Origin of the sequence: Brevundimonas sp. M20 (genome assembly GCF_006547065.1) — a bacterium.
Classification (GTDB): domain Bacteria; phylum Pseudomonadota; class Alphaproteobacteria; order Caulobacterales; family Caulobacteraceae; genus Brevundimonas.
Map to the genome: position 1 here is coordinate 1,620,486 of NZ_CP041243.1, position 54,532 is coordinate 1,675,017.

Annotated in this window: 54 protein-coding genes and 3 tRNA genes (2 of these 57 only partly in view); 20 read left to right on the forward strand and 37 right to left on the reverse strand. The window is 67.2% G+C overall.

Going from position 1 to position 54,532, the window contains the following annotated elements; translation table 11 throughout:
• Positions 1-527, forward strand: the final stretch of a protein-coding gene (locus FKQ52_RS07730) for a PDZ domain-containing protein (RefSeq protein ID WP_141626645.1). The gene continues 628 nt to the left of window position 1, outside the view; only the last 527 of its 1,155 coding nucleotides appear in the window; the start codon falls outside the window, past its left edge; its stop codon occupies positions 525-527.
• Here FKQ52_RS07730 and FKQ52_RS07735 read toward each other — a convergent pair whose 3' ends face one another.
• The 14 genes from FKQ52_RS07735 to hrpB form a co-directional block, all read right to left on the reverse strand.
• On the reverse strand, positions 528-983 hold the full coding sequence (locus FKQ52_RS07735; RefSeq protein WP_168196812.1) for a DUF3224 domain-containing protein: 456 nt from the start codon (positions 981-983) through the stop codon (positions 528-530).
• Entirely contained in the window at positions 983-4,453 is a 3,471-nt protein-coding gene (gene dnaE, locus FKQ52_RS07740; RefSeq protein WP_240811778.1) for a DNA polymerase III subunit alpha, read from the reverse strand. Before dnaE ends, FKQ52_RS07735 begins: the two co-directional genes overlap by 1 nt.
• Positions 4,454-4,810: 357 nt before the next feature.
• Positions 4,811-5,632, reverse strand: coding sequence for a GIY-YIG nuclease family protein (locus FKQ52_RS07745; protein WP_141626647.1), 822 nt, complete (start codon positions 5,630-5,632; stop codon positions 4,811-4,813).
• Positions 5,632-6,345, reverse strand: coding sequence for an ABC transporter ATP-binding protein (locus tag FKQ52_RS07750; RefSeq protein WP_141626648.1), 714 nt, complete (start codon positions 6,343-6,345; stop codon positions 5,632-5,634). The genes FKQ52_RS07745 and FKQ52_RS07750 overlap by 1 nt, the downstream gene beginning before the upstream one ends.
• Positions 6,338-7,657: a lipoprotein-releasing ABC transporter permease subunit gene (locus tag FKQ52_RS07755; protein WP_141626649.1), complete on the reverse strand. Its 1,320-nt coding sequence runs from the start codon at positions 7,655-7,657 to the stop codon at positions 6,338-6,340. Before FKQ52_RS07755 ends, FKQ52_RS07750 begins: the two co-directional genes overlap by 8 nt.
• On the reverse strand, positions 7,654-8,970 hold the full coding sequence (gene proS / locus FKQ52_RS07760) for a proline--tRNA ligase (protein ID WP_141626650.1): 1,317 nt from the start codon (positions 8,968-8,970) through the stop codon (positions 7,654-7,656). The genes FKQ52_RS07755 and proS overlap by 4 nt, the downstream gene beginning before the upstream one ends.
• A 179-nt stretch (positions 8,971-9,149) precedes the next feature.
• Positions 9,150-9,488 (reverse strand): DUF3088 family protein, encoded by a 339-nt coding sequence (locus FKQ52_RS07765; protein WP_141626651.1) that lies wholly within the window; start codon positions 9,486-9,488, stop codon positions 9,150-9,152.
• Between the two features lie 9 nt (positions 9,489-9,497).
• Positions 9,498-9,758 carry a DUF1467 family protein gene (locus FKQ52_RS07770; protein WP_141626652.1) on the reverse strand — a complete coding sequence of 87 codons (261 nt, stop codon included), beginning with the start codon at positions 9,756-9,758 and terminating at the stop codon, positions 9,498-9,500.
• A gap of 256 nt (positions 9,759-10,014) precedes the next feature.
• Complete coding sequence (locus tag FKQ52_RS07775; protein ID WP_141626653.1) at positions 10,015-11,634, reverse strand: M20/M25/M40 family metallo-hydrolase; 1,620 nt, start codon at positions 11,632-11,634, stop codon at positions 10,015-10,017.
• Between the two features lie 81 nt (positions 11,635-11,715).
• Positions 11,716-12,120 carry a hypothetical protein gene (locus tag FKQ52_RS07780; protein ID WP_141626654.1) on the reverse strand — a complete coding sequence of 135 codons (405 nt, stop codon included), beginning with the start codon at positions 12,118-12,120 and terminating at the stop codon, positions 11,716-11,718.
• A gap of 97 nt (positions 12,121-12,217) precedes the next feature.
• Entirely contained in the window at positions 12,218-13,159 is a 942-nt protein-coding gene (tsf, locus tag FKQ52_RS07785) for a translation elongation factor Ts (protein WP_141626655.1), read from the reverse strand.
• A 107-nt stretch (positions 13,160-13,266) separates the two neighbouring features.
• On the reverse strand, positions 13,267-14,139 hold the full coding sequence (gene rpsB / locus FKQ52_RS07790) for a 30S ribosomal protein S2 (RefSeq protein WP_141626656.1): 873 nt from the start codon (positions 14,137-14,139) through the stop codon (positions 13,267-13,269).
• A gap of 183 nt (positions 14,140-14,322) precedes the next feature.
• The gene (locus FKQ52_RS07795) at positions 14,323-15,162 is read right to left on the reverse strand and encodes a hypothetical protein (RefSeq protein ID WP_205750892.1); all 840 of its coding nucleotides are present in this window, start codon (positions 15,160-15,162) and stop codon (positions 14,323-14,325) included.
• A 47-nt stretch (positions 15,163-15,209) separates the two neighbouring features.
• On the reverse strand, positions 15,210-17,627 hold the full coding sequence (hrpB, locus tag FKQ52_RS07800) for an ATP-dependent helicase HrpB (protein WP_141626657.1): 2,418 nt from the start codon (positions 17,625-17,627) through the stop codon (positions 15,210-15,212).
• Between the two features lie 178 nt (positions 17,628-17,805).
• On the opposite strand from hrpB, the gene FKQ52_RS07805 reads away from it, so the two are divergent.
• The gene (locus FKQ52_RS07805; protein WP_141626658.1) at positions 17,806-19,374 is read left to right on the forward strand and encodes an amino acid permease; all 1,569 of its coding nucleotides are present in this window, start codon (positions 17,806-17,808) and stop codon (positions 19,372-19,374) included.
• An 87-nt stretch (positions 19,375-19,461) separates the two neighbouring features.
• On the opposite strand, the gene FKQ52_RS07810 is transcribed toward FKQ52_RS07805, so the two are convergent.
• Positions 19,462-19,546: transfer RNA gene (locus FKQ52_RS07810), tRNA-Leu, on the reverse strand.
• Between the two features lie 58 nt (positions 19,547-19,604).
• Entirely contained in the window at positions 19,605-20,621 is a 1,017-nt protein-coding gene (locus FKQ52_RS07815; protein ID WP_141626659.1) for a hypothetical protein, read from the reverse strand.
• A 95-nt stretch (positions 20,622-20,716) separates the two neighbouring features.
• Between FKQ52_RS07815 and FKQ52_RS07820 the strand changes: the two genes are divergently transcribed.
• Positions 20,717-21,790 carry a PA0069 family radical SAM protein gene (locus tag FKQ52_RS07820; protein ID WP_141626660.1) on the forward strand — a complete coding sequence of 358 codons (1,074 nt, stop codon included), beginning with the start codon at positions 20,717-20,719 and terminating at the stop codon, positions 21,788-21,790.
• Between the two features lie 65 nt (positions 21,791-21,855).
• A complete protein-coding gene (locus FKQ52_RS07825) occupies positions 21,856-22,710 on the forward strand; it encodes a S9 family peptidase (RefSeq protein WP_141626661.1) in 855 nt (284 codons plus the stop codon).
• On the opposite strand, the gene FKQ52_RS07830 is transcribed toward FKQ52_RS07825, so the two are convergent.
• On the reverse strand, positions 22,707-23,954 hold the full coding sequence (locus tag FKQ52_RS07830) for a class I SAM-dependent RNA methyltransferase (protein ID WP_141626662.1): 1,248 nt from the start codon (positions 23,952-23,954) through the stop codon (positions 22,707-22,709). The two genes, FKQ52_RS07825 and FKQ52_RS07830, sit on opposite strands and share 4 nt — an antisense overlap.
• Positions 23,955-24,109: 155 nt before the next feature.
• On the opposite strand from FKQ52_RS07830, the gene FKQ52_RS16425 reads away from it, so the two are divergent.
• Positions 24,110-24,724 (forward strand): glycine zipper 2TM domain-containing protein, encoded by a 615-nt coding sequence (locus tag FKQ52_RS16425; protein ID WP_168196813.1) that lies wholly within the window; start codon positions 24,110-24,112, stop codon positions 24,722-24,724.
• Between the two features lie 256 nt (positions 24,725-24,980).
• Here the strand turns inward: FKQ52_RS16425 and FKQ52_RS07840 are convergent, their stop codons facing one another.
• Both FKQ52_RS07840 and FKQ52_RS07845 read right to left on the reverse strand, forming a co-directional pair.
• On the reverse strand, positions 24,981-25,709 hold the full coding sequence (locus FKQ52_RS07840; RefSeq protein ID WP_141626663.1) for a TlyA family RNA methyltransferase: 729 nt from the start codon (positions 25,707-25,709) through the stop codon (positions 24,981-24,983).
• Positions 25,710-25,836: 127 nt separating this feature from the next.
• Positions 25,837-28,644, reverse strand: coding sequence for a valine--tRNA ligase (locus tag FKQ52_RS07845; RefSeq protein ID WP_141626664.1), 2,808 nt, complete (start codon positions 28,642-28,644; stop codon positions 25,837-25,839).
• On the opposite strand from FKQ52_RS07845, the gene FKQ52_RS16765 reads away from it, so the two are divergent.
• On the forward strand, positions 28,643-28,777 hold the full coding sequence (locus tag FKQ52_RS16765) for a hypothetical protein (protein ID WP_255431453.1): 135 nt from the start codon (positions 28,643-28,645) through the stop codon (positions 28,775-28,777). The genes FKQ52_RS07845 and FKQ52_RS16765 overlap by 2 nt on opposite strands.
• Here the strand turns inward: FKQ52_RS16765 and FKQ52_RS07850 are convergent.
• The 3 genes from FKQ52_RS07850 to FKQ52_RS07860 form a co-directional block, all read right to left on the reverse strand.
• Positions 28,774-29,427 (reverse strand): DUF2497 domain-containing protein, encoded by a 654-nt coding sequence (locus FKQ52_RS07850; RefSeq protein WP_141626665.1) that lies wholly within the window; start codon positions 29,425-29,427, stop codon positions 28,774-28,776. The genes FKQ52_RS16765 and FKQ52_RS07850 overlap by 4 nt on opposite strands.
• A 150-nt stretch (positions 29,428-29,577) precedes the next feature.
• Positions 29,578-31,083: a TolC family outer membrane protein gene (locus FKQ52_RS07855; protein WP_141626666.1), complete on the reverse strand. Its 1,506-nt coding sequence runs from the start codon at positions 31,081-31,083 to the stop codon at positions 29,578-29,580.
• Between the two features lie 124 nt (positions 31,084-31,207).
• Positions 31,208-31,837, reverse strand: coding sequence for a protein-L-isoaspartate O-methyltransferase (locus tag FKQ52_RS07860; protein ID WP_141626667.1), 630 nt, complete (start codon positions 31,835-31,837; stop codon positions 31,208-31,210).
• Between the two features lie 117 nt (positions 31,838-31,954).
• On the opposite strand from FKQ52_RS07860, the gene FKQ52_RS07865 reads away from it, so the two are divergent.
• Positions 31,955-32,028, forward strand: a tRNA-Cys gene (locus FKQ52_RS07865).
• Positions 32,029-32,120: 92 nt separating this feature from the next.
• On the opposite strand, the gene FKQ52_RS16770 is transcribed toward FKQ52_RS07865, so the two are convergent.
• On the reverse strand, positions 32,121-32,243 hold the full coding sequence (locus tag FKQ52_RS16770) for a hypothetical protein (protein ID WP_255431454.1): 123 nt from the start codon (positions 32,241-32,243) through the stop codon (positions 32,121-32,123).
• A 92-nt stretch (positions 32,244-32,335) separates the two neighbouring features.
• Positions 32,336-33,139: an RNA methyltransferase gene (locus FKQ52_RS07870; protein WP_141626668.1), complete on the reverse strand. Its 804-nt coding sequence runs from the start codon at positions 33,137-33,139 to the stop codon at positions 32,336-32,338.
• A 71-nt stretch (positions 33,140-33,210) separates the two neighbouring features.
• Here FKQ52_RS07870 and FKQ52_RS07875 point away from each other — a divergent pair.
• Positions 33,211-33,285 (forward strand) — tRNA-Asn (locus FKQ52_RS07875).
• Between the two features lie 191 nt (positions 33,286-33,476).
• Here the strand turns inward: FKQ52_RS07875 and FKQ52_RS07880 are convergent.
• Complete coding sequence (locus FKQ52_RS07880; RefSeq protein ID WP_141626669.1) at positions 33,477-34,229, reverse strand: hypothetical protein; 753 nt, start codon at positions 34,227-34,229, stop codon at positions 33,477-33,479.
• Positions 34,230-34,311: 82 nt separating this feature from the next.
• On the opposite strand from FKQ52_RS07880, the gene FKQ52_RS07885 reads away from it, so the two are divergent.
• Both FKQ52_RS07885 and FKQ52_RS07890 read left to right on the forward strand, forming a co-directional pair.
• Positions 34,312-34,908 (forward strand): TIGR00730 family Rossman fold protein, encoded by a 597-nt coding sequence (locus tag FKQ52_RS07885; RefSeq protein ID WP_141626670.1) that lies wholly within the window; start codon positions 34,312-34,314, stop codon positions 34,906-34,908.
• 127 nt (positions 34,909-35,035) lie between these two features.
• Complete coding sequence (locus tag FKQ52_RS07890; RefSeq protein WP_141626671.1) at positions 35,036-35,329, forward strand: hypothetical protein; 294 nt, start codon at positions 35,036-35,038, stop codon at positions 35,327-35,329.
• A 69-nt stretch (positions 35,330-35,398) separates the two neighbouring features.
• On the opposite strand, the gene FKQ52_RS07895 is transcribed toward FKQ52_RS07890, so the two are convergent.
• From FKQ52_RS07895 to FKQ52_RS07910, 4 genes are all read right to left on the reverse strand, one after another.
• Positions 35,399-35,725 carry a DUF6572 domain-containing protein gene (locus FKQ52_RS07895; protein ID WP_141626672.1) on the reverse strand — a complete coding sequence of 109 codons (327 nt, stop codon included), beginning with the start codon at positions 35,723-35,725 and terminating at the stop codon, positions 35,399-35,401.
• 30 nt (positions 35,726-35,755) lie between these two features.
• Positions 35,756-37,090: a glutamate--tRNA ligase gene (gene gltX, locus FKQ52_RS07900; protein WP_141626673.1), complete on the reverse strand. Its 1,335-nt coding sequence runs from the start codon at positions 37,088-37,090 to the stop codon at positions 35,756-35,758.
• 100 nt (positions 37,091-37,190) lie between these two features.
• Positions 37,191-37,619, reverse strand: a complete 429-nt coding sequence (gene dksA / locus FKQ52_RS07905) for an RNA polymerase-binding protein DksA (protein WP_141626674.1) — start codon at positions 37,617-37,619, stop codon at positions 37,191-37,193.
• Positions 37,620-37,779: 160 nt separating this feature from the next.
• Complete coding sequence (locus FKQ52_RS07910; RefSeq protein ID WP_141626675.1) at positions 37,780-38,226, reverse strand: flagellar assembly protein FliX; 447 nt, start codon at positions 38,224-38,226, stop codon at positions 37,780-37,782.
• 184 nt (positions 38,227-38,410) lie between these two features.
• Between FKQ52_RS07910 and FKQ52_RS07915 the strand changes: the two genes are divergently transcribed.
• The 4 genes from FKQ52_RS07915 to FKQ52_RS07930 are packed head-to-tail and all read left to right on the forward strand — an operon-like array spanning position 38,411 to position 41,916.
• Complete coding sequence (locus tag FKQ52_RS07915) at positions 38,411-39,517, forward strand: flagellar basal body P-ring protein FlgI (RefSeq protein WP_141626676.1); 1,107 nt, start codon at positions 38,411-38,413, stop codon at positions 39,515-39,517.
• A 2-nt stretch (positions 39,518-39,519) separates the two neighbouring features.
• Positions 39,520-39,837 (forward strand): rod-binding protein, encoded by a 318-nt coding sequence (locus FKQ52_RS07920; protein ID WP_141626677.1) that lies wholly within the window; start codon positions 39,520-39,522, stop codon positions 39,835-39,837.
• Positions 39,834-40,277 carry a flagellar basal-body protein FlbY gene (locus FKQ52_RS07925; RefSeq protein ID WP_141626678.1) on the forward strand — a complete coding sequence of 148 codons (444 nt, stop codon included), beginning with the start codon at positions 39,834-39,836 and terminating at the stop codon, positions 40,275-40,277. The genes FKQ52_RS07920 and FKQ52_RS07925 overlap by 4 nt, the downstream gene beginning before the upstream one ends.
• A gap of 55 nt (positions 40,278-40,332) precedes the next feature.
• Positions 40,333-41,916 carry an EAL domain-containing protein gene (locus FKQ52_RS07930; protein ID WP_141626679.1) on the forward strand — a complete coding sequence of 528 codons (1,584 nt, stop codon included), beginning with the start codon at positions 40,333-40,335 and terminating at the stop codon, positions 41,914-41,916.
• Here the strand turns inward: FKQ52_RS07930 and FKQ52_RS07935 are convergent.
• Entirely contained in the window at positions 41,913-43,481 is a 1,569-nt protein-coding gene (locus FKQ52_RS07935) for an ABC-F family ATP-binding cassette domain-containing protein (RefSeq protein ID WP_240811592.1), read from the reverse strand. The two genes, FKQ52_RS07930 and FKQ52_RS07935, sit on opposite strands and share 4 nt — an antisense overlap.
• A complete protein-coding gene (locus FKQ52_RS16640; protein WP_240811593.1) occupies positions 43,447-43,584 on the reverse strand; it encodes a hypothetical protein in 138 nt (45 codons plus the stop codon). Before FKQ52_RS16640 ends, FKQ52_RS07935 begins: the two co-directional genes overlap by 35 nt.
• 127 nt (positions 43,585-43,711) lie before the next feature.
• Between FKQ52_RS16640 and FKQ52_RS07940 the strand changes: the two genes are divergently transcribed.
• Both FKQ52_RS07940 and FKQ52_RS07945 read left to right on the forward strand, forming a co-directional pair.
• Positions 43,712-44,152 carry a hypothetical protein gene (locus tag FKQ52_RS07940; protein ID WP_141626681.1) on the forward strand — a complete coding sequence of 147 codons (441 nt, stop codon included), beginning with the start codon at positions 43,712-43,714 and terminating at the stop codon, positions 44,150-44,152.
• 52 nt (positions 44,153-44,204) lie between these two features.
• Positions 44,205-44,684, forward strand: a complete 480-nt coding sequence (locus tag FKQ52_RS07945) for a group III truncated hemoglobin (protein ID WP_141626682.1) — start codon at positions 44,205-44,207, stop codon at positions 44,682-44,684.
• Positions 44,685-44,687: 3 nt separating this feature from the next.
• Here FKQ52_RS07945 and FKQ52_RS07950 read toward each other — a convergent pair whose 3' ends face one another.
• Positions 44,688-45,161 (reverse strand): hypothetical protein, encoded by a 474-nt coding sequence (locus tag FKQ52_RS07950; RefSeq protein WP_141626683.1) that lies wholly within the window; start codon positions 45,159-45,161, stop codon positions 44,688-44,690.
• 202 nt (positions 45,162-45,363) lie between these two features.
• Here FKQ52_RS07950 and uvrA point away from each other — a divergent pair, with 202 nt between their 5' ends.
• Complete coding sequence (uvrA, locus tag FKQ52_RS07955) at positions 45,364-48,309, forward strand: excinuclease ABC subunit UvrA (RefSeq protein WP_141626684.1); 2,946 nt, start codon at positions 45,364-45,366, stop codon at positions 48,307-48,309.
• A 21-nt stretch (positions 48,310-48,330) separates the two neighbouring features.
• On the opposite strand, the gene FKQ52_RS07960 is transcribed toward uvrA, so the two are convergent.
• Together FKQ52_RS07960 and FKQ52_RS07965 are read right to left on the reverse strand one after the other, a co-directional pair.
• Positions 48,331-49,146: a hypothetical protein gene (locus FKQ52_RS07960; protein WP_141626685.1), complete on the reverse strand. Its 816-nt coding sequence runs from the start codon at positions 49,144-49,146 to the stop codon at positions 48,331-48,333.
• A gap of 82 nt (positions 49,147-49,228) precedes the next feature.
• The gene (locus FKQ52_RS07965) at positions 49,229-50,152 is read right to left on the reverse strand and encodes a hypothetical protein (RefSeq protein WP_141626686.1); all 924 of its coding nucleotides are present in this window, start codon (positions 50,150-50,152) and stop codon (positions 49,229-49,231) included.
• Positions 50,153-50,274: 122 nt separating this feature from the next.
• Here FKQ52_RS07965 and trmFO point away from each other — a divergent pair, with 122 nt between their 5' ends.
• From trmFO to FKQ52_RS07980, 3 genes are read left to right on the forward strand one after another with little or no spacing between them, the layout of a single operon-like run.
• Complete coding sequence (gene trmFO / locus FKQ52_RS07970; RefSeq protein ID WP_141626687.1) at positions 50,275-51,672, forward strand: methylenetetrahydrofolate--tRNA-(uracil(54)-C(5))-methyltransferase (FADH(2)-oxidizing) TrmFO; 1,398 nt, start codon at positions 50,275-50,277, stop codon at positions 51,670-51,672.
• Positions 51,669-51,875 (forward strand): hypothetical protein, encoded by a 207-nt coding sequence (locus FKQ52_RS07975; protein WP_141626688.1) that lies wholly within the window; start codon positions 51,669-51,671, stop codon positions 51,873-51,875. The genes trmFO and FKQ52_RS07975 overlap by 4 nt, the downstream gene beginning before the upstream one ends.
• A gap of 15 nt (positions 51,876-51,890) precedes the next feature.
• A complete protein-coding gene (locus FKQ52_RS07980; protein WP_141626689.1) occupies positions 51,891-52,775 on the forward strand; it encodes an oxygenase MpaB family protein in 885 nt (294 codons plus the stop codon).
• Between the two features lie 14 nt (positions 52,776-52,789).
• Here the strand turns inward: FKQ52_RS07980 and FKQ52_RS07985 are convergent, their stop codons facing one another.
• From FKQ52_RS07985 to secF, 3 genes are all read right to left on the reverse strand, one after another.
• Positions 52,790-53,098, reverse strand: a complete 309-nt coding sequence (locus FKQ52_RS07985; RefSeq protein WP_141626690.1) for a hypothetical protein — start codon at positions 53,096-53,098, stop codon at positions 52,790-52,792.
• Between the two features lie 16 nt (positions 53,099-53,114).
• Complete coding sequence (locus FKQ52_RS07990; RefSeq protein ID WP_141626691.1) at positions 53,115-53,738, reverse strand: squalene/phytoene synthase family protein; 624 nt, start codon at positions 53,736-53,738, stop codon at positions 53,115-53,117.
• Between the two features lie 73 nt (positions 53,739-53,811).
• Positions 53,812-54,532 carry the 3' portion of a protein translocase subunit SecF gene (secF, locus tag FKQ52_RS07995; RefSeq protein WP_141626692.1) on the reverse strand. Its footprint extends 269 nt past the window's final position, so only the last 721 of its 990 coding nucleotides appear in the window; its start codon lies off the right edge, out of view — the gene reads right to left on this strand; its stop codon occupies positions 53,812-53,814.

Consider the following 54,532-nt stretch of genomic DNA (forward strand, 5'->3'; position numbering starts at 1 on the left):
CGGTGACCGAGGCCGGAGACCGGCTGACGATCCGGTTCAATGACTCGCTGGGGAACAACGACACGGTCGCGGCCTTTGACGCGGCCATGGCGCGGGCCCGTCCTGGGCAGACCGTGGTGCTGGACCTGACCGACACGGCGAGCGGCGGCAATACGGTGGTGGCGCGGGGCGTGATGGGCTGGTTCGTCAGCGAGGCCCGGCCCTATCAGATCCACAACCTGCCCGCCGAGGCGCGGGAGACCGGGGTGCCGCGCCAGTGGGTCGAGCAGGTCCTGCCCCGGGCGGGCAAGCGGTTTGAGGGGCGGGTCGTGGTGCGCGTGGGGCGCTGGACCGGCAGCATGGGCGAAGGGCTGGCGGTCGGGATGGATGCGCTGGGCGCGCGGGTTGAGGGGGACCGGATGGCGGGCCTTCTTGGAGCTATCTACGACCTGCGGCTGGAGAACTCCGGGCTGGCCATCAAGATCCCTGTGGAGCGGCTCCATGCCGTGGACGGGACACCCCGGGAGGCCTTCGTTCCGGTCCGCTGATCACTCCGCCGGCAGGGTGTAGTCCAGGACGTAGCGGTGCTCGCCGTCAGCGATGGTCAGGTGGAAGACGCCGACGAGGCCCTCCAGCGCGCCCGTGCCCGAGCCGGGGACGACGGTGATGGACAGGTCCTGCGCGCCGCGATCCATGATCCCCCGATGGACCAGAAGGAAGGTCCCCTCATGGCCGTCGAGGGCGCCGCGCACCCGCTCCATGGCGACATAGGCGCCCGACTGGTTCGGGCCCATGGAGCCGAGCATCTCGCCCTCCCCGGTTCCGGTGAGGCCGCCGTGGAAGGTCTTGGACAGGGTCATGCGGCCGTGAAGGTCCGCCGCCGCGCCCTCGGCGGGCGGGACCGGTGTGATGGAGACGGTGAACGTTCCGCTGGCCTGATGGGACACGGGGGCCTCCTGTGGGGCGATGGCAAGGCTGACGGCGGCGAGGATGGACGCCAGCATCACGCATCCTCCAGATAGCTGACGCCCGGCGCGGACTTCAGGGCGCCACGCAGGGCGCCGTCGAGGCGGTAGCGGCCGGGCAGCTTCATCTCGACCTCGCGGCGGCCGTCGAGGCTGGCGACGAGGAAGACCTCTCCGCCCTTCCCGCCCGCGGCGGCGGCGCGCTCCAGACGGGTGCGCAGGGCCTCCGGGTCGGCGCCGCGCGCCGAGACGTGGATGCGCAGACCCATCTGGCCGTCGTCGATCAGCGTATCGAGACGGCTGGCGTCATCGCCGAAGAAGCGCACCTCGCCGTCCGAGCTCTTGGCCCGGACCTTGACCATGACTGAAGCCCCGGTCTCCAGCACATCACGGCATTTGCGCAGTTGTTCGGGCGGGAACAGGCATTCGAACTCGCCGGTCGGGTCCGAGAAGGTGACGAAGGCGAATTTCTCGCCGGTCCGGGCGCTGGCCCGCTCCTGACGGCGACGGACCACGCCGGCCATCATGAACGCCTCGTGGCCGCTTTCGGCCAGGGCGGTGGCCTCGGCGACGAAGGTGACGCGCTTGCGCTTGAGCGCCGGGGCCATGTCCTCCAGCGGGTGGCCGGACAGGTAGAAGCCGACGGCGGCCAGTTCCTGATCCAGCTTCTCCGGCCCGACCCAGGGCTCGACCGGCTGGAGGCGCGGACGACCGGCGGCGACCTGATCGCCGCCGAACAGGGAGACCTGCGAGGACGCGCGCTCGGCGGCCACGCTCTGGCAGTAGGCGATCAGCTTGTCGGCCTGTTCGAACAGCTGGCGACGGTTGGAGTGGAAGCTGTCGAAGGCGCCGGCGCGAGCCAGGTTCTCCAGAGCGCGCTTGTTGACGAAGCGCGGATCGACCCGTTCGAGGAAGTCGAAGATGTCGGTGAAGCGGCCGCCCGCCTCGCGCACCTCGACCAGATGCTTCATGGCTTCGAGGCCGACGTTGCGGACGGCGCCCAGCGCATAGAGGACAGCGCCTTCCGGCCCGTCCTGGCCTTCCACCCACTCCACGTCGAAGTCGGCAGAGGACCGGTTGACGTCCGGGGCCCTGACCGGAATATCGAAGCGCCGACAATCCTGATAGAAAACAGCCAACTTATCGGTGTTGCTGAGATCGAGGCTCATCGAGGCGGCGAAGAATTCGACCGGATGGTTGGCCTTCAGCCAGCCCGTCTGGAACGAGATCAGGGCGTAGGCGGCGGCGTGCGACTTGTTGAAGCCGTAGCCGGCGAACTTGGCCACCAGATCGAAGATGCCGCCTGACTGGGCCTCGGATACGCCCTTCTCGGCGGCGCCCCTGACGAAGCGGAGGCGCTGGAAATCCATCTCCTCCTTCTTCTTCTTGCCCATGGCCCGGCGCAGCAGATCGGCTTCCCCGAGAGAGTAGCCGGCCAGGATCTGGGCGATCTTCATCACCTGTTCCTGGTAGATGATGACGCCGTAGGTCTCGGTCAGCGTCTCCTTCAGGCTGTCGTGGAGATAGTCGACCTCGGCCCGGCCGAACTTCCGGTCGATGTAGGTGTCGATCATCTCCATCGGCCCGGGCCGGTACAGGGAGATCAGGGCGGTGATTTCCTCGATCGACCCGCAGCGCATCTTGCGCAGGGTGTCGCGCATGCCCTGGGATTCCAGCTGGAACACCCCGACCGTCTGGCCCGAGGCCATCAGCTCATAGGTGCGGGCGTCGTCCAGCGGCAGCTGGTTCCAGATCGGGGCCAGCCCGCGCCGCGACAGATAGCCGTGGGCGCGGTCCAGCGTGGTCAGGGTCTTCAGGCCGAGGAAGTCGAACTTCACCAGACCGGCCGGTTCGACCCACTTCATGTTGAACTGGGTGGCCGGAATGTCCGAGCGCGGGTCCTGGTACAGGGGCACCAGCTCGGTCAGCGGGCGGTCGCCGATGACGATGCCGGCGGCGTGGGTCGAGGCGTTGCGGTACAGCCCCTCCAGCTCCAGCGCCGTCTCCAGCAGGTTGCGAACCGCCGGTTCGGCGTCGCGAGCCTCCTTCAGGCGCGGCTCAAGGTCGATGGCCTGGGCGAGGGTGACGGGCGCGGCCGGATTGTTCGGCACCATCTTGCAGAGGCGGTCGACCTGACCGAGCGGCATCTGCAGCACACGGCCGACGTCGCGCAGCACGGCGCGGGCCTGCAGGGTGCCGAAGGTGATGATCTGGGCGACCCGGTCCTTGCCGTAGTGCTGCTGGACATAGGTGATGACCTCTTCACGCCGCTCCTGACAGAAGTCGATGTCGAAGTCGGGCATCGAGACGCGTTCCGGGTTCAGGAAGCGCTCGAACAGCAGGCCGAACCGCAAGGGGTCCAGATCGGTGATGGTCAGGGCCCAGGCGACCAGTGAACCGGCGCCGGAACCCCGCCCCGGCCCCACCGGAATATCGTGGGTCTTGGCCCATTTGATGAAGTCGGCGACGATCAGGAAGTAGCCGGGGAAGCCCATCTGGACGATGATCCCGACCTCCCATTCGAGGCGATCCCAATACTCCTGCTCGGGCACGGCGGGCGTGACCTGTTGCAGGCGCAACTTCAGCCCCTCGCGCGCCTGATGGGCCAGTTCGTCGGGCTCGGACCTCCCGGCGCCGGTGTCGAAGCGCGGCAGGATCGGCGCGTGGGTCTTCACCAGGAAGGCGCAGCGGCGGGCGATGTCGAGGGTGGTGTCGCAGGCCTCGGGCAGGTCAGCGAACAGCTCGCGCATGGCGGCGGGCGTCTTGAACCAGTGCTCGCCGGTGATGCGGCGGCGGTCCTCCTGACCGGTGAAGGCGCCGTCGGCGATGCACAGCAGGGCGTCGTGCGACTTCGCCTGCGAGGCCTTGGCGTAATAGACGTCGTTGGTGGCGACCAGCGGGACGTCGTTCTCATAGGCCCAGGCGACCAGACCCCGTTCGGCCTGGGCTTCGGCCGCCAGGCCGTGGCGCTGAAGCTCGACGTACATCCGGTCGCCGAAGGTGGCGAACATCTCGTTCAGGGCGGCGTCGCCGTCGCGGACCTTGCCCTGAACATAGAGTGGATCGACCGGACCGTCGGGGCCGCCGGACAGCAGCAAAAGGCCGTCGGAATGCTCGACGACGGTGCTCCACGGCACGCCCGGCTCGTCGGTCGGGGCGATGTCCAGGTAGGCCGACGACGACAGCTTGCACAGGTTCAGCCAGCCGGCCTCGTTCTGGGCGATCAGGACGACGGTCGGGACCTTGGTCCAGCGTTCGGTCCCCTGCCCGCCGATGCCGGTGATCGGCAGGGCGCAGGCGACGATGGGCTGGACGCCCGCATCCTTGGCGGCCTGGCTGAACTCGAGCGCGCCGAACAGGTTGGCGCGGTCGGCCACGGCCACGGCGGGCATGCCATTGTCCGCCGCCATCTTCGGGATCTTGCCCGCCTTGATCGCGCCTTCCAGCAGCGAATAGGCCGAGCGGACCCGCAGGTGGATGAAGCCCTGACTGTTCAACACCTCGCTCACCGCTTCACCGCTCCGTTCGTCCGCCATCCGTCCATGGTGAACCGAGTCTCACATCCTGGTCGCCGGAAACACCGGAAAGCGACGCGGGGCGGATGTGACCGGGGATGGCCTGTGGACCGGCGCCGGGCGGACCTCGTCGCGCCGGGCGGATGTGCACTCAATTATTTTTTGAGTGCACTTTAGTGGCCTTTTCGATCAGGCGGCGGGGAGCAGCAGGACCGCCTGCCAGACCAGCAGCACGAAACCGGCGCACGACGCCAATGACAGACACTCCCGAACCCAACGCGCCATGACGGCCTCCCGGATATATGTTCTTGTTGTGTTCTATGTTCTTGTTATGTTCACGTCAAGGGGTCGTCAGTTCCGATTGTTCCCGAAGGCGCCACGCGTGAGCAGGATAGTCTTCCAAAAACCCTCGCGATCCAGAATCGTCTGATCAGGCGTGGCGACCGGGCGGTGCTCGAGAAGGGCGAACCGGAAAGCCTTGCGTACATAGTCGAGGTTCGGGTTCGTCACGAGTTGGCGAAGTTCCGCGTTGTTGCCGTGCCCGGTTGCGGCGTATTCGCACCACCGCGACCAGACACCGCCTTGCCCATACGCCGAGCCGACATAGCGTTTCCCCGTCAGAACGTCGGAGATCAGGTAGATGCCCTTGATGCTGCTGAGGGCCGCCATCCAATCAGCCCGTCCTGTGCGCGCCAGATTTTCAAGTTCGGCGAAAGACAGGTCGATACCGTCGAAACCCGGGAATGCGCGACCGCTGTAGGGCTCTGCCAGCACCTCAGACACCTGCATGAGCGGATAGTGGTTTTCAAAGTTCAACCGGACAGAACGGTCTCGGTAAGGATGTCTGATCTTCAATCGGCCGATGAATGCGGATCCCTCGGCGGAGCGGGAGACCACATACTGATCAGCCTTGCGGTCAAGAACATCGAAGATGCCCGTGAATAGCCAGATGTCGGGCTCATGATAGAAGCGAGCGAGCGAGAAGATGCGTGGGCGATTGAACTCGTCCCGAGCTGGTCTGTATTCCTGCCATGTCTGATAATCCGCCGGGCTGTTCACCCACACGTCCAGCGGCTCATGCTGCCGGTTCCACCGCGAGAAGTGGATCTTGAAGGTGGCCGGCGCCGCCAGCGGCCAGATGTCAGACAGAAGGATGGGCGCCGAGACGCCCATCAATAAGCGTGGGCTTCCGCCGGACGCTCTTCCAGGTGCCCGTCCTTGATGGCGAAGACGCGGTCCATGTGGCCGGCCAGTTCCATGTTGTGGGTGGCGATCAGGGCGGCGACGCCGGTGGATTTCACCACGTCGTGCAGGGCCTCGAACACGGTCTGGCTGGTGGCCGGGTCGAGGTTGCCGGTCGGCTCGTCGGCCAGAAGCAGGCGCGGACGGTTGGCCAGGGCGCGGGCCACGGCGACGCGCTGACGCTCGCCGCCCGACATTTGTGACGGCTGGTGGGTCAGGCGGTCGCCGAGGCCGAGGGCGGTCAGAAGCTCCTCGGCGCGGGCGCGGGCGTCGGCCTGTTTCCAGCCGGCGATGCGCAGCGGCAGGGCCACGTTATCGCGGGCGTCGAACTCGGGCAGCAGGTGGTGGAACTGATAGACGAAGCCGATGCGGTCCAGACGGATGTGGGTCCGCTGGCGGTCGCTGAGGGCGGCCACGGCTTCCCCGTCGATCTTCACCTCGCCCTCGGTCGGATGCTCCAGCAGGCCCGCGGCGTGCAGGAGGCTGGACTTGCCCGAGCCGGAGGGGCCGATCAGGCCGACGATCTCGCCGGGCATGATGTCGAGATCGACGCCGCGCAGGACGGTCAGGCCGCCGGCCGCGGTGTCGTAGGTGCGGGTCAGGCCGCGCACCGAAAGGACGGGAGCCACGGTCGTCTTACTCATAACGGAGGGCCTCGACCGGATCGAGCTTGGCGGCCTGCCAGGACGGGATCAGTCCGGCGACGCAGCTCATGAAGAAGGACCAGACGGTGACCCAGAAGACGTCGACCGGATCGACCAGGGCCGGGACGGCGTCCAGCATATAGACGTCGGCGTCGAAGAGCTTGGTCTGGAAGACAAACTCCAGGAAATGCTGGATCGAGCCGATGTTCAGGCAGAACAGCAGGCCGAGCAGCAGGCCGGTCAGGGTGCCCGCCACGCCGATCATGGCGCCGGACAGGAAGAAGATCCGCAGCATGGACGACTGGCTGGCGCCCACGGTGCGCAGGATGGCGATGTCGCGCGTCTTGTTCTTCACCAGCATGACGATGCCGGAGATGATGTTCAGCGCGGCGATGGCGACGACGAGGCCCAGGATGATGCTCATGGCCGCCCGCTCGACCTTCAGCGCGCCCCAGAAGGCGGCGAGGCGGTCGCGCCAGTCGGTGACGACGCCGGTCTGACCGACGGCGCGCTGGACGGGCAGGCGCATGGATTCGACGCGGTCAGGCTGGTCGATCTTCAGCTCGATCACGTCCCAGACGGAATCCTTGCCGTAGAACAGCTGGGCCTGTTCCAGCGGCATGAAGATGAAAGCCTGATCGAAGTCCGTCGTGCCGGAGCTGAACACGCCGCCGACGCGGTAGGTCTTCTCCAGCCCGCCCAGATTGCCGAAGGCGCTGGAGGCGCCGGTGGGCGAATACAGGGTGATGGGATCGCCGATGCGAAGACCCAACCCCTCGGCCAGCGCCTTGCCGATCAGGACGTTGTCGCCGCCGAACTCGCCCCGGCCGAAGCTGCGGATCGCCTCGGGCGTCTCTTCGAGGCTCTCGTAGACGTATTGCATGGAGGGCAGGTCGCCGGGGGCGACGCCGCGCACGATGGCGCCCGTCGTGGCCCCGCCCGCGCGGACGATGCTCTGGTCATTGGTCATCGGGGTGACGAAGGCGACGCCCGGGACGGCCTTCAGACGAGCGACTGCCGCGTCCCGCTCGGGCGAGTTCAGCAGGTCGCCGGACACATACATATGCCCGTTGAACGACAGCATGCGGTCCAGCAGCGTCGCCCGGAAGCCGGCCATGATGCTCATCACCGTGATCAGCGCCATCACGGCCAGCGCGATGGCGACGTAGGAGATGATGGCGATCAGGGCGATGCCGCCCTCCTTGCGCTTGGCGCGAAGGTAGCGGAGGGCCAGTCCGATCTCCCAGGCGGAGAAGGGACCGGCGGGCTTCGTCGGCTTCGTCGGCTGGGCGGCCGGCGTGGCGTTGGTCATCCGATGAGCCTCGAAATGGCTTCGTCCAGCGGCAGGGTCAGTTTCTCGCCGGTGGCGCGGCGCTTCAGTTCGACCACGCCGTCCGCCAGACCCTTGGGCCCGATGGTCAGCTGCCAGGGCACGCCGATCAGGTCGGCGGTGGCGAACTTGCCGCCCGGACGTTCGTCGGTGTCGTCGTAGAGGACGTCCTTGCCCGCGGCCTCGAGGCGGTGAACGGCCTCCTCACAGGCGGTCGAGACGGCTTCGTCATTGGCGCGCAGGTTGATGACCACCACGTCGAACGGGGCCACGGCGTCCGGCCAGATGATTCCGCCCGCGTCGTGGCTGGCCTCGATGATAGCGCCGAGCAGGCGCGACACGCCGACGCCGTAGCTGCCCATGTGAACCGGGGCTTCCTTGCCGTCCGGACCCTGGACGTTGGCCTTCATGGCGGCGGAGTATTTGGTGCCGAAGTAGAAGATGTGGCCGACCTCGATGCCGCGGGCCGAGAGCCGGTCGCCCTCGGCGGTTCCGGCCTCGAAGGCCGCCGCGTCGTGCATTTCCTCGGTGGCGGCGTACAGGGCGGTGCGTTCGTCGAAGACGGCCTGCACGGCCTCGGGGCTGAAGTCGTGGCCGGGCGCGGGCATCTCGACCAGCTTGCGGTCGCAGAAGACCTCGCTCTCGCCGGTCTCGGCCAGAACGATGAACTCGTGCGACAGGTCGCCGCCGATGGGGCCGGTGTCGGCGCGCATCGGAACGGCTTTCAGCCCGATGCGGGCGAAGGTGTTCAGATAGGCCGCGAACATGCGGTTGTAAGCGACGCGGGCGGCGGCCTCGTCGATGTCGAACGAATAGGCGTCCTTCATCAGGAACTCGCGGCCGCGCATCACGCCGAAGCGCGGACGGCGCTCGTCGCGGAACTTCCACTGGATGTGGAAGAGGTTCAGCGGCAGGGCTTTGTAGGACTTCACGAAGCCGCGGAAGATGTCGGTGATCATCTCCTCATTGGTGGGGCCGTACAGCAGTTCGCGCTCGTGACGGTCGGTGATGCGCAGCATCTCCGGGCCGTAGGCGTCGTAACGGCCCGACTCGCGCCACAGGTCGGCGAGTTGCAGGGTCGGCATCAGCAGCTCTACGGCCCCTGCCCGCACCTGCTCCTCACGCACGATCTGCTCGATCTTGCGCAGCACCCGCAGGCCCAGCGGCAGCCAGGCGTAGATGCCCGCCGCTTCCTGTTTGATCAGGCCGGCGCGCAGCATCAGCTGGTGGGAAACGATCTGGGCGTCCGAAGGCGCCTCTTTCAGGGTGGGCAGGAAGTAGCGCGACAGGCGCATGGTCGGGAATCCGGGAGAACAGGCTTGGGAGTGGCAGGTGTAGCCGGGAGGACGGGGCGAAAGCTAGGCGGTGGATGGGGGATTAGGGACTGGGGATTAGGGATCAGGGGCGCGAAGACGCGCCAACGCCTGATCACAGTCCCGGAAATCCTAATCCCTAATCCCTGTTCCCTGATCCCTCAGGGGTGTGGCAAACTGATGCCGTAGCGGGCCGCCAGATAGGGGGCGATGGCGTGGTCCTGAAGGAAACGGCGGCCGGTGGCGGCGCTGGTTTCGGCGTCGGGCCAGTCAAAGGTTCCGTCCAGCACCAGCAGCGGGCAGCTCTGGTGATCCTCGCCGACCTCGGCGATGACCGGCGGACGTGGCCGCGGGTGATCCAGATAGGTGATCAGGAGTTGCTCGCGCAGCGCCGGATAGAAGGACAGCATGCCCTCCACGAAAGCGCCCGGCGGGCAGAACCACGGGCCGCCGGCGTCATCATGCCAGTCGGGATTCAGGAGGTAGAGACGGTCGGTCATGACGAGACCCTAGACCGGCGGCGCCATCGGCGGCAGGGGCATCCAGCCGAAGAAGACCATAATCATGATCACCACCCAGACGATGGCCGAGACCCAGGTGGTGGTGATGAATTTCTTCTTCAGCTGCGGGTTCTCCGGCGCGCCCCACTGGGCGCCGTCCGTTGGCTTGGCCTGTCCCTGCTGATTCATGCCGAGCGGCAGGACGGCGAACAGCACCGTCCACCAGACGACGACATAGATGGCGAACATGGTCAGCGGACCGATGGGCATGACGGGGCTCCACGCCGAAAACAGGCTGAGGTTGCTTTAGCGGCTGTCGGCGGCGGCGAGAAGGCGCGGCGGGTGTCGCACCGACATCTTCGCGAAATGCCCGTTCGCGAAATCACGAACGGACTCCCGAAATCACGTCAACAGCGTGGAGCGGTCTCGAGGCGGACCGGGGCCGCTGCTGCGGTTGCCGTGAACGGAAAAAGGGCGTCGCAGCGGAGGCCGCGACGCCCTTGCTCAGGCCTTCAGGCCGGTTCCGTTACTGCTGCAGCGGGAACGGGTCGGTCGGGTTCGGGCGGGTCGGCAGCGGCATGCGCGGCAGGGGCTCGTCCGAGTTGGCGGCGTTCAGCAGGAAAGACGCCAGAATGACCGCGGCCTGACGCAGGTCCTCGGCGCGCATGTGGTCATAGGTGTCGATCGAGGTGTGGTGCAGGCGCGCGCCGTAGTCGAGCGGGTCCTGGATGAACTGGAAACCCGGGACGCCGACGGTCTGCATGTAGACGTGGTCGGTCGCGCCCGAGGTGCGTAGCGAGACGGTCGTCGCGCCCATCGGGTTGAAGGGCTTCAGCCACTCCTCGAAGATCGGGGCGGCGGCGACGTTACCCTCGGCGTTGATGCCGCGGATCTTGCCCGAGCCGTTGTCGAGATTGAAGTAGGCGACCAGGGAGCCGTGACCCTCGCGCGGCTGGACGGGCCAGCGCTGGCGCCAGGTGCGGTTGTTCGGCAAGGCGTCCAACGCGGCGTCGCCCAGCGGGGCGCGGGTGGCCAGATAGCGGTCCGTGTAGGCCAGCGACCCCCACAGCCCCTGCTCTTCCCCGCTCCACAGCGCGAAGCGGATGGTGCGCTTTGGACGGACGCCCAAGGCGCGCAGGATGCGGGCGGCCTCCATGACCACGGCGCTGCCGGCGGCGTTGTCGACGGCGCCGTCAGCGGCGGCCCAGCTGTCCAGATGGGCGCCGGCCATCACGTATTCGCCCGAACGGCTGGTCCCCGGAATGTCTGCCAGGATGTTGTAGCCGTTGGTGTCTTCCTCGTGGAACCGGACCTCGCTCATCAGTTCGAGGGTCGGCTTGGCGTCTTCGGTCTGGGCCAGACGGGCGAGACGACGATAGTCCTCGGCGGCCAGTTCCATGCCCGGCGTCCTGCGCTGATCGTCCATGCGGTAACCGGTGCCGTTGCCATGCAACAGGCCGCCGTCGCGTTGCGACATGCGAACCCACGCCAGCGCGCCCTCTTCCTGCAGGAAGGCGTCCAGCTGGCGGGCGAAATCCGGGCCGCGCAGGCTGTCGACCGACTGGGCCGAATGGTTGGGGATGTTGTAGGCGTTCCCGGCGTTCTCGAGGTCTTCCTCGGTCAGGCGGCGGAAGGCCGGGTCGGTCGGCTCGGAGCCGGCGGTCGGGCGCGAGACCAGAACAATTTTGCCGGCCAGCTTGCCGCGATAGCGGGCGAAGTCGCCGGCGCTGCTCATCGGGGCGACGATGACTTCGCCGCTGATGGTTCCGGGCGTGGACGGGGTCCAGGCGATGGGGATGGCGCGCAGGTCCAGCGGACGCGGCGCGGTCATGCGGGCGCTGGAGCGGACGACCGACCAGCCACGGCCGAAATCGAACGGATCGGCGCGGACGTTGGTCAGGCCCCAGTCGCGGAAGCGCTGCTGGGTCCAGGCCTCGGCCTGACGCATCTGGGGCGAGTTGGTCATGCGGCCGCCGATGCGGTCGGTCAGGTAGGCGGCGGTGTTCATCACCTCGCTGTGGTTCAGGCCCTGGTCGATGATGCCGTTGATGGCGACCAGATCAGGCGACTGGGCCAGAGCGGGCGTGGCGAGCGGAACGGCCGTCAACGCAATCGCGGTGGCGGACAACAAGGCGGCAAGACGCATGGAAACTCCCCTGAATCACTGAACGGCGGCGATAAGACTGCAAGCCTCGCCTCAGTGCAAAGGAAGAACGTCCACGGAGCGTCAGTCCGTCGCGGCGTCCGGATCAATCGCGTCCTCGACCAGCTTGCGCCAGACGGGGTCGGTGTCGTCCACGAGGTCGCAATCCTCCATCAGGGCCACAGCGGCGCCGCCGTCCGGCAGGATCAGGCCCAGAACGTCCATCTCGTCGCCCTCGTCGCCCAGATGGCTTTCGGCCTGTACGGCCACGGCCGCCTGCTCGCCGCCCTCCTCCCACCAGATCACGGGCTGGGGCAGGTCCATGTCGATGACGCGGGGATCGGCGGTGTCGTTCAGGGCGAAAACGGCGACCCTGGCCTGTACGTCGTCCAGCGTCGCGATACGGCCGTTGAATGGCGTCAGGCGGGACCAGTCGTCCGCGTCATAGCCGCCGCCGTCGTCGCCGAAATCCGTGATCTCTTCGCTCATCGTTCGCTCCCGCGGTGCGCGTACGAAAAAGGGCCGGCGACCGAAGCCGCCGACCCCTCATCTTTATCAGTTCCGTCCGGAGACAGAATGGAAGGTCTTACTGACCGCCCATCATCGAGGCGACTTCCGAAGCGAAGTCCGGGCCTTCGACCTTCTCGACGCCTTCACCCAGCGCCAGACGGACGAAGCCGGCCAGGTGCAGGTTCGAGGAGCCGAGTTCCTTGGCCGAGTTGGCGACCAGCTGCTCGATGGTCACGTCCGGGTCCATGACGAACGGTTGCTTCGACAGCACCACGTCCTTCTGGAACTTGTTGATCTGACCTTCCACGATCTTTTCGATCATGTTTTCCGGGCGGCCTTCTTCCTTGGCCTTTTCGATCAGAACGGCGCGTTCTTTCTCGATGGCGGCCGGGTCCAGGTCGTCGGTGTTCAGCGACAGCGGCGCCGTGGCGGCGACGTGCATGGCGATCTTGCGGCCCAGTTCGCGCAGGACGGTCTTGTCGCCCTCGCCTTCCAGGGCGACCAGCACGCCGATACGGCCGACGCCCGGCGAGACGGCGTTGTGGACATAGGTCGAAACCACGCCTTCCGACACCGACAGACGGGCGGCGCGACGCAGCTGCATGTTCTCGCCGATGGTGGCGATCATGTTGGTGACTTCGTCCTGAACGGTCTTGCCGGCTTCCAGTTCAGCGCCGTGCAGAGCTTCCACGGTGTGGTGCTCCAGGCCCAGTTGGGCGAATTGCTTGGCGGCGTTCTGGAACAGTTCATTGCGGGCGACGAAGTCGGTTTCCGCGTTGAACTCGATGGCGGCGGCGACTTCGCCCTTGCCGTCTTCCTTCGACGCCACGGCGACCAGGCCTTCAGCGGCGACGCGGTCGGCCTTCTTGGCGGCCTTCGAGAGGCCCTTGGCGCGCAGCCAGTCGATCGCGGCTTCGATGTTGCCGTCGTTCTCTTGCAGGGCCTTCTTGCAGTCCATCATGCCGACGCCCGAACGCTCGCGCAGTTCCTTGACGAGGGCGGCAGTGATCTCGGCCATGTTCAGTCTCCTTGGAGGGGTATTCGTATGCGGTAACGGCCGGGGTGTTGTGCCCCGGCCGTGTGTCAGTTCGACGTAGGGCCTTCAGGGAAGGCCTTACTGCGGTCTCAGACCGCGGCCTTGTCTTCGTCGGCGGCCGGCTCGGCAGCCGGTTCAGCGGCGGCTTCCAGCTCGGCGGCGACGGCTTCCGTGCCGGCCGGAGCGGCTTCAGCGGCGACCGGGGCCGAAGCCTCGCGCAGCATAGGCTCTTCCGGGTTCACCGAAGCGCCCAGATCGACGCCGGCGGCGCCGGCGCCGGCGGCCAGGCCGTCCAGGACGGCGTCGGCGATCAGGTCGCAGTAGGTCTGGATGGCGCGGGCGGCGTCGTCGTTACCCGGGACCGGGTAGGTGATGCCGTCCGGATCCGAGTTGGTGTCCAGGATCGCGATGATCGGGATGTTCAGCTTGCGGGCTTCCTGGATCGCGATCGCTTCCTTGTTGGTGTCGATCACGAACATGATGTCGGGGATGCCGCCCATGTCCTTGATGCCGCCAAGCGAGGCGTCCAGCTTGTCACGCTCGCGTTGCAGGCTCAGCAGTTCGCGCTTGTTGCGGCCTTCGCCGCCGGATTCCAGCAGGCCGTCCAGTTCGCGCAGACGGGCGATCGAACCCGAAACGGTCTTCCAGTTGGTCAGCGTGCCGCCGAGCCAACGATTGTTCATGTAGTACTGGGCGCAGCGCTTGGCGGCCTCGGCGACCGGATCGGCGGCCTGACGCTTGGTGCCGACGAACAGAACGCGGCCACCCTTGGCGGCGACGTTGCGGACTTCAACCAGAGCCTGGTGCAGCAGCGGGATGGTCTGCGACAGGTCGATGATGTGGATGTTCGAGCGGGCGCCGAAGATGTAGCGGTCCATCTTCGGGTTCCAGCGGTGCGTCTGGTGACCGAAGTGAGCGCCGGCTTCGAGCAGCGAACGCATGGAGAATTCAGGCAGAGCCATGATCGGTAGTGTCCTTTTTTCCGATAGACGTTGCGCGGGCGTTTTAAAGATCCGGCTGGACCCTCGGAATGGTGCGGTCGGGGATGTCTCCCCCGGCCGCGCCACGCCCACGTGCGAAGTGCGCGGGCCGTTTAGTCGGGATGGGACGAAAAGGCAAGCGAAGACCGGTCCCGTCGCCCGTCGTCAACCGACCGGATTGAACTCGAGCCCGTCGCCGACCTGATCGATCGTCAAAAGCGGACCGTCCGCCAGTCTGGTCCAGACGGGCGCGGGATCCTTGTCGGCGTCGATGCTGGAGGTCGTGGTGCTGACGCGGCGGGTCAGGAAGTTCACGCTGCGATCCAGCGTCTCGCCGGTGTTGCGCTGAACTTCTGAATAGTCGTGGCCGATCAGGCGCAGGGCGCCGTCCTGCCAGCGGAAGCGGGATGTTGCGTTGGACATGGTCCATCCGCCGGCGCTGGCGAAATAGTTGAGCGTGATCGACAGCACGCCGTTGCGGATTGCAGGTGATTGCTCGAGCGCATCGGACAGGGTCGGTTCGAGGTGGCGCGGGATGAAGCTGTGATTGGCGACGGCGAGCCGGTAGCCGTCCTGACCGGCCAGGCCGACCACGAGCAGGCGCGGATTGGTGTCGAGGCGTTCGCCGCCGAGTCCGTCATTGTTGACGATATTGGCCGGGTTCTGCTGGCGCAGCACCAGCACCAGATCGGCGCGCCGATCGCCGTTCAGATCACCCTCGACCCGATACTCGATCCGCCATCCCCCGGGCGTGACGGCTGCCGCATCGGCGAAGCGCCCCGGCAAGGGCGGATAGATCGCCGGAGGGATGTTCAGCCGGTTGTCGTCGCCGACGGGCACAACGATGGCCGCTGTCCCTTCCGAAGCCGGAGGCGCCTGTGGCGGCCGGGGCGCCTCGGGCGCTGCCGGAGCGGCGGGCGGTTCAGGCGGCTTCGGCGCTTCGGGTCCGCCGCGACCGCAGCCGAGCAGAACGACGCAGGTCAGGGCCGCAACACACTGCTTCATACGCAAGCTCCCTCAAGGCTCCATCCTGCCGCAGACCGGCAGGTGCGTCACGTCCCGCGCGGCTTGGCGCGATTCGTGGCCTCGGCGACGGACGGATCTTCGGGCCATGGGTGGCGGGGGTAGCGGCCGCGCATGTCGGCGCGGACATCCTTCCATGAGCCGGCCCAGAAGCCCGGCAGGTCCTTGGTCATCTGGATCGGGCGGCGGGCTGGCGACAGAAGGGCTAGCGTCAGAGGCGTGCCCCGACCGACCGTCGGATGGGCCTTCACCCCGAACAGCTCCTGCACCCGGATGTCGACACGCGGCCCGCCCTCGGCGGCGTAGTCGATGGCGGCGGAGCCCAGCGGGGTGTCCAGCCGCTCGGGCGCCAGCTCGTTCAAGGCGCGTTGGCGGTCCCACGGGATCAGGGCGCGCAGGCCGTCGGCGAGCGGGCCGTCCGCGAGGGCGTCCAGCGACTGCACCGTCTCCAACAGGGGCCACAGCCAGGTCTCGCGCTCGGCCAGCAGGCCCTCGTCGGACACGTCGGGCCAGCCATCCTCAAGCGCCGACAGGAAGGCCAGCCGGGCGCGCAAGGCCGAGGCGCGTTCGCCCCAGCGGATCGCCTTCAGTCCGTCCGCCTCGATCTCGCTCTTCAGGGCGGCGGTGATCGCCTTGCGGTCCGGCGCGCCCATGATCTTCTCGTCGACCACGACGGCGCCGATCCGGCGGATGCGCTTCAGCACCATGCGGCCCGAGGGCTCGCGGGTGAGTCGGTCCTCGATCTCGAGCCGGTGTTCGAGATCGGCCAGCGCGACCGGCGCGGCCAGGCGGATGCGATCGCGGGCGTCTCCACCGCCCAGCTCGGCGACGGCCAGCCAACCTTCGCGCGCCATGACGTCGGTGGGTTTAAGGAAGGCGCCCCGGCCGGAGGCCAGCAGGAATTCGCCCGGCTTTCCGCGCGCCCTGGCGACCCGCTCCGGGAAGGCCTCCGCCAGCAGGCCGCCCGGATCGGGATGCCCTCCCTTCCCGCCCCCCGCCGCCTTCGCCCAACGATCCGCCAGCTTCGCGGCGTCGCGGGCGCGGGGCGAGCGGTCGCGGTCGAAGCCGCGCAGGCGCTCGGTCAGATCAACAGAGGTTCCGCCGAGGCCCGGTTCGCTGAGCACGGCGGCGATGTTCGCGCCCAGCAGGGCGTCGCCCCCGTCGCTGGCCACGGCGACCATATGGGCCAGACGCGGCGACAGGGGGATGCGGGTCAGGCGACGGCCGTGGTCGGTCAGGGCGCCGTCGGCGTCGAGGGCGTCCAGCCGGGTCAGCACCTTGCGCGCCTCGGCGAAGGCGCCGGCGGACGGCGGGTCCAGCAGGGCCAGTCCGTCCGGCGAGCGCGCGCCCCAACGGGCCAGATCGAGCGCGAAGGCGGTCAGGTCGGCCTCGAGGATTTCCGGGCGCTGGTGCGCGACGAGACCCCGCGTCTGTTCCTCGTCCCACAGGCGATAGCAGACGCCGGGTTCGACCCGCCCCGCCCGGCCCCGGCGCTGTTCGGCGGAGGAGCGGCTGACCCTGACCGTCGCCAGTCGGGTCAGGCCGCTGGACGGCTCGAAACGGGGCACGCGGGACAGGCCGCCGTCGATGACCACGCGCACCCCCTCGATGGTCAGGCTGGTCTCCGCGACCGAGGTGGCCAGAACGATCTTGCGGCGGCCCGGCGCGGCCGGTTCGATAGCCCGGTCCTGCTCGTCCTTGTCGAGGCCGCCATAGAGCTGGACCAGATCGACATTGGCCGCGAGGCGGTCGCCGAGGGCGCGGGCGGTGCGATGAATCTCCCCCTGCCCCGGCAGGAAGACGAGGATGGAGCCGGTCTCGTCCGCCAACGCCTGACGCACGGCGCGCGCGACGGCGTCCTCGAACCGCTCGGCCGGATTGCGGCCGAGATAGCGGGTCTCGACCGGATACATCCGTCCTTCGGCCTCGATGACCGGCGCGCCCCTCAGCAACCTCGAGACGCCCGCGATGTCGAGCGTCGCGGACATGACCAGCAGGCGCAGATCATCGCGCAGCAGACCCTGCGCCTCGCGGGCGAGCGCCAGCCCGAGATCAGCGTCCAGACTGCGTTCATGGAACTCGTCGAACAGGACCGCGCCGACGCCGTCCAGCGCGGGATCGTCCAGAATCATACGGGTGAAGACCCCCTCGGTGATGACCTCGATCCGGGTCTTCGGGCCGATGCGCGACTGGAGGCGGGTGCGATAGCCGACGGCGCCGCCCGCCTGCTCGCCCAGCGACGAGGCCATCCGGTCGGCGGCGGCCCGTGCGGCGAGGCGTCGCGGCTCCAGGACCAGCACACGCTGTTCGCCCAGCCAGGGCTGGTCCAGCAGGGCCAGGGGCACGACCGTGGTCTTGCCCGCCCCCGGAGGCGCGGCCAGCACGGCGACATTGCCTTGCGCGAGCACGGCCTTCAGAGGGTCGATAACGGCGTGGATCGGTAACATCGAGGTGCGGTCTAGCGGCAACGGGCCGGTTCACGAAAGCGTCGTCTCAGGTTCACGCATCGGAAACCGCGTTGCCACCGGCCTTTCACGTCGCTAGCGTCCGGCCAAAGCAGCGAGAGGGCTGCTCAATAAAGGGTGGCGAGAGGGCTGCCCCGAACCAATGTCGGAGGGGTAATTTATGTGGCGCGTTAAATCGCTAGACGCGATTCTGGCCACGGCCGAGAAGAAGTCTCTTCATCGGTCGCTGGGTCCGGTCCAACTCACACTTCTGGGGATCGGGGCCATCATCGGCACCGGGATCTTCGTTCTGACCGCCGCCGCCTCGCAGAAGGCCGGCCCGGGCATGATGCTCAGCTTCGTCATCGCCGGCGCCGTCTGCGCCGTCGCGGCGCTCTGCTACTCCGAACTGGCCGCCATGGCTCCCGTCTCGGGCTCTGCCTACACCTACACCTACGCGGTGATGGGCGAACTGCTGGCCTGGTGCGTCGGCTGGGCGCTGATCCTCGAATACGCCGTGGCCGCCTCGGCCGTCTCGGTCGGCTGGTCGGGATACGTGCTGGGGCTGATCGAGCAGGGATTACATTTCGACTTCCCTGACTTGCTTGCCGCCGGTCCGACCTGGACCATGAACGGCTTCATCCCGACGCCGGACTTCTCGGCGGGGATCGTCAACGTTCCGGCGATCATCGTGGCCCTGGCCGTGACCGGCCTGCTGGTGCTCGGCACCACGGAATCGGCTCGCGTGAACGCCATTCTGGTGCTCATCAAGGTCGCTGCCCTGACGGTCTTCATCGTCCTGACCCTGCCGGTCATCAAGACCGGAAACCTGTCGCCCTTCGCGCCCAATGGCGCGTTCGGGGCCTATTCGGGGATGGGCATCGTCGGCGCCGCCGCCTCCATCTTCTTCGCCTATGTCGGCTTCGACGCGGTCTCGACCGCCGCCGAGGAAACCAAGAATCCGCAGAAGAACGTGCCGATCGGCCTGATCGGATCGCTGGCTTTCTGTACGGTCTTCTACCTGCTCGTCGCACTGGGCGCGGCCGGCGCCATCGGCGCCCAGCCGGTTCTCGGCGCGGCCGGTGAAGCCGTCCAGCCCGGTTCGCCCGCCTTCGTCGCGGCCTGCGCCCTGGCCGAAAACAGCGAGCGTCTGGTCTGCTCGAACGAGGCCCTGGCTCACGTCCTGCGCGTGATCGGTCATGAGCAGGTCGGTAACGCCCTGGGCGTCGCCGCCATGCTGGCCCTGCCGTCGGTCATCCTGATGATGATCTATGGCCAGACCCGCATCTTCTTCGTGATGGCGCGCGACGGTCTGCTGCCGGAAGGCCTGACCAAGATGCACAAGCGCTTCAAGACGCCCTACGTCGTGACCATTTTCACCGGTCTGGCCGTGGCCATCGGCGCCGCCCTGTTCCCCGTCGGTCAACTGGCCGACATCTCGAACTCGGGCACGCTGTTCGCCTTCTTCATGGTGTCGATCGCCGTGATCATCCTGCGTCGGACCGATCCGAACCGCGCCCGCCCGTTCAGGATGCCGCTGGTTTACGTCATCGCGCCGCTCTCGGCCGCGGGCTGTGCGTTCCTGTTCTGGAACCTGCCGCACGACGCCAAGATGGTGCTGCCGATCTGGGGCGCGATCGGTCTGGTGATCTACTTCGCCTACGGCATCCGCAAGAGCCACCTGGGCCGCGGTCACGTCGAGGTCCACGAGCAGGACAGCGACATCCCGCCGCCGCCGGCGACGACCTGATCCACGGATCAAGGATAACAGGAAGGCCCGGGAGCGATCCCGGGCCTTTTCCTTTGCGCTTCGATCAGGCGACGAAAGTAAAGGGGGTGGTGCGGATGAGAGGACTCGAACCTCCACGCCTCGCGGCGCTGGAACCTAAATCCAGTGCGTCTACCAGTTCCGCCACATCCGCATAGGTTCTGCGCCGGTCCTAAGGCGCGGCGGCCCGTCGGGCAAGAGGCCCACGCCGGTCAATCCTCAAGCGTGAAGTTCAGCCGCGCGGCCTCGGCGCGGTAGCGTTCCAGCATCCGCGTCCACTGCACCTCATTGGAGGCGGTGATCTCCCTGATCGTGTCCAGACCCCGGATCGCGGCGGCGCAGGCTGCGGCGGTGTCTCCGGCCTCATCCGCTTCCGCATAGGTCATTATGGCGTCGAGCATCTGTCGCAGGCGCGGCATCTGCTGGCCCAGTTCACGCGTGACGACGGGATCGCGGGCGGCGCGCAGGGCAAAGGCGTCGCGGGTGGCCTCTGTCCAGACCCCGCCGTCAATAAGTTGCTGGCCCCACCAATCAGCCATGTGTTCTGAATAGCGGGACGCCGCATTGCCGTGATCCAGCGCCTGCATGCCGACCGTCGAAAAGGCCGTCGTCACGACCCTGGCCTGTTCGGGATCACTGCAGGCGGAGCGGTCCACGCTAGGCGGCAGTTCGAGCACGGGCTTGAGCGGGCGCGTGACCCGACCGTTCCCCAACGTCTCATTGACGTGCTGGACCTCAAGACTGCGGTCGTTGCAGGTCAGGGTGACCGCCACACGGCTGTTGTGGGTCAGGGACAGCGTGACGTCCGAACCGGGCACGTCCCAGGTCCAGCCGCCGTACTGGCCTTCCCGGCGGTTCCCATACCGGCCCCCCTCGACGATCTCTGTCTCCAGCGCGGCGTAGAGCGCGTCAGCAGCGGCGTAGCGATCCTCCAACGTAGTTCCCGGTAGCCGCTCGTAGGAGATGGAGGCCGACAGATCATAGATCTGCTGCGTCCGCGCGGTGCGGGTGATGTCAATCCGGTTGTGAGCGACCTCTTCAGGGTCCAGACCCAGTTGGCTCGGGCCGGTCCAGACCGCGCCGAACTTATGCCCAAGAGCGCCCTGGGCGGTGCAGGTCATCGCCAGCCTCTCGACCAGAGCCGGACGAAGCGGAGGCGTCTGCATCGCCCGGACGGGCGTCGCCGCCATTCCAGTCGCCGCGACAGCCAGCAGCATATTGCGAAACATTTGTCTGATCCCCCTGCCTCACTGCCTGCCGGGAGACCTTACGGCAAGTGTCAATAAGTTCTTGCTTTGTTCTCGTTTGCGCGTATCGTTCTCCTATGGTCGAGACGGCGAAAGGACGGGGTGCGAGGTCGAATGCGACCGGACGCTTTGAGCCCGAAACGGTCGAGGCCTTCGATGACGGCTGGACCGATCAGGATGCCGAGGCGGCGCCGTTGCGCACCACCCTGACGCCTGAGGCGGCCCGGACGATCATCGCGAGGAACACCAGTCCGGACATCGGTTTCGACCGTTCCATCAACCCGTACAAAGGTTGCGAACATGGCTGTATCTACTGTTACGCCCGTCCGTCCCATGCCTGGATGGGCCTATCCCCGGGCCTGGATTTCGAGAGCCGGCTCTTCTTCAAGCCGGGGGCAGCAGGTCTGCTGGAGCAGGAACTCTGCAAGCCGCGATACGTCTGCAAGCGCATCCACATAGGCGGCAATACCGACCCCTATCAGCCGGTTGAGCGCGAGCTGAAGTCGACCCGGTCGATTCTGGAGGTGCTGCAACGGTTCAATCACCCGTTCAGCATCATCACCAAGTCGGTGCTGATCGCGCGCGACGTGGACATTCTGGGACCGATGGGACGAGACGGGCTGGCCTCGGCCTTCGTCTCGATCACGACGCTGGACCGCAAGCTGGCGCGGGCGATGGAGCCGCGCGCTTCGACGCCGGCGAAGCGGCTGGAGGCCATTTCCCGGCTGGCGGATGCGGGCGTGCCGGTCGGAGTGGGCTTCGCGCCGGTCATCCCCGGGCTGAACGATCATGAGTTGGAGGCCATTCTGGAGGCGGCGGCGAAGGCCGGGGCGACGACAGCCATGTATGTGACCCTGCGTCTGCCGCTGGAGATCAAGGACCTGTTTCGCGAGTGGCTGGCGGACGCTCGCCCCGACCGGGCGGCGCGGGTGATGTCGCTGGTTCGCCAGACGCGGGGCGGCAAGGATTATGACGCCGACTGGTCGCATCGGATGAAGGGCACGGGGCCGGTGGCGGAGCTGATCGGGACCCGGTTCAGGGCGGCGGTGAAGCGGTACGGGCTGGATGCCCCGCGCCATCTGCTGGACGAGACGAAATTCAGGGTGCCGGCCTCGGCGCGCAAACAGATGGATCTGTTCGACGCGGCCTGACCTGGCTCTGGACAAGGGTGAGTTCCGGATGCGAACTGCCAAGGTTGATGTCAGTGAGGCGACCGATGATCCTGCGGAAGACGCGTGCGGCGGGACTGGCGGCGGCCGTGATCCTGCCTATGGCCCTGACCGCCTGCATGAAGGTCGATGTGCCGGAGCGGGCTTTCTTCTGGCCGGATGCGCGGCTGACGCAGGAGAACATCACGCTGCCCTCAAATCCGCCGCCGGAGGGGGCCGAAACTGTTGTCCTGGGCTATGCGCAAGGCCCGATCGGGGCGACGCGCGTGCGGTCATCCGAGACGACGCGGCCCCTGATCCTGTTCTGCGGCGGCAACATGTTCCGGCGTGAGGCGGCGGGCGGGTCGCGCGCCGAGATTCTGGCGCCGTTTGGCGACGCCCTGATGTTCGACTATCCGGGCTATGGCGGCACCGCCGGTCCGGACAGCTTCGCCAATTTCCGCGCCGTCGGCGAGGTGGTGGCCGATGAGGCCCGGCGGCAGGCGGATGCCGAGGGGCGCCGGCTGATCGTCTGGGGCCACTCGCTGGGCGGCATCGTCTGCTCCGAGATGGCGGTGCGCACCCGAGCTGATGTACTGGTGCTGGAGACCACCACGCCGGGCGCACGGGCGACCGTGAACCAGCAGGTCGGCCTGATGCGGCCCTTCGTGCGCGTGACGCTCGCCCCCGCGCTGGAGGCCGTCGACATCCCGACCGCCCTGAACGGCTATCCGGGCAAGGTGGTGGTTCTGGAGGCCGGCAAGGACGACACCCTGCCCCCGGCCCTCAGCCGTGACCTGGCCCGGGCTCTTGAGGCGCAGGGCAATACGGTCGAACGGATTGTCTTCCCCGCCGCCGGTCACAGCGATGTCGGCCGACAGCCGGACTTCGTGGCGCGTCTTACGGCGGCGTTGGGAAGTTAGCGCCGGAAGACGCTGACCAGTTCGACGTGGGCCGACCAGAGGAACTGGTCCACCGGGGTGACGCTCTCCAGCCGGAAGCCGGCGTCCAGCAGCACGCGGGCGTCGCGGGCGAAGGTCACCGGATTACATGAGACGTAGACCACGGTCGTGGCCCTGGTCTGGGCGATCTGCTGGGTCTGTTCCAGCGCCCCCGCGCGGGGCGGGTCCAGCACAATGGCGTCGCAGCCGCGCAGGTCGTACGGGGCCATCGGTCGGCGGAACAGGTCGCGGGCCTGCGCGTCGATGGTCTTGATCTTCTTCGCCGTTCTGAAGCCGGCCTTCAGCGCCGCGATGGCGGGTGCAGAGCCGTCGGCGGCGATCACGGGCGCGACGGTGGCCAGCGGGAAGGTGAAGGTTCCCGCGCCGCAGAACAGGTCCGCGATCTTCTTCGCCCCCTTCGCCGCCGCGACGGCGCGGTCGACCATGGCCTGCTCGGCCGGCGGCGCGGCCTGCAGGAAGCCGCCCGCGGGAATCGGCACCGTGGCCGGGCCAAACTCCACATGCGGCTGGCGCGCCATGACGAGGGTTTCACCCGCCAGGCTGAGGCGGGCCAGATCGGCGGCGGCCGAGGCCTTGATGGCCTTCATCTGCGCGTCGCGGGACAGGCCTCCGCCCGAGCGGCGCTCGACCCCGGTGACATCCACGTCCAGCCCGTCCAGCGTCAGGGTGACGTGCAGGGTCGGGGCCGACTTGGGGTGTTCCAGAAACGGCGTGGCCACCCTGGCCAGCGCGGGCAGCGCCGCGACCAGTCGCGGATCGGCGACGGGGCAGCTGTTCACCTCGACCAGACGCCAGCTCTTGCGCGCCTTGAAGCCCAGAACAGCGCCGCCGTCCGGACCGCGACGGGCGTGGAGGGCCAAGCGGCGGCGCGACCCGGCGGGCACAGGCACGGTCGGCTCGATCTCGATGTCGATCTTTTCGCGAGCCAAGGCCAGGCGGACCTGTTCGCGCTTCCAGTCCAGATAGGGCCCGGCCGCCCAGTGCTGCAGCGAGCAGCCGCCGCAGTCGCCGTACTGGGGCGAGACCGGCGCGATCCGGTCGGCGCTGGGGGTGACGACCTCGAGCTCCTCCAGCCGCCCGTCGCGCACGATCCCGCGCACGGTTTCGCCCGGCAGGGTCAGGGGGGCGAACACGGGGCCTTGGGGCGTTTCGGCGATACCGTCGCCCTGCCCGCCCACGCGTGAAATGGTCAGCGTTTCCGTCATCCGGCGCTTCTAGAGGGAAATCCGCGCCGAGCGAAACATGAACGAAGATGAACGGCGCGATCAAAGGCCGTTCAGCTTGGCGTCGTCATAAGGGATGCAACAGATGCGGGGCCGGATCGTTCGGTCGTCGTCTGAACCGTTCAAGGATGACGTCCATGTCCGTCTCTCTCTCCAGCAAGGTCGCCTGTGGCGCCGCCGCCGTCGCGGCTGCCGGTCTGCTGCTGGTCCCCGCCAGCGCCTCGGCGCAGGCCTACACCTATCAGGGCGACCGCTACGGCGGTTCGAACTACTACGGCCAAAGCTACGGCGATCGCTATTACAGCGGCGACCGGTACGACGACCGTTACAGCAGCTACGACTATTGCCGCAGCGATCAGAACCAGAGGCGCGCGGCGGGCGCCACCATCGGCGCCGGGATCGGCGCGGTGGCGGGCTCGCAGGCGGCGGCGCGCGGTCGCCGCACCGAAGGCAGCATCCTCGGCGGCGTTCTGGGCGCGGTCGTCGGCGGCGCCATCGGCAACGACTCGGCCCGTGACTGCGGACGTTATGACGACCGCGGCTACAGCTATCGGGGCTACGACAGCCGTTACGATGATCGCTACGCCCGGGACCGTTACGACGACCGCTATCGCTATGACGACCGCTACGGTTACGGCGACCGTTCGGACTATCGCAGCGACCGCTACGGTTGCCGCACGGTCGAGACCCGGACCCGCGATTGGAGCGGCCGTCTGGTGACCCGCTACGAGGAAGTCTGCAACGGCTACTGACGGGATCGCGTCGCCGGTTATTTTCAGCCCCCCTGTCGATCGGCGATGTGACGGAGGCCCCCGGTGGAGAAATCCACCGGGGGCTTTTCATTTCTGGAGGGCGCTAACGCTCGCGACGCGGTCGCTCACTGCTTCAGCGCATTGTCGAACGCCGGCTCTGCGGCGCAATGGCATGCGCGAAGCGCGAGGCCGCGTCGGGTGGGGTCGGGAGGTCCCGAAGAGCCGACGACCGCGGCCCAACAGAGAAAGCGCAGCGTTAGCTGCGCTTCGCCCAAAGAAGATATTCGATGTTGCCGTCGCCGCCGGTGATGGGGCTTTTGGCGGTCGCCCGGACAGTCCAGCCGCGTGATGTGATCCAGTCGGCGACGTGGGCGAGCGCGGCCTGACGGGCCTCATCGTCCTTCACGACCCCGCCCCGCCCCACATCGGCGCGGGTCTCCATCTCGAATTGCGGCTTCACCAGCGTGACCAGATCGGCGTCGGGCGCCGCGAGCGCGAGGGCGACCGGCAGGACCTTGGACAGGCCGATGAAGCTGGCGTCGCAGACGATCAGGTCGGGGGCGTCCGGGATCAGGTCCGGCGTCAGGTCGCGGGCGTCTGTCTTCTCCAGATTGGTCACGCGCGGATCGGCGGCGATCCGGCGGTGCAACTGCCCCTGCCCCACATCGACCGACCAGACATGGGCGGCGCCGCGTTCCAGACAGACCTCGGTGAAGCCGCCGGTCGACGCGCCGACGTCCAGCACGGTCCGGCCCTCGACCGCGATCGGCCAAAGGGTCAGGGCGTGATCCAGCTTCAGGGCGGCGCGGCCGACGAAGCGGTGGGCCTCCTCGGCTTCCAGAACCGCGTCATCGGCGACCTTCTCCGACGGCTTCGAAACGACCCGGCCGTCCGCCTTGACCAGACCCGCTTCGATGGCTGCCTGGGCCCGCGAACGACTGTCGAACAGTCCTCGCGAGACCAGAAGCTGGTCGATGCGGGTCATAGTTCCTCTCCGCCCCGCGGAGGGGGGGCATCCGAAGGATGGTGGAGGGGTGTTGAAGCGAGCCCGGAGCCGGCGCCCCTCCACCGCTTCGCGGTCCCCCTCCCCCGATGGGGGAGGAACGTGATCGTCACAGCGCTTCCAGACGCTTTAGCGCGGCCTCGAGGCGGGCCTTGCCGGCTTCGGCCTCGGCCAGCTTCTCGCGCTGTTCGTCGACGACTTCCGGCGCGGCGCGTGAGACGAAGTTGGGGTTGCCCAGCTTCTTGTTCACGTGGCCGATGTCGCTGTCGAAGGCGGCGATTTCCTTGACCAGACGAGCCTTCTCGGCGGTCAGGTCGATGATTTCGGCCAGTGACAGGGCCGCCGTGTCGCCGTTGATGACCAGCGAGACGGCGCCGGTCGGAAGAGCGTCGGCGAGCGTCACTTCGGACACGCGGGCCAGGGTCAGGATCAGGGGGCGGTGCAGTTCGACCAGACGGGCGTTCTCCGCCGACGGGGCGACGAAGGTCAGCGGCGGCTTGGCCGACGGCGGGACATTCATCTCAGCGCGCAGTTGGCGCACCTCGGTGACCAGATCGACCAGCCAGCCGATCTCGGCGTCGGCGGCGACGTCGATGAAGCTGTCCGGCAGCACCGGCCAGGCGGCGCCAATCAGGGTCGCCTCGGTGCGGGGCGCGCCCTCTTCCGCCAGCTTGTCCCACAGCTCTTCGGTGATGAAGGGCATGACCGGGTGCATCAGCTTCAGGGTCTGGTCGAGCGTCCAGGCGGTCATGGCGCGGGTCTCGGCCTTTGCGGCCTCGTCCGAGCCCTGGAAGACCGGCTTGGCCAGTTCCAGATACCAGTCGCAGAAGACGTTCCAGACGAAGCGGTACAGGGCCGAGGCGGCGTCGTCGAAACGACCGCCTTCGATGGCGTCCGACACCTGACGTTCGGCCTTGGTCAGCTCGCCGCGAATCCAGCGGTTGATCGACTGCTGGACGGTCGCGGGATCGAAGCCCTCGACGCGCTTCGCCTCGTTCATCTGGCTGAAGCGGGCCGCATTCCACAGCTTGGTGCCGAAGTTGCGATAACCTTCAATACGTTGCTTCGACAGTTTAATGTCGCGTGTGCCCGACAGGATGGCCATGGTGAAGCGCAGCGGATCGGCGCCCAGCTCGTCGATGATGCCGAGGGGGTCGATGACGTTCCCCTTCGACTTGCTCATCTTCTGGCCCTTCTCGTCGCGGACCAGACCATTGATGATGACCCGCTTGAACGGAACCTCATCCATGAAATGAAGTCCCATCATCATCATCCGGGCCACCCAGAAGAAGATGATGTCCGCCGCCGTGACCAGGTCGCTGGTCGGATAAAACCGCTCCAGATCCTCGGTCTTCTCGGGCCAGCCCATGGTCGAGAACGGCCACAGGGCCGAGCTGAACCAGGTATCCAGAACGTCCTCGTCCTGCGTCAGCATGACCTCGGAATCATAGTCCGACATCGCCTGTTCGCGGGCGTCCTCTTCCGTCTCGGCGACATAGATCTCACCATTCGGCCCGTACCAGGCCGGGATCCGGTGCCCCCACCACAGCTGGCGCGACACGCACCACGGTTCGATGTTGCGCAGCCACTCGAAATAGATCTTCTCATAAGACTTCGGCTCGAACACCGTCGCACCCGTCTCCACCGCCTTGATCGCGGGCTGGGCCAGGGTGTGGGCGTCGACGTACCACTGGTCCGTCAGCCACGGCTCGATGACCACGCCGGACCGGTCGCCGTGCGGAACAACGTGTTTGGTTTTCTCGATCTCGCGCAGCCAGCCTTCCGCCTCGGCGCGGGCGATGATGGCCTTGCGCGCGGCGAAGCGGTCAAGGCCCTGCAGATCACGAGGAATCTCATTCTCGATGAGCCACAGTTCCGGGCCGTAGTCTAACGCGTCGGTCCCGGGGATTTCCTTATAGGTGACGTCCGCTGCACTCAGGATTTGAGCGTATTGGTTCAAGATGTTGATGGAGCGTAGTCCCGCCCGCTTGCCGACCTGGAAATCGTTGAAGTCGTGGGCCGGGGTGATCTTCACCGCGCCAGAGCCTTTTGTCGGGTCGGCATACTCATCGGCGACGATGGGTATGCGGCGGCCCGTGATCGGCAGGATCACTTCATTGCCAACGATGGAAGCATAGCGCGCGTCGTCCGGATGCACCGCCACGCCGGTGTCGCCCAGCATCGTCTCCGGCCTCGTCGTGGCCACGACGATGAAGTCGCGGGTTTCCCATTTGGTCGGCTCGCCCGCCTCGTCGAAGGCGATCGGGTGTTCGTAAGTCACGCCGTCCGCCAGCGGATAGGCAAAATGCCAGTAGTGGCCCTCGACCTCGCGCTGTTCGACCTCCAGGTCGCTGATCGCCGTCTGGAAATGCGGGTCCCAGTTCACCAGCCGCTTGTCGCGATAGATCAGGCCCTCCTTGTGCAACTGGACGAAGACCTTGCGGACAGCGGCGTTCAGACCCTCGTCGAGGGTGAAGCGCTCGCGCGACCAGTCGCAGGACGAGCCCAGACGGCGCAGCTGGCGGACGATGGTCCCGCCGGATTCGGCCTTCCACTCCCAGACCTTGTCGACGAAGGCGTCGCGGCCCATTTCGCGCCGCCCGACATTGCCGGCGGCGGCCATCTGGCGCTCGACCACCATCTGGGTGGCGATGCCCGCGTGGTCGGTGCCCGGCAGCCAGAGAACGGCCTTGCCCTTCATCCGGTGATAGCGGGCCAGAATGTCCTGAAGCGTGTTGTTCAGCGCGTGGCCGATGTGCAGCGAGCCGGTCACGTTCGGCGGCGGGATGACGATCGAATAGGCGTCGGCGGCTCCGTCCGTGGCCACGGCGGCGCGGGGCGCGAACAGGCCGCTGTCCTCCCACATCGCGTACAGCCGGGGTTCAGCGGATTTCGGATCGAAAGTCTTGTCGAGCATGGTCATTCTTTTGGCCTATCGCGACACGCACGGCGTGTCGCTGCTGGAGGCGGTTCGCGAAAAGAAAAGGGCGGCCCCGCCGGAGCCGCCCTGTGGTGATCTAGTGAAGATCGGTGTGCAGGTGAAGGCTTAGCCGGCCGAGCGGGCGATACGTTCTACTTCCTTGCGTACCTCAGCCTCGACGATGCCCGGCAGGTTGGCGTCGAGCCAATCCTTGAGCATCGGGCGCAGCATTTCGGCGACCATGGCCTCGACGGTCGAGCCGCTGGCGAAGGTCAGGTCGGTCGACGACGACGCGGGCGTGGCGGCCGGCTTCTGGAAGCTGGCGGCCAGACCGGCGAAGGCCGAGGCGGCGCTGGCGGCGGCGCTTTCGCCGACGAGCGAGTCGTAATGGGGTGTCGGGACCGAAGGATGCTCCGGCGTGTGGATTTCCGGCGGCGGGGCGAAGACCGATTCGCTGACCGGCTCGGCCGGGAACGGCTCCGGCTCAGCGACCGGAGACAGGTCCAGGTCGCCGATGCTGTCAGTGGCCGGGGCTTCGTAAGTGTCGGTCAGTTCGAGAACGTCTTCCTCGACCGGCTCGGGCTCGGGCGCCGGGGCCGGCGCGGCGGCGATGACCGGTTCAGGCGCCGGGGCGGGTTCGGGAGCCGGGGCCGGCGCGGGTTCCGGCGCAGGCGCGGGCGCGGCGGCGGTTTCGGCCGGCGCGTCGTCCTCGGAGATGATCCGGCGGATGGACGCCAGGATTTCCTCCATCGTCGGTTCCTGGGCGGTCTGGTCGGTCATGGCTGTATCCCGGACGCCCACTCAGGCGGGCGATCTGATCGAAAAACTGGCGTGCGAAGCGGTTCCCCGCCCCGCACGATTGTCGTCGCATCTCAGCCCGCCGGAATCAACGGGCGTTTTTCCCCCGCCGCGAGAGTCGCGCAGGAGGCTTCAGTCGCGCGGCGCGGTCCGCACGATCTCGGACTTCAGCTGGGCGTCCACCGGAGCGTCCTCGGCGTCGGCGGCCGGCGTGATGCGCGGCGCGGCGACACGGTCGAGGGTTTCGACAACGCCGTCCCACGGCAGGGCGCCCCGGTTGCGGACGCGCTGGTAGTTGGCGGCAGGGTCATAGGCGGTCAGGGTCGGATCGAGGTCCGGGCCTTCCAGCCTGCCCATGGCGGCCAGCAGATTGGCCTGGGCGACGTATTCGTTGCGCTGGGCGCTGGCCAGGGTGACCTCGGCGTTCCGCAGTTCCAGTTCCTGGTTCAGCACGTCCAGAGTGGTGCGCAGACCGACCTGGGCCTCCTGACGCACGCCTTCGGCGGCGACGGTGGCGGCGCGAACCGCTTCCTGACCGGCCTGCAGGGTGGCGCGGGCCGAGATCGACTGGGCGTAGGCCGAGCTGACGGCCTGCAAGGTGTTGCGGCGCTCGCCCTCGACGCTGATCTGGGCGGCGTTCGAGCGTTCCAGGGCCTGGGCGACGCGCGACGAGTTCAGGCCGCCGGTGAACAGCGGCACCGACAGGGTCGCGCCGGCGGTCAGACGGGTGTTGTCGCCGATGTCGCCGATGCGGTCGAAGTCCGCGTTGGAGCCGCCGTAGCTGGCGGTGGCGCGCAGCGACGGCAGGAACTCGGCCTTGGCGGCGGCGACATTGGCTTCAGCCGCCTGCAGCGTATAGGTCGCGGCGCGAACGCCGGGGTTGTCGACCAGAGCGACGTCCAGCGCGGCGTCGAAGTCGGACGGCACGCCCGGCAGGACCGGCATCGGGGCCAGATCGCCCGGCGTCTGGCCGACGACGGCGGCGTAGGCGGCGCGCGAGACGGACAGCTGCGCGCGGGCGTTGGCCAGATCGGCTTCCGACTGGGCCAGACGGGCTTCGGACTGGGCGACGTCGGTGCGGGTGATCTCGCCGACTTCGAAACGGGCGGTCGATTCGTCCAGCTGACGACGCAGGACCGTCAGGTTGGCTTCGCGGATGCGCAGGATTTCGGTGTCGCGGATGACGTCGGCGTAGGACTGGATCACCAGAGCCAGAACGCTTTGCTCGATGTCACGCAGGTTCTCGCGTCCGGCCAGAATGTCGGCCTCGGCGGCGGTGATGGCGTGGGCGACGCGGCCGCCGGTCCAGATGTTCTGGCCCAGACCGATGCTGGCCGAGGCGCTGTCGCTGTCGTCGACGCCGCCCGAGGTGAACGGCGGCGTGCCGGTCACCGGCGAATCCGTGCGGGTGTAGGAGCCGCTCAGGGTCACATCGAGCGTGGGCCGCAGGCCGGCGCGGGCCTGAACGATGCTTTCGTCCAGCGCGCGCTGGTTGGCGCGTTGGGCCAGCAGCGAGGGGTTGGTGCGGTAGGCCAGCGCGATGGCTTCCTGCAGGGTGTCCGCCCAGGCCGGGGCGCCGATACCGGCGATCACGGCGATGACGGCGACCGAAGTAAGTGCGCGCGAGCGTTTCAGCATGATGGTTCCTGCCTGGCGCTGGGAGTGCGCCCTCATAACGTACAGCCTGATGCGGGACGGATTATGCCCGCGCCAGTTAAGTTTTTTTCACGCGTCGAGCCGCGGTCTCCGTCGGAGACGCCAACTAGAGGGCGAAGGTGGGCTCCGGCGCCAGTTCCGCAAGCAGCGGCGGGGCGGCGTCGAACAATTCCTTGCGCGATATGCCCTGTTCGCCACGCACATAGAGGACGGCCTTGCCGGCGGGGCCGGTGCGCTCGACGACGGCCAGACGCCCGCCGACGGACAGGGCCTTCAACCAGGCCTCAGGGCGGCCCGGGACGGCGGCTTCCGAAACGATGATATCGTAGCCCTCGCCCGAGGCGGCGGTCAGCGGCGCGACGACGGTGGCGACGCCGTCGGTCGCCAGGGCCGCGCCGGCGACGTCGAACACGGCGGGGTCCGATTCCTGGGCGGTGACATTCAGGCCCATCCGCGCCAGCACGGCGGCGGCATAGGGGGCGGCGACGGCCAGGGCGCGCTCGCCTTCGCGGGCATGCAGGGACATCAGCAGCTTGGACACGTCACGGGCCAGCATCAGGCGACGATCACCGGCGATCTCGACCTCGACCTCGGCATAGGCGGAGAAGGCGCGGTCAGCGGGAACGAATGCTTCGCGCGACACGGCCAGCAGGGCGGCCTGCAGGGCGCGATCCGTGACATCGTTGACCCGAACCTGGCTGTCGACCATGGCCTTGCGTGCGGCGGCGAAATCCATTTTGGAAGAATCCTGCTGAAATCTGGCGCGCTTATAGGTCTGTGCGTTGCAGCGGACAATCCGATCTGATAGCGAACCCGCCTCGCGATGGACGGCCTGGTTCTTCCAGGGCTCTCTGGCCTGATGGCGGAGTGGTTACGCAGCGGACTGCAAATCCGTGTACGCCGGTTCGATTCCGGCTCAGGCCTCCATCGCGAGAATTTCCCCTTCAGATCGATCTGCATGACGCGCACAGATTCGCGCGCCGACTTTCGTCGCGCGTTCCTCGAAGATTTTCTGCCCTTCAGGCGACCGGGGCGGTGATCCAGCCGATGGCTCCGGCCGCGCCGACAGCTGCGGCGACCACGGCGACGGCGATGCCGACGCGCGCGTTGCGACTTACGAAAACGAGAATACCGCCAAACATAGCAACGCCCCTTCCCCGGACATGGCTACAGCGACACAGGTCCAGCGCTCCATCAAGGTGTACAAAGCGTTAATCGCGATTTGGTGATCGCTTTACGCCCGGCGCGCGAAATGATGCAGGGCCAAGGCGCCCGCGACGGCGACATTCAGGGAATCGAAGCCTCCAGACATGCGAATCCCCACCGGTTCGCATCGGTCGATGATTCCCTGATCCAGGCCCGGGCCTTCCGCTCCGAGCACGATCGCCGTGCGTCCTCCGACCTGCGCCTGATCCAGGGTCCCTGTCGCAGAGGGCGTCATCGCCAGTACTCGGAAGCCCGCCGCCTTCAGGGTCTCGACCGTCTGTGATGCGTCCAGTCCTGTGCTCATCGGCGTGCGGAGCACCGCGCCCACAGAGACGCGGATGGCCTTGCGGTAGAAGGGATCACAGCAGTGCGCATCCAGCAGCACCGCGTCCGCTCCGAAGGCCGCCGCGTTACGGAAGATGCCGCCCATATTGTCGTGATTGCCGATCCCGCAAGCCAGAACGACCAGAGCCTGATCGCTGAAGCCGCCGACCAGGGTCTCCAGCGGCGTCGGCGTCGGCTTTTCGCCCAGGGCCAGTATGCCCCTGTGCAGGGGGAAGCCCGCGATGGCGTCCAGCACACCCTGCCCGGCCAGATAGACCGGCACACCATGGGGCAGGCCCTCCAGCGCGTCGGCCAGTCCGTCGAACCTGTTCTCGGCCAACAGGACAGCGCGGGGGCGGCACAGGGCGTGCGCGGAGGTCAGGACGCGCAGAACCACCTCCCCTTCGGCCACGAACAGGCCCTGACGCCCGGTGAGGTCTTTTTCGCGTATGTCGCGGAAGCCCGCGATGCGGGGATCGTCGGGTGTTTCGACGCGGAAGTTTTTCAAAGTCCGACATTTCCTGTTGCGTACATTCGATTCCCGTTGCTATAGCGCCCGCCTTCCCGAGCGAAACCTGTTCCGCAGTAGCTCAGTGGTAGAGCAGCCGACTGTTAATCGGCTGGTCGTAGGTTCGAATCCTACCTGCGGAGCCATCGCCCTTTTCGGGCCTCGGCAAGTTACTCGACAGAACAAGACGTCGCCCTTCGGGGCCGCTTTCGTGCGTCCGGATTTCGCGCAGAAAAAAGCCCGACGCTAGCGCCGGGCTGAAAAAGTTCGGTGATGGTGGGTGTCCTCGAAGAAGAGAAGACAAGGCATCCGTGCGGCTGAATTGGTTAACCGGGGATTAAGAAGCCGGAGGCGCGCCGTCCGGCATCCACGTCCACTGGCGGGCGCCGCCTGGCCCGCTCCAGCCGACGCGCCAGCCCTGCCCCGCCCGTTCGACCTGCAGGGGCGCTGTGTCCACGCCCGGGCCCGGCCAGATGAAGGCGCGGCCGCCGACGTCCACGCCGGCGCCGGGCTCGACCGGCCCCAGCAGGACGCTCCAGACGCCGGACTCGCCGGAAATCACCTGCAGCGCCTCATCGTCGGCGGAGACCTCGACGCGCGCGCCGGGGGCGGCGGTGCGGCCTGACGCCAGAAGGGACTGGGCGTCGCTGTCGACGGCGCCGAGCGACGGGGCGGCGTCCAGACGGCGGGTCGGCCCGCCGGATCGCAGGATGGCGATCGGGCCGCGCCCCCCGTCTATGATCAGCAGCCGGTCTGGTGAAGGGGCCGCGTCCTGTCCGACCTGGGTCTCGGGGCGCAGCAGCAGGGAGCCACGCGGTTTGACCATCCGAATCTCGAATCGGCCTTCGGGATCCGCGGCGGCGGCATAGGCGGCGCCCTGCGCGCTGCGCAGAACCACCCTTGCACCCGGTTCCGCCCGTCCGGAGAAGATCAGGCTGGCTTCGGCCAGACGCACCGACAGAATCTGCGGCGGCTGGGTCCAGCCGGTCGTATTCCCCGCCACATCACGGGCCGGACGCTCCGCTTCAGGCATGCAGGCGGACAGGCCCAGGGCCGTCACGGCGACGACTGCGCAGATGGCCCGTTTCATCCTGTCTCTCCCGCCGCTAGGAATACGCCCCCCGATAGCGCGGCGGGGCCGCCGCTGTCTTCCGTTTCACGTTCGAGGCTTCATGAGCATCTCCATCCAGCCGTTCGACGGCAAGTCCGTCTGCCTGTTCTGCGGCTCCTCCGACCGGTCCGATCCGGCCTACACCATCGCCGCCCAGGAATTCGGCGCGCAGACGGCGGGGGCCGGCTGGCGGCTGGTCTATGGCGGCGGCGGCGTGGGCCTGATGGGCGCCTCGGCCCGGGCCGCGCACGAGGCTGGCGGACGGGTTCTGGGCGTCATGCCGGGCTTCCTGCGCAGCCGCGAGCGTCTGTTCGACGAGGTGGAGACCCTGGTTGTGACTTCGATGCACGAGCGCAAGACCATCATGTACGACCAGTCTGACGCCTTCGTCGTCGCGCCGGGCGGCGTGGGCACGCTGGAAGAAGTGATCGAGGTTTTGTCGTGGAAGCGGCTCGACCTTCACCACAAGCCGGTCATCTTCCTCAATATCAACGGCTTCTGGGACACGCTTCTGGCTGCGATTGAGACCGGCATCGCGCAGCAGATGACGCCGGAGTCTTTCCGCGACGCCTACAGTGTCGTGAATACCGTCGAGGAGGCGATCGCCCTGATGCAGGGCGCGGACGATCTGCCTCACTTGCAACATGATCTGCGGTAAGTGATCGTTGATCAGATCGCGCTGACCGCGTTTCGTTTGGCTACGCGCTCTTGACAGTTTTGAATAACAACGCACACTGAGATGGTGGGTGCGCCAGCGCGCCCGACCTCATCGGAGATCTCCAATAATGCGCGCCTTCCTCGTCGCCGCGGCCCTGCTGGTCGCCGCTCCCGCCTTCGCTCAATCCGCCGGCACCAGCGCCACCCTGACCGACGCCTCCAAGGCGCCCGCCGGCCGCACCATCATCGACGGCGCCACCTGGCGCTGCGACGGCGCGTCGTGCACCGCCACGGGCGGCAACAGCCAGACCGCGACCCGCGCCTGCCGCCGCGTCGTGGCCCGCTTCGGCAACGTCTCGGCCTTCACCTACAAGGGCACGCCGCTGACCGCCGAAGAACTGACGGCCTGCAACGCCGCCTGATCGGCGACGTATCGCTGAAAATGAAAAGGCCGCCCTGCGAGGGGCGGCCTTTTTGCTGATCACCTTAAGTCAGGCTGGCGGCAGGACGATTTGGGAGAAGTTGATATCCATTTCGCCAAGCTGTCCCTTCACGGCGTCCAAGATATCCAGATGCTCGGCGGGCGGTTGGTACTGGCAGATTAGGTCGATCCTGACCTTCATGCCCGACGCCTCGGGGTGCGTTTCAAGAAACTGACCCGACGACAGATAGCTGAGGTAGGAGGTTATCTTTTGCTCTAGTAAGTCGTAGCGCCGGTCGTCGTCCCAAGGCAGATGATCGGAGATCGCCAAGATGAATTCATTGCTGGACCGATCAATGCCGGAGAAGTCCACAGTGTTCACATCTTCAATCGTCACGCCGTCCCTCTCGTCTGTTCTGGCGGCGCCCTAGGCCGTCTCGCCCTTCAGGCGCTGCACGATGCGCTCGCGGCCGATCATCGGGGCGATGGCGGCCATGTCGGGGCCGTGGGCTTGGCCGGTCAGGATCAGGCGCAGGGGCATGAACAGGCCCTTGCCCTTGGCGCCGGTCTTTTCCTTCACGGCGTTGGTCCAGGTCGGCCACAGGGTCTCGTCCATCGTCTCCGGCAGGACCTCCAGCGCGGCGGCGGCGAAGGCGGCGTCCTCGATCACCGGGGTGACCGGGCCGCGCACGATGGCGGCCAGACCGACGACGTCGGCGAACTTCTGCAGGTTCGGACGCACGACCTCCCAGAAGGCTTCGCCCAGATCGGCGTCCAGCGCCGCCAGACGGGGTTGCGCGGTGGCATAGTCCATGGCGTGCAGGGCCTGGGCGTTCAGACGGTCCAGATCGGCGGTATCATAGCGCGCGGGCGAACGGCCCATCTTGGAGAAGGCGAAGCTGTCGCCCAGCGCCTGCACCGAGGCGCCGATTTCCAGCGCGTCCGAGGTGCCGATCTTGCCCAGGTGGCTGGTGATGGCGATGGGCTCGTAGCCCTGCTCGCGCATGTCGCTGATCGACAGGGAGCCCAGACGCTTGGACAGGGCCGCGCCGTCCGCGCCGACCAGCAGCGGCATATGGGCGAAACCCGGAACCGTGGCGCCCAGCGCCTCGAAGATCTCGATCTGGGCGCCGGTGTTGGTGACGTGGTCCTCGCCCCGGATGATGTGGGTGATGGCCATGTCGATGTCGTCGACGACCGACGGCAGGGTGTAGAGGAACAGGCCGTCCTCGCGGATCAGCACCGGGTCCGACATGGAAGCGGTGTCCACCTCGGCGTGGCCGCGGGCCAGATCTTCCCAGGCGACGCGCTTGCCTTCCAGCTTGAAGCGCCAGTGCGGACGACGGCCCTCGGCCTCATAAGCGGCTTTCTCGGCGTCGGTCAGGTCCAGCGCGGCGCGGTCGTAGATGGGCGGCAGGCCGCGCGACAGTTGCACCTTGCGGCGGCGGTCCAGCTCTTCGGAGGTTTCGTAGCAGGCGTACAGGCGGCCCGAAGCCTTCAGGCGCGCGGCGGCGTCCTCATAGCGGTCAAAGCGTTTGGACTGGTTGTGACGCTCGTCCCAGACCAAACCCAGCCAGGTCAGGTCATCCTCGATCCCCTGCTCGAACTCGGGCGTCGAGCGGGCCAGGTCGGTGTCGTCGATCCGTAGCACGAACTGCCCGCCCTGCCCCTTGGCGAAAAGCCAGTTCACCAGGGCGGTGCGGACGTTGCCGACGTGCAGCTTACCCGTCGGCGACGGGGCGAAACGAACCTTGACGGTCATGGGAAGAGAAACCTCGGGATGCGAGGCGCGTAGGTCGCGCTGCAACCCGGCGAAGTCAAGGCGCGCAAGGATATTCAGGCGGTTCGGACCGCCTGAACCGTCAGTCGTCGCGGTGGACGCGTTCGCGGCGCTCGTGGCGTTCCTGGGCTTCCACCGACAGGGTCGCTGTCGGGCGGGCTTCCAACCGGCCGAGGCTGATCGGCTCGCCGGTCTCCTCGCAATAGCCGTAGGAACCGTCCTCGATCCGACGCAGGGCGTCGTCGATCTTGGAGATCAGCTTGCGCTGACGGTCCCGGGTCCGGAGCTCCAGGGCCCGGTCGGACTCCGAAGACGCCCGGTCGACGATGTCCGGATGGTTCTCGGTCTCGGCCTTCAGATTGCTGACGGTGCCCTTGGACTCGCGAAGGATGTCATCCTTCCAGTCCATGAGTTTGGCCTTGAAATAGGCCAGCTGCCGCTCATTCATGAACGGCTCGTCGTCGGACGGCCGGTACGCGGCCGTGTCGATAACAGACGCCAATGCGTTCATCGCACTCACGCTCTAAACAACGCCCCCCTGTGGCGCACCGCTGCGTATACGGATGCGCGGGAGTCGCGGCAACACGCCTCTCGCGAGTGTGAGCGAGAAAGATTAATCCGCCGCCGCAACCGTGACATTTCTTCATCACCCGGCGCGTGCGTCGCGAGATTTAGGGGAAGATTTCGCCGCTTGAGGCCGGATTTCGAGTCATATCGGCCTTTGCCAGCTCAACCGCGGCGCGAAGATCAATCTGATCGAGCACTGCCTTGAGCCCCGGATCGGCGTCGTCGGGCCGTTCTTCCTGCAAGGTGCGGGTCAAACGCTCCAGCGCCCCCTCCCCCGCTTCTCCGGCGAGAAGGGCCAGTTTCAACTCGTCCAGACGATCCAGAAGACCGCTGCCCCGACGCATGGCGCGACGGCGGCGCTCGGTGGCGTCCTCAACGCCCTGAAGCGCCATGAGGGCGTTCATGCCGGCGACGCCCGAGACGGAGCTCGCCGCAGCGGCGGCGCCGGCGGGGGCTGCGGAGGCCGCGCCCGGCACCGAGAAACCGCTCGCCGCCTTCGAAGGGCGGGAGCTCTGGGACGCCGTGGGGCCGGTAGGGCCGGTGACCTTCATGCGGTGCGACTCCGGGACATGAGTCAACATCGCGGGCGCTGGTCACTGTTTGGTTAACGGCCCGGCAGAATTTGCCCTCGCTGCGGCCCGTCGGGGCAAGGCGCTTGTTGTTTTTGTTAAGATTTCTGTTTGGCACAAGGTTAGCAACACGAGGCGCATCGACTGTTCACCGGACACATGACCGATGCAGAAATTGCTGGCCTCCCTCCTGACCGCCGCCGCACTGGCCGGATTCGCCGCTCCGGCGATGGCCCAGTCGCGGATCAAGGACATCGCCGCCGTCGAAGGCGTGCGCTCCAACCAGCTGGTCGGATACGGTCTGGTCGTGGGTCTGGCCGGGACGGGTGACTCGCTGCGCAACTGCCCCTTCACCCGGCAGTCGCTGGAAGGCATGAGCGAGCGCCTCGGCAACAATATCCGCGGTTCGACGGCCAACACCAAGAACATGGCGGCGGTGATGGTCACCGCGGAGCTCCCCGCCTTCGCTACACCGGGCGCGCGAATCGACGTCAGCGTCTCGTCCATGTGCGACGCCAAGAGCCTGCTGGGCGGGTCGCTGATCGTGACCGGCCTGCAAGGAGCCGACGGTCAGGTGTATGCGGTGGCGCAAGGCTCGGTGCAGACCGGCTCGGTTTCGGCTTCAGGCGCCTCGGGCTCATCGATCACGCGCGGCGTGCCGACGGCGGGCAGAATCGCCTCGGGCGCGACGGTCGAGCGTGAGACCGGCTTCGAGCTGGCCAATATGAATGAGGTGCGGCTGACGCTGCGCAACCCGGATTTCACCACGGCCCAGCGAATGGCGGCGGTGATCAACCAGTCCTATCCGAACAGCGCCCTGGCAGAGAATGGCACGGTCGTGGCCCTGCGCGCTCCGGCGGGTCTGGGTATGGCGGGCTTCATCAGCCGGGTCGAGAACCTGTCCGTCGAAGTGGATGCTCCGGCCAAGGTCATTATCGACGAGGTCAACGGCGTTGTGGTCATGGGCGAGGCCGTGCGGGTCTCCACCGTCGCCATCGCCCAGGGCAACCTGACCGTTTCGGTCCAGGAGAGCCCGATGGTCAGCCAGCCCGAGCCCTTCAGCCGCGGCGGTCAGACGGTCGTGCTGCCTCAGTCCGATGTCACGGTTGAGGAAGAACGCGGCGTGCAGATGCGGATGCTGGGCGGCGGAAGCTCCCTGTCCAGCCTGGTCAACGGCCTGAACGCCCTGGGCGTCAGCCCGCGCGACATGATCAGCATCCTGCAGGCCATCAAGGCCGCGGGCGCCCTGCAAGCCGACATCGAGGTGATGTGACCATGATCGACATGACCATCACCTCTCCCTTCTCCAGCGGCCTGCCCGCGATCGGGGTTGATGTGCAGCGCAGCCGCGACGCCGCCCGCATGCGCGAGACCGCCGAACAGTTCGAGGCCTCCTTCCTGTCGCAGATGCTCAAGCCGATGTTCGAGGGGCTGAAGACGGACGGGATGTTCGGCGGCGGCGAGGCTGAAGGTCAATGGCGCAGCTTCATGATCGACGCCATGGCCAAGCAGACCGTGAAGGCCGGCGGGATCGGTCTGGCCGATCAGGTCATGGCCCAGATGATCAAGATGCAGGAACAGGGACAAGCATGACCGACCCCGCCGTTCATAACGCCACCGCGCGCGTCAAGCAGATGACCGATCTGACCGAGCGCCTGACCGCCTGCCTGATCGAGGAGTCGAAGGCCTTCGAAGCCCGCCGTCCTCAGGACGCCGCCGCGACGGTCGCCGCGACCCAGGAACTGGCGAACGCCTATCGCCGCGAGTCGGTCCAGCTGCGGGCCAACCCCAAGGTGATCGCACCGGCCCCGGCGGCCTATCGCGCCGCGCTGCTCAAGGCGACACAGGTGTTCGAGGCCGTGCTGGCGCGTCACGCCGCGGCCGTTGAGGCCGCCCGGGTCATTTCCGAAGGGCTGGTCCAGACCATCGCCGCCGAGGTGGCCGGTCAGCGCGGATCGCCGTCCGCCTATGGCGCTTCGGGCCGGGCCAACGCCGGGGACGCGCGCGCGGTGGCCCTGAACCGAACGGCGTAATTTCGACGGGTCGCCGCAAAGGCGTTTTTAACGCAAGTCGTTGTACGCCTGAGGCATGAGCATCAAATCCCGCCTCCTCGGCATGGCTTTCGCGGCTTCCGATGTGCTTCTCGAGCTGGACGGGGAGACGGTGACCTTCGCCATCGGCGCGGGCCCGGCGCCCGGTGTCGACCCCGGCGCGGCGTGGACCAGCCGGGCTCTTGAAACCTTCATGGGAGACGCCTCGCGCAAAAGGGTGACCACGGCGGTGCGCGCCCTGTCGCCGGGTGTTCGCTCCGGTCCGGTCGAAGTCGAGGTGCTGACCGGCGACGGACGGGCCCGCAGGGCGGTTTTGCGCGCCTTCCTGCTGCCGGACCTTGCGCCGGCCGTCTCGTGCGCCATGGCCTGGCAGGGCGCGGCCTATCAGGCGATCGCGCCGTTGACGGAGCCTTTGCTGGACGCCCGGGGGCTTCTGAAGCGACTTAGCGCCTTGCTGACCTCCGGGAGCATCCCGAACCCGCCGGGCGTGTCGGTGGACTTCGTCGAGGTTCCGGGGTTGGGCGAGCTCGATGACGAGGCTCATCGCAACGCCAGCCAGCGGATCGAAGCCTGTCTGCAGTCCGCCTCGGTCGATGGAGCCAGCGCGGCCAAACTGGCCCCGGATCGTTTCGCACTGATGCGAAGCGGCTCGGATGTGGCCGATCTGACAGTGGAGATACGCGCCCTCTGCGCGGCGGAAGGTCTGGATATTTCGGCTCAGGCCAGTCGCGCGGATATCGGGGCCGTGGAAGCCGCCGTCGCCGTCCGCACGCTGCGGCTGGCGCTGAGCGAGTACCTCAAGGACGGCGTGACGGCCGGTGACCGGTTCGGCGAGCGCCTGCGTCGCACAGTCGAGAACGCGGATCGGTTCCGCGGCATCGTGCGCGCCCGGGATTTCACGCTGGTCTGGCAGCCGATCGTGTCACTGGACACCCGGCTGGTGCACCATTTCGAGGCCCTGTCGCGCTTCGGCGGAGGACAGCAGGCGCCGACGGGGCCCATCGCCATGGCTGAAGAGCTCGGGCTGATCGAGGACTTTGATCTCGCGGTCGCCGAGAAGGCGGTGTCCCAGTTGCGCAAGCCCGGCTTCGGTCTGGTGAAGGCGGCGGTCAATGTTTCCGGGGTGTCGTTGGCCGACGACCGCTACGTCGAGGGTCTGTTGCGGATGACGGCGAGCAGTCCGGAAGTCCGGAAGCGCCTGATGGTCGAGATCACCGAAACGGCCGCGGTCGCCGATCTGGACGGCGCCAACCGCCGGGTGCAAGCCCTGCGCGAGGCCGACATCAAGGTCTGCCTGGATGACTATGGAGTCGGGGCGGCGTCACTGAGCTATTTGCGAAAACTGTCGGTCGATCTGCTTAAGATGGACGGGGTCTTCGCCCGGGAGATCGAGGAAGATCCGAAGGTCGGCACGCTCGCCGCCAACATCCTGGAACTGTGCCGGGAACTGAAAATCCAGACTGTCGCCGAGATGATCGAGACCGAGGCGCAGGCCGAGATCATGAAGTCGCTCGGCGTCGATTACGGTCAGGGCTGGCTGTTCGGACGCCCGACCGAGACCCCCGTCGTCGCCGCGCCGGTCTCCTCGCGCCGCAAGGGCGAGGTGCTCGGCTGGGGCTAAAGCGCCAGCGTCCGGTCGATCCCGATCGCATCGAGGAAGTCCGGATCGTGGCTGACGACAATCAGCGCGCCGTCATAGCCGCGTAAGGCCGCCTCGACCGCCACGACGGCGTCGAGGTCCAGATGGTTCGTCGGCTCATCAAGGATCAACAGCTGCGCCGGTCGCGCGCCGCCTGTGACGCAGGCCAGCGCCGCCCGCAGCCTTTCGCCGCCGGACAGGGCCGAGACCGACTTTTGCGCGGCGACATTGCGGAACAGGAAGCGCGCCAGCGCCGCGTGGGCGTCGTTGGGCGTGGCTTCCGGATTCAGGCGACGGTAGGCCTCGACCAGCGTCTCATCCGGATTCAACAAGGCGGCCTCCTGATCCAGCAGCGCCGCCTGCATGGGACGCTCGATCCGGCCGGTTGAAGGCGTCAGCGCTCCGGCCATGAGCTTCAGCAGGGTCGATTTGCCGGCCCCGTTCGGCCCCGTGATCGCGATCCGTTCCGGGCCTGTCACCCTTAGCGAGACGGGTCCGACGATCTGTCGTCCATCAGAGGTCGACCAGCCTGCCTCATCCAGCACCAGTCCGGTCCGGCCTGCGGAAAGACCTGTCGGCGGCATGGGAATGTCGAGCGTCCGGATACGTTCGATCCTGTCCCGCGCGGCAGCCAGATCGGCCTCGGCCGCTTCTGCCCTGCGCGCGGCCAGACGGTTTTCGCGGGCGGCGGAGTTCTCGGCGCGCTCGGCCATGGCGCCCAGCAGGATGGCCGGTTCGGACTTTTTCATTGCGAAGGCCCGCCCGGCGCGATCACGCCGGGCCTTCTTCTCGACGGCCTTCCGACTTTCTCGCGCGACACGACCAACCTCGCTTTCGGCGAGGTCCAGATCGCGCTCGGCGCTCGCCCGCTCCGCGGCCTTTCGTTCGGCGTAGAGATCGTAACCGCCGCCATAGGTCGTCAGGCCGAGGCCGGACAGTTCGACAATCCTGTCCATATGCCGCAGCAACGTGCGGTCATGGCTGACGACCACGACGCCGCCCGGCCAGCGGGTCAGCAGGTCGGCGATCCGTTCGCGTCCTTCCCTGTCCATATGATTGGTCGGCTCGTCGAGCAGCAGCAGGTCCGGCCGATCAAGCAGCAGGACGGCCATTCTCAGTCGGATCTGCTCTCCGCCGCTGAGCGACGACGTGGGGCGGGACAGGTCCGGCGAGTCGAGCCCGACTTCGGACAGTGCATTCGCGATCCGCTCCTCCAGAGTCCAGTCGGCGGCGTCGAGGTCTTCGGCAGTCCCCTCACCCGCCAGCACGCGCGCGATGATCGACAAGGGCCCGACGACACCGAGGGTGTCGGCCAGGGTCTCGCCGGGCGCCGGTTCGGCCCGCTGCGCCAGCCAAGCGACACTTCCCGCGCGGTTGATCGCGCCCTCGATGGGTTCGGACAGACCGGCGATCAGGCGCAGCAAGGTGGTCTTGCCGGAGCCGTTGCGGCCGACAAGTCCGGTGCGCTCCCGCCCGAAAGCGAGGCTCAGATCAGAGAAGAGGGTGTGGCCGTCAGGCGTGCGGGCCGCGACGCGATCGAGCGTCACGAGTGCGGATGCGGACGGGTTTCGGCTTGGGAGTGAGGGCATAAGCGAGCACGGTCAGCAGGACAGCGGAAAGGGCGAAACCGATTTCCAGCGTGCTGATCATGATCGTCGGGCCTCCAGTGAACTCACTCGATAGGGAAAGGATGGGTGCGGATCGTTCCGGACGCAAGCCCTTTCCCATCTGGCGTCTCTGACGAGGCCGTGAAAGGCTGGGCGCGGGAGGACTGTCCATGCGTCATCTGATCCGGTTCGCCGCTGTCGCGGGCCTGTTCGCCACGGCGGCCTGCGTTCATGGCCCGGAGGCGCCGCCGCCTCCGCCGAACCATGCGCCGCTGGAGACCCAGGCGACCGGCCCGCACGCCCGGCTCTATGCCGACTGCATCCGGCAGGCCGCCGAACGGAACAGCTACCGGCAGGTGATCGACGGCGGCGATGAACTGCTGCTGTTCACGTGCGACGGTCCTATCGCCGCGGCCTTCTGGCAGGCCCTCGGGCCCCACAGCGAGCGGATGGATACGGGGTTCGAGCATGAGGGGCGGCGCTACCGTTCGACCGCCAAGGTGCAGCGCGATCTGATCGGGGTGGATTACTGCACCGTGGACGCGGCGGGCGGTGATGCGCGTTGCCTGCTGACGTTCAATGCCGGTGACTTCCTGATCGCATCGGACTGACGCGGCGCCGCGGGCTCTGGTTCCATCGGCCGGTGAAGCCTAGATCATCCCCATGACCCATGCCGACACCGCTGAAGCCTTCGCCGCGCGTCGTCAGGCGGCGACGGATCGTATCCGGGCTGCGACGGGTATTGATGAAGCCATGATCGACCGGCTGGTCGAGACTTTCTACGCGCGGGTCCGTGATGACGCCCTGATCGGCCCGATCTTCGCGGAGCGGGTCGAGGACTGGGGATCGCATCTGGCGCAGATGAAGCTGTTCTGGTCATCCGTCGCCTTGTCCACCGGCGTCTATGAAGGGCGGCCGACGCCGAAGCATCTGCCTCTGCCCATCGACGCCGGCCATTTCGACCGTTGGTTGGCCCTCTTCGAGGAAACGACCCGAGAGGTCTGCCCGCCGACGGCCGCCGCCCACTTCATGACGCGCGCCCGACGCATCGCCGAAAGCCTGGAACTGGGCGTGGCCAACGCCAACAACGTCCTTCTTGGACCAGGCGAGCGCTACCGGCGGCGCTGGACGCCGCAGGGCTGAGCCCTATTGCGCGCCCTTGGCCATTCCGGCTTCAGGGGCGGGTTGGACGACCTGGACCGGCGGCTCGGCCATCATGGTGGGGGTGATATGGAAACCGAGCACTTTCCAGACCGCCCCCTCTTTCCGGAACACAGTGCTGACAGTCAGGGTGCGGTCGGGATACTGATAGGTCTGGGCGACCTCATAGGTCGAACCGGTGGCGCCGGCATTGGCGCGCCAGCCTGCGACGGTCCCGGCAGGCAGCGGGCCTTCGGGAACCAGGGTCTTCATGAAGGGCAGTTGGGCGCGGACGTCAGCCGGATTCACCTGCATCGACATCTTGCCGACCAGCACATCGTCACGGTCCGCGATCAGGTCCTCCATCAGGGCCCGTGCATCCGCTTCCCGTTCGGGGCTGGCGGTGGCGGCAGGCAGGCCACACGCCGCGACGCCCGCCGACATCATCACCGCCGCGATGACCGGAACCGCTCTGAACATTCGAACTCTCCCCACTTCCGAAGGGGCACACTGTCAGGCGGTCCCGGGGGGCGCAACCGAAGGGCTGCTGCCATCTGCTGTCAGCAGTCTGGCGAAAGCGGTTGTCGGTTCCTATAATGTTCTTGCTGATTTCCCCAAACCATCCCCCATATAGCGCTGTCGCGCCGGACCCTACCCGGCCCTCCCCGCGTTCCCGGAATCCATGACCGAAAAGCACAACTTCATCCGCGTCCGCGGCGCCCGCGAGCACAATCTCAAGGGTGTCGATCTCGACATTCCTCGCGAGAAGCTGGTGGTGATGACGGGCCTGTCGGGCTCGGGCAAATCCTCGCTCGCGTTCGACACCATCTACGCCGAGGGCCAGCGCCGTTATGTCGAGAGCCTGAGCGCCTATGCCCGCCAGTTCCTGGAGTTGATGGGCAAGCCGGATGTGGACCTGATCGAGGGCCTGTCCCCGGCGATCTCGATCGAACAGAAGACCACCTCCAAGAACCCGCGCTCGACCGTCGGCACCGTCACGGAAATCCACGACTACATGCGTCTGCTGTGGGCGCGCGTGGGTGTGCCCTATTCGCCCGCGACGGGGCTTCCGATCGAGAGCCAGACCATCTCGATGATGGTCGACAAGCTGACGGCGCTGGCCGACGGCGAGCGCCTCCTGCTGCTGGCCCCGGTCGTGCGCGGTCGCAAGGGGGAGTACAAGAAGGAGATGGCCGAGTGGCAGCGCGCGGGCTTCCAGCGCGTGAAGATCGACGGCGAGTTCTACGCTATCGAGGACGCCCCGGCGCTGGACAAGAAGTTCAAGCACGACATCGACATCGTCGTGGACCGGATCGTCACCAAACAGGGGCTGGAGGGCCGTTACGCCGACAGCCTGCAGACCGCTCTGGGTCTGGCGGACGGCATCGCCGTGGCCGAATGGGCCAACACCATGGAAGGCGAGACCGGCCCACGCCGGATCACCTTCTCCGAGAAATTCGCCTGCCCTGTTTCGGGCTTCACCATCAGCGAGATCGAGCCGCGGCTGTTCTCGTTCAACAACCCGTTCGGCGCCTGCCCGGTGTGCGACGGTCTGGGCGTGAAGCTGGCGTTCGATGCGGATCTGGTGGTGCCGGATCGCGACAAGACCCTGCATGCGGGCGCGGTGGCGCCGTGGTCGCGCGGGCCCTCCCCGCTCTACACCCAGACCTTGCAGTCGCTGTCGACCCATTACGGCTTCTCGATGGACAAGCCGTGGCGGGAACTGCCGGGCAAGGCCCAGACCGTCATTCTGCACGGCTCGGGCGGAGAGAAGATCAAGTTCGTCTATGACGACAATGCCCGGAAGTACGAGACGCTGAAGGCCTTCGAGGGCGTGTTGCCGAACCTTGAGCGCCGCTGGCGCGAGACGGACTCGGCCTGGGTGCGCGAGGAGTTGGGCCGGTTCCAGTCCGAGACGCCCTGCGAAGCCTGTGGCGGCAAGCGTCTGAAGCCTGAGGCGCTGGCGGTGAAGATCGCCGGCGAGGACATCGCCGAGGTGTCATGGCTGTCGATCAAGCACGCCCACGAGTGGTTCCAGAGCCTCAACGGCAAGCTGACCGACAAGCAGATGGAGATCGCCCGGCGGATTCTGAAGGAGATAACCGACCGGCTGCGCTTCCTGAACAACGTCGGCCTGGACTACCTGAACCTGTCCCGCAGTTCGGGCACCCTGTCCGGCGGCGAGAGCCAGCGGATCCGTCTGGCCAGCCAGATCGGTTCGGGCCTGACCGGCGTGCTCTATGTGCTGGATGAGCCATCGATCGGCCTGCACCAGCGCGACAACACGCGCCTGCTGGAAAGCCTGATGGGGCTGCGCGACCTCGGCAACTCGGTCCTTGTGGTCGAGCATGACGAGGAAGCCATCCTGACCGCCGACTACGTCATCGACATGGGGCCGGCCGCCGGCGTCCATGGTGGGCAGGTCTGCGCCCAGGGCACGCCCGCCGAGGTCATGGCCAATCCCAACTCGCTGACGGGCAAGTATCTGACGGGCGAGCGCGAGATCGAGCTGCCGCCGGAAGGCCGCCGTCCGATCAATCGCAAGCGGATGCTCAAGGTCTCGGGCGCGACCGGCAACAACCTGAAGAACGTCACGGGCGAGATTCCGGTCGGCCTGTTCACCTGCGTCACCGGGGTGTCGGGCGGGGGCAAGTCGACCTTCACCATCGAGACCCTGTACAAGGCGGCCGCGCGGCGTCTGAACAACGCGTCCGACGCCCCTGCCCCGTTCGACCGCATCGAGGGACTGGAGCAGTTCGACAAGGTCATCGACATCGACCAGTCGCCCATCGGCCGCACGCCGCGCTCGAACCCGGCCACCTATACCGGCGCCTTCGGCCCGATCCGCGACTGGTACGCCGGTCTGCCGGAAGCCAAGGCGCGTGGCTACGGCCCGGGCCGGTTCTCGTTCAATGTGAAGGGCGGACGCTGCGAGGCCTGCCAGGGCGACGGCCTGATCAAGATCGAGATGCACTTCCTGCCGGACGTCTACGTCACCTGCGACGTCTGCCACGGCAAGCGCTACAACCGCGAGACGCTGGAGATCGTGTTCAAGGGCAAGTCCATCTCGGACGTTCTTGATATGACGGTGGAAGAAGCCGCGCGCTTCTTCACCGCCGTGCCCTCGATCCGCGACAAGATGCAGACGCTGGAGCGCGTCGGTCTGGGTTACGTCAAGGTGGGCCAGTCGGCGACGACCCTGTCGGGCGGCGAGGCCCAGAGGGTCAAACTGTCCAAGGAGCTGTCGAAGCGGGCCACCGGCAAGACGCTCTACATCCTCGACGAGCCGACCACAGGCCTGCATTTCGAGGACACCCGCAAGCTGCTGGAGGTGCTTCAGGAGCTGGTCGAGAGCGGCAACACCATCGTCGTGATCGAGCACAATCTGGATGTCATCAAGGTCGCCGATTACCTGCTGGACTTCGGTCCCGAGGGTGGCGACGGCGGCGGCGAGATCGTAGCGGTCGGCACCCCGGAAGATGTCGCGGCCAATGCGAAGAGCTGGACCGGCAAATACCTCAAGGAGGTGCTGGACCGGCACGAGGCCCGGCGAAAGGCGCGCGTCGCCTCCCTGTCGGCGGATGCGCCCGCCAAGCCGGTGAAGGCCAGGGCGAAGGCGCGGGCCTGACGGTCCGCGCTCAAGCCGGGATCAGGCGTCCGGAAGATCCCGGCAGATCGCCGCGAAGGGCGCCCAGATGATGGTCGACACCATCGCCATGCCCAGCGGGATCAGGATGAGGATCAGGAGGGCGCCCAGAGCCGCCCCTGGCGAACCCGCTCCGCCGCCGGACATGGCCACCTGCAACGGCCAGCCGATCAGGATCAGCAGCAAGGCCACCACGACCGCCAGGGCGAAGGTGACGATCATCAGGCCGAGCAGCGGCCAGAAGAGCGGTTTAGACAGCGTCCAGCCCTCGGCGAACGCCAGACGTCCCCGATGAAAACTGAGCGGCGCGATCAGGCTCAGACGCACCGAGAGCCAGACCACCAGCGCCGTGACGACCAGCCAAACCAAGGCGCCGACGATCATGTTGGCGCCCGACGCCAGGCGAACCAGGTATTCACCGCCGAGGTTCAGGGCCAGGCTGACGCCGCCGACCAGCACGGTGATCACCAGCATCCGGCCTTCATCGCGCCCCAACCGAAGCGAGCCGAATGAGCTCTGTTCAGGGCGCAGGACGGCGCGATAGACAGCCGTCGCCAGCAGCGCCTGGATCAGAAACACGACCGGAAAGGCCATGAGGGAGGCCCGCTCCATCCCCGCCGTCGCCGCCGCGGAGAGCTTGCTCGCATCACCCTGCGCCGCCGCAAGCTCATCGAGATAGGGCGCGATCATCGGCAGGGCAGCCAGCACGATCAGGAACAGGCCGACCAGCCAGACGGCGCCCCAGAGCGCGACGGCGCCCGGGCGTCGCCGGGTCAGGCGGAAGCCTTCGAAAACGGCTTCTGTGGCGGCGATCTTCATCATGTTCTCCGTGACTCGCCGCCCGTTCTAGAGACCGCCCCACCGGGTGTCACCCCGACGCGGCCACGCGTCGCGACGGCCCTCAGAACCGGGGGTCGATCGCGCCGGGTTCCTCTTCCGGAAGGATCGTGGGGGCGACGACGTCGCGATAGAAGACCGCGAAAGGTGTGCTCAGAACGGTGAACTGCAGCGCCGCGAAGCCCGCGAACAGGACAGCGCCGACAAGCATCAGCGGCAGGACGGTGCTGGTCACTCTTGAGGGGTCCATGTCGGCGATATCCGGCACGACGCCGATGGCGATCAGCGCGAGGGTGCTGAACGCCGTCACGGCGACCGCATAGAGCACGAACCAGCGCAAGACGGTGGCGGCGCCCAGATCCAGCAGAACCCAGAAGCGGCCGCGGCTGGCCGCCCACGCCCGGCCGAGCGCGAACCGGCCTTCCGCCACGGTGATCGGCCCCAGAAGCGACAGCCGCACCGAAATCCAGACGTAGAAGAAGATGAAGCCGAAATAGGCCGGATAGATCAGAGCCACCACCCGCGGCGGCATCGCGCCTGCACCGTTCATGGCGGCGGTTCCGCCCATAATCCCGCCGATGATTCCTAAGATCAGCAGCATGGCGGCGACGAAGCCCAGCGCGATCAGCATATAGGCGCCCATAAGGCGGAACTCGGCGCCGCCCAGCCGCATGAAGAAGAAGCCGGGCTTCTTCGGGGTCAGAACCGCGCGGCAGGTCGCCGCCACCACGATGGAGGCCGCCACCAGGCTGAGAGGTATCGCGATCAGATAGGCGAGGATCACGCTGCTGCCGATCCGGAAGGACTGCGCCGCCGTGGGTTCGGCGTCGCCGATGGCGGTGACCATGGAAAAGACCGCGCCGCTCGCGGCCAGCAGGATCAGGCCGATGCAGACAAAATAGGTGACGCCCCACATGACGACCGCCACCGGCGCGCGACGCATGATCCGGAAGCCTTCGAAGGCGGCCTTGGTGATTGAAAATGTCATCGGCCCCTCCAGCCCTCAAACCCGTCCGGCACCCTAGGTGCACCGTAGCTGTAAGGCCAGCATCCGCCACTGCCGCGATTAAGACACTGGCGTCCCCCGGTCAGGCCGTTAGAACCCCGCCCATGAGCACGACCACCTCTCCCTCTCCCGTCCACGTCATCGGCGGCGGCCTTGCCGGTTCAGAAGCCGCCTGGCAGATCGCCAACGCCGGGGTTCCCGTCATCCTGCACGAAATGCGCGGGGTTCCGGGCGTGAAGACCGATGCGCACCAGACGGACGGTCTGGCCGAACTGGTTTGTTCCAACTCCTTCCGGTCGGACGACTGGGAGTACAACGCCGTCGGCCTGTTGCACGCCGAGATGCGGGCGCTGAACTCGATCATCATGGCTTGCGGCGACGCTCATCAGGTTCCGGCGGGCGGCGCCCTGGCCGTGGACCGTGACGGCTTCTCGCAGGCTGTGACGGCGAAGCTGGAAGCCCATCCGCTGATCACCATCGTGCGGGAAGAGATCGCGGGTCTGCCGCCGGAAGAGTGGGACAATGTCATCGTCGCCACCGGTCCCCTGACCTCGCCCGCCCTGGCCGAGGCCGTGCTGAAGGCGACGGGTGAAGAGAGCCTGTCCTTCTTCGACGCCATCGCCCCCATCGTTCATGCCGACAGTATCGACTTCGATATCGCCTGGCGTCAGTCGCGCTATGACAAGGAAGGTCCGGGCGGAGACGCCGCCGCCTACGTCAACTGTCCGATGGACAAGGAACAGTATGAGGCCTTCATCGACGCCCTGCTGAACGGACCCAAGGCAGAGTTCAAGGACTGGGAGAATGTGCCGTACTTCGACGGCTGCCTGCCCATCGAGGTCATGGCCGAGCGGGGACGAGAGACCCTGCGCCACGGGCCGATGAAGCCGGTAGGCCTGACCAATCCGCGCAATCCGACGGTCAAGGCGCACGCCATCGTCCAACTGCGTCAGGACAATGCGCTGGGCACCCTCTACAATCTGGTCGGCTTCCAGACGAAGCTGAAGCACCGGGCGCAGGCCGAGACCTTCCGCATGATCCCGGGGCTGCAGAACGCGCAGTTCGCGCGTCTGGGCGGCCTGCATCGCAACACCTACCTGAACAGTCCGCAATTGCTGGACAAGCAACTGCGTCTGAAGGCCATCCCGCGTCTGCGTTTCGCCGGTCAGGTCACGGGTGTCGAGGGCTATGTCGAGAGCGCCGCCATGGGGCTGCTGACCGGTCGCCTCGCCGCCGCGCAAGCGCTGGGCAAGGATGTGTCCGCTCCGCCGCCCGAAACGGCCATGGGCGCGCTGGTCGAACACATAACCGGCGGACATCTGGAGGGATCGAAGTTCCAGCCGATGAATATCAACTACGGCCTGCTGCCGCCGCTGGAGGCGCCCAAGGTCGACGCCGACGGAAAGCGCATCCATCCCAAGGAGCGGGGGCGCGCCAAGAAGCGGCTGATGAGCCTTCGCGGCCTCGAGGCCCTGAAGGCCTGGCGGGACGCGAACGGATGACGGAACAGACCGAACTGGCGCGGTTGATCGACCGTCGCACGACCCTGATCTATCGCCTCGATCTGATCGCGAAGGGGGCCCGGATCACCTATGACGACGGTTCTCCGATCGATATGGCCTCCGAGAAGGCGCGGCTTGAGGATGAGGTGGCCCGACTGGACCGCAAGATTCTCAGCCTTCAACCGCCCGCCGGTCAGGCTTGAGGCGGAGGACTTCGGATGAGGTCATGGCGTCCTTTCGACTTCGCACGGCGCGCCGTTCGCCAGAAGATCACGGACGTCTTCAACGACGCCGACAAGGGCGAGCGGCCGGTGCTGCGCCGGGCCGACGCCCTGTTCCCGGCTGATGGGGTAGCGGCGCGGGTCAATGGCGATGTCGTCACCATGATGATCGGCGGCGTGTCCGGACTGCTGTTGCAGATGCTACATCCGGCGGTTCTGGCGGGCGTCTGGGATCACTCCGACTTCCGCGCCGACATGCACGGTCGCCTGCGCCGAACGGCCAAATTCATCGCCACCACGACCTATGATCATGCCGAAAACGGATGGGCGATGATCGACAAGGTCAACCGCATCCATGCGAAGCTGGCGGGCGTCCTGCCGGACGGCACGCCCTATCGGGTGTCAGACCCGGCCCTGCTGGCCTGGGTGCATGTGACAGAGACGATCAGCTTCCTTGAGGCGTGGATCCGGTATGGCGAGCCGGACATGTCGATGGCGGATCAGGACGCCTATTTCGACGAGATGGCCCGGATCGGCGCGGCCCTGCACGCCGATCCCCTGCCCCGGACCCGGGCGGCGGCCGAGGCCCTGATCCAGAGCTATCGCCCGCAACTGAAGGCTGATGAGCGCACGCGCGAGGTGGCCCGGATGGTGATGCGGCAGCGAGTGGGGGCGCCTTCGGTGGATGCGGCCGCGGGCGTTATCATGCAGGCCGGTCTGGATCTCCTGCCGGACTGGGCGCAGGCGATGCACGAGCGTCCGCTTGGCCCGCCGCGCGCGCTGACCCGGGGCGCCGCCCTGTCGACCGCGCGCTTCATCCGCTGGGCCTTTCGGGGCTCGCCGAACACCCGTGTTCACCCGCCGGAAGTGACGCGCTACTGACCGCCGGGTTCGGCTCAGACCCTCCTGTCGGCCAGACGGACGAAGTAGACCGCGCCGTAGCCGCCCAGACCCAGCATGGCGAAGGTGACGACGATCGGGACCTCGCCGATGGGGTAGCCGAGGATGGAGGACCAGTACCACTGGAAGCCGGCGAACATCGCCATGGTCAGCAGCCACGGCGCATAGGCCAGTTTGAAGGCCCGGGCGAAGCCGCGTGGCGGCACGCCCCCGTCCCGCATGAAGAAGCCGGTGATGGCGGCCGGCGCGGCGGCCAGGCCGAAGACCTGACCCAGCAGCAGGATGATGTCGGCGAATGCGGCCATGGGACGGTCCTCCAGATCAGATCCGGCCGCGCACGGTCGCGGCCACGAGCGTCAGGCGTTTCAGGAACTCCGGCGCATCCGTTCGGACCAACGCCGCCGGAGCGACCGCCGGAAAAGCGGCGACCGGAAGAGCTTTCAGGGCGCTGTTGGCCTGACGACGCAGGGCCTTCGCCTCGTCCCCACGACCGGTCTGGCCCAGACCGCGCACGCGCCCGGCGTCGACGACGGCGGCCTCATGACCTTCACCGGCCAGCACCTGAGCCGCGATCTGCATCGGCCCGACATAGAAGGCGTCCAGGTCATGCGGATCGCCATGCACCCGACCGATGTGGGCCTCGATCAGGGCGTCGAAGGGCGCACGGGGCAGGCCGTGTCGCTCGACCAGACCAGTCAGCGCCTCCAGAACAGGATGGCCCTTGCGGGCGACGCCGCTGAACACGCCGTCCATCTGCTCGGCCCACCAGGTGAAGCGCATCTCGGCCAGCAGGGGCTGGGTCACGCGCGACGGAATGGCCATCAGTTCCGCCTCGAAGGCGTACAGGGTGATCAGATCCGCCCGGGCGCGCAGGTCGGTGACGAACCGGCTGGACAGCCAGCGGTCGATGTCGGCCTCCCGGACCTGTGCGTCGAGATCGGTCATGCGTCCTTCGCAAACAAAACGGGGCGGATCGTCAGACCCGCCCCGTCAGACCAATATACCTTCCCGGGCCGGATCAGGGCCGCGAGGCCATGCCCAGCTTGATCGGCTTGGCGTCGTCGGACGGACCGCCGCGCTTCACACCCCACAGCAGGATGATCGGCGCGCCGACGTAGATCGACGAATAGGTGCCGATGATGATGCCGAACATCAGGGCGATGGAGAAGCCGAACAGGGCCTCGCCGCCGAAGACGGCCAGGGCGGCCAGCACCATGACGGCGGTGACGCCGGTGATGATCGTCCGCGACAGGGTTTCGTTCAGCGACAGGTCGATCACGTCGCGCAGTGGCATGGCCTTGTACTTGCGCAGATTTTCCCGGAGGCGGTCGAACACGACGACAGTGTCGTTCATCGAATAGCCGATGACGGTCAGGATGGCGGCCACCATGGTCAGGCTGAATTCGAGGCGGAACACGACGATCAGACCGAAGGTAAGGATCACGTCGTGCACCAGACCGGCCACGGCGCCGAACCCGAACTGGGGCTCGAACCGGAACCAGATGTACAGGAACATCAGGCCGATGGCGGAACCGAGGGCGATCAGTCCGGACATGAACAGTTCGCCCGAGACCTTGGACCCGACGACGTTCACGCCGGAATAGGTGACCTGGCCGGTGGCCTGGCTGATGGCGGTTTCGACGTCGGTCACGACGGCGGTCTGATCACGGCCTTCCGGAATCTGGAAGCGCACGATGGCGGTCGAGCCGTCGTCGATGTTGGTGTCACGCCGGGCGATG

What these genes read in the sequence shown, in the direction of transcription:
- FKQ52_RS07850 (WP_141626665.1), bottom strand. Translation starts at nt 29,427, where the DNA reads ATGACCGACCAGACCGCCCAGGAACCGACGATGGAGGAAATCCTGGCG.
- FKQ52_RS07775 (WP_141626653.1), bottom strand. Translation starts at nt 11,634, where the DNA reads ATGCGTCTTGCCGCCTTGTTGTCCGCCACCGCGATTGCGTTGACGGCC.
- FKQ52_RS07820 (WP_141626660.1), top strand. Translation starts at nt 20,717, where the DNA reads ATGGTCGAGACGGCGAAAGGACGGGGTGCGAGGTCGAATGCGACCGGA.
- FKQ52_RS07925 (WP_141626678.1), top strand. Translation starts at nt 39,834, where the DNA reads ATGACCGACCCCGCCGTTCATAACGCCACCGCGCGCGTCAAGCAGATG.
- FKQ52_RS07975 (WP_141626688.1), top strand. Translation starts at nt 51,669, where the DNA reads ATGACGGAACAGACCGAACTGGCGCGGTTGATCGACCGTCGCACGACC.
- rpsB (WP_141626656.1), bottom strand. Translation starts at nt 14,139, where the DNA reads ATGGCTCTGCCTGAATTCTCCATGCGTTCGCTGCTCGAAGCCGGCGCT.
- FKQ52_RS16425 (WP_168196813.1), top strand. Translation starts at nt 24,110, where the DNA reads ATGTCCGTCTCTCTCTCCAGCAAGGTCGCCTGTGGCGCCGCCGCCGTC.
- FKQ52_RS07980 (WP_141626689.1), top strand. Translation starts at nt 51,891, where the DNA reads ATGAGGTCATGGCGTCCTTTCGACTTCGCACGGCGCGCCGTTCGCCAG.
- FKQ52_RS07830 (WP_141626662.1), bottom strand. Translation starts at nt 23,954, where the DNA reads ATGACGGAAACGCTGACCATTTCACGCGTGGGCGGGCAGGGCGACGGT.
- FKQ52_RS07920 (WP_141626677.1), top strand. Translation starts at nt 39,520, where the DNA reads ATGATCGACATGACCATCACCTCTCCCTTCTCCAGCGGCCTGCCCGCG.
- trmFO (WP_141626687.1), top strand. Translation starts at nt 50,275, where the DNA reads ATGAGCACGACCACCTCTCCCTCTCCCGTCCACGTCATCGGCGGCGGC.
- FKQ52_RS07745 (WP_141626647.1), bottom strand. Translation starts at nt 5,632, where the DNA reads ATGGGCGTCTCGGCGCCCATCCTTCTGTCTGACATCTGGCCGCTGGCG.
- FKQ52_RS07990 (WP_141626691.1), bottom strand. Translation starts at nt 53,738, where the DNA reads ATGACCGATCTCGACGCACAGGTCCGGGAGGCCGACATCGACCGCTGG.
- FKQ52_RS07910 (WP_141626675.1), bottom strand. Translation starts at nt 38,226, where the DNA reads ATGAAGGTCACCGGCCCTACCGGCCCCACGGCGTCCCAGAGCTCCCGC.
- FKQ52_RS07940 (WP_141626681.1), top strand. Translation starts at nt 43,712, where the DNA reads ATGCGTCATCTGATCCGGTTCGCCGCTGTCGCGGGCCTGTTCGCCACG.
- FKQ52_RS07750 (WP_141626648.1), bottom strand. Translation starts at nt 6,345, where the DNA reads ATGAGTAAGACGACCGTGGCTCCCGTCCTTTCGGTGCGCGGCCTGACC.
- FKQ52_RS07735 (WP_168196812.1), bottom strand. Translation starts at nt 983, where the DNA reads ATGCTGGCGTCCATCCTCGCCGCCGTCAGCCTTGCCATCGCCCCACAG.
- FKQ52_RS16770 (WP_255431454.1), bottom strand. Translation starts at nt 32,243, where the DNA reads ATGTTTGGCGGTATTCTCGTTTTCGTAAGTCGCAACGCGCGCGTCGGC.
- FKQ52_RS07890 (WP_141626671.1), top strand. Translation starts at nt 35,036, where the DNA reads ATGCGCGCCTTCCTCGTCGCCGCGGCCCTGCTGGTCGCCGCTCCCGCC.
- FKQ52_RS07985 (WP_141626690.1), bottom strand. Translation starts at nt 53,098, where the DNA reads ATGGCCGCATTCGCCGACATCATCCTGCTGCTGGGTCAGGTCTTCGGC.
- FKQ52_RS07930 (WP_141626679.1), top strand. Translation starts at nt 40,333, where the DNA reads ATGAGCATCAAATCCCGCCTCCTCGGCATGGCTTTCGCGGCTTCCGAT.
- FKQ52_RS16640 (WP_240811593.1), bottom strand. Translation starts at nt 43,584, where the DNA reads ATGATCAGCACGCTGGAAATCGGTTTCGCCCTTTCCGCTGTCCTGCTG.
- gltX (WP_141626673.1), bottom strand. Translation starts at nt 37,090, where the DNA reads ATGACCGTCAAGGTTCGTTTCGCCCCGTCGCCGACGGGTAAGCTGCAC.
- uvrA (WP_141626684.1), top strand. Translation starts at nt 45,364, where the DNA reads ATGACCGAAAAGCACAACTTCATCCGCGTCCGCGGCGCCCGCGAGCAC.
- FKQ52_RS07840 (WP_141626663.1), bottom strand. Translation starts at nt 25,709, where the DNA reads ATGACCCGCATCGACCAGCTTCTGGTCTCGCGAGGACTGTTCGACAGT.
- FKQ52_RS07915 (WP_141626676.1), top strand. Translation starts at nt 38,411, where the DNA reads ATGCAGAAATTGCTGGCCTCCCTCCTGACCGCCGCCGCACTGGCCGGA.
- FKQ52_RS07880 (WP_141626669.1), bottom strand. Translation starts at nt 34,229, where the DNA reads ATGAAACGGGCCATCTGCGCAGTCGTCGCCGTGACGGCCCTGGGCCTG.
- proS (WP_141626650.1), bottom strand. Translation starts at nt 8,970, where the DNA reads ATGCGCCTGTCGCGCTACTTCCTGCCCACCCTGAAAGAGGCGCCTTCG.
- FKQ52_RS07945 (WP_141626682.1), top strand. Translation starts at nt 44,205, where the DNA reads ATGACCCATGCCGACACCGCTGAAGCCTTCGCCGCGCGTCGTCAGGCG.
- FKQ52_RS07765 (WP_141626651.1), bottom strand. Translation starts at nt 9,488, where the DNA reads ATGACCGACCGTCTCTACCTCCTGAATCCCGACTGGCATGATGACGCC.
- FKQ52_RS07860 (WP_141626667.1), bottom strand. Translation starts at nt 31,837, where the DNA reads ATGGATTTCGCCGCCGCACGCAAGGCCATGGTCGACAGCCAGGTTCGG.
- FKQ52_RS07885 (WP_141626670.1), top strand. Translation starts at nt 34,312, where the DNA reads ATGAGCATCTCCATCCAGCCGTTCGACGGCAAGTCCGTCTGCCTGTTC.
- hrpB (WP_141626657.1), bottom strand. Translation starts at nt 17,627, where the DNA reads ATGTTACCGATCCACGCCGTTATCGACCCTCTGAAGGCCGTGCTCGCG.
- FKQ52_RS07825 (WP_141626661.1), top strand. Translation starts at nt 21,856, where the DNA reads ATGATCCTGCGGAAGACGCGTGCGGCGGGACTGGCGGCGGCCGTGATC.
- FKQ52_RS07960 (WP_141626685.1), bottom strand. Translation starts at nt 49,146, where the DNA reads ATGAAGATCGCCGCCACAGAAGCCGTTTTCGAAGGCTTCCGCCTGACC.
- FKQ52_RS07770 (WP_141626652.1), bottom strand. Translation starts at nt 9,758, where the DNA reads ATGCCCATCGGTCCGCTGACCATGTTCGCCATCTATGTCGTCGTCTGG.
- FKQ52_RS07815 (WP_141626659.1), bottom strand. Translation starts at nt 20,621, where the DNA reads ATGTTTCGCAATATGCTGCTGGCTGTCGCGGCGACTGGAATGGCGGCG.
- dksA (WP_141626674.1), bottom strand. Translation starts at nt 37,619, where the DNA reads ATGAACGCATTGGCGTCTGTTATCGACACGGCCGCGTACCGGCCGTCC.
- FKQ52_RS07795 (WP_205750892.1), bottom strand. Translation starts at nt 15,162, where the DNA reads ATGAAGCAGTGTGTTGCGGCCCTGACCTGCGTCGTTCTGCTCGGCTGC.
- tsf (WP_141626655.1), bottom strand. Translation starts at nt 13,159, where the DNA reads ATGGCCGAGATCACTGCCGCCCTCGTCAAGGAACTGCGCGAGCGTTCG.
- FKQ52_RS07805 (WP_141626658.1), top strand. Translation starts at nt 17,806, where the DNA reads ATGTGGCGCGTTAAATCGCTAGACGCGATTCTGGCCACGGCCGAGAAG.
- FKQ52_RS07845 (WP_141626664.1), bottom strand. Translation starts at nt 28,644, where the DNA reads ATGCTCGACAAGACTTTCGATCCGAAATCCGCTGAACCCCGGCTGTAC.
- FKQ52_RS07950 (WP_141626683.1), bottom strand. Translation starts at nt 45,161, where the DNA reads ATGTTCAGAGCGGTTCCGGTCATCGCGGCGGTGATGATGTCGGCGGGC.
- FKQ52_RS07855 (WP_141626666.1), bottom strand. Translation starts at nt 31,083, where the DNA reads ATGCTGAAACGCTCGCGCGCACTTACTTCGGTCGCCGTCATCGCCGTG.
- FKQ52_RS16765 (WP_255431453.1), top strand. Translation starts at nt 28,643, where the DNA reads ATGGTCATTCTTTTGGCCTATCGCGACACGCACGGCGTGTCGCTGCTG.
- FKQ52_RS07755 (WP_141626649.1), bottom strand. Translation starts at nt 7,657, where the DNA reads ATGACCAACGCCACGCCGGCCGCCCAGCCGACGAAGCCGACGAAGCCC.
- FKQ52_RS07780 (WP_141626654.1), bottom strand. Translation starts at nt 12,120, where the DNA reads ATGAGCGAAGAGATCACGGATTTCGGCGACGACGGCGGCGGCTATGAC.
- FKQ52_RS07965 (WP_141626686.1), bottom strand. Translation starts at nt 50,152, where the DNA reads ATGACATTTTCAATCACCAAGGCCGCCTTCGAAGGCTTCCGGATCATG.